Here is a 57,671-nt window from a genome sequence, read left to right as displayed (position 1 = left end):
TGTGGCATGCTTACCGTACCACATTGGCAGTAGCCGCATCGGCCGCTATTATAACTACGTTCGGCTCAATTTTCCTATATCGTTCCTATCAGCAAAGCCATCAGCAAGAACAACAATATAGTCAGTTAAGTAAAGAGATTCAGGCAGTTAAATCATATCAGCGTAAAATGCAGAGTGATTTGAATGGCCGGGGGCGTGGCTTGAGCATTAATCCGGCCCAAGTATCGGGTTCGGGCTTTTTACTAACTGGCGATGGGTATTTTGTAACGAACAATCACATTGTTCGGGATGCCGACTCGGTTTATGTGCAAAGCACCAAAGGTGAGGTGTATAAAGCTCGCGTAGTTTACACCGATAAAACGCACGACCTGGCATTTTTACAACTTTGCGACGATAGTGCATTTCGTACTCTTCCGCCTGTTCCTTATGGTTTCGAGGTTCGCCCTTCTGACCTTGGCGAACGCGTTTATACACTAGGGTATCCGCGCGAAGAAATCGTTTATGGCGAAGGTTATCTGAGTTCTGGCACAGGTTATCGGGGCGATTCGACGGCCTATCAGGTTGCTATTGGGGTGAACCCAGGTAACTCAGGAGGCCCGTTGTTAGACGAACAGGGAAATGTTATTGGCATTATCAGCGGTAAACAAACTACGTCGGAGGGTGTGAGTTTTGCGGTAAAAACCAATTTCCTGCTCGAAGCCCTGAACAATATTCCCCCAGATTCGCTGAGAGGTCAGCCGCTGCGCCTGAACAAGAAAAATACGTTAGCGAAGCTGCCCCGAAAAAAGCAAATTAAGCGGATGCAGGATTACGTATATCAGGTTAAAGTGTTCAAACACAAGGAGTAAGATACGAGGAGGGCCGAACTTCATACTGCGGAAGTTTTTGCCCCCTTAAACATTTGACTCGTTCAGGGTGTTGTTGAGAACGAAACTAGTTACTCAACGACCATGAAAAAGATAATGATGCTGGCTTTTACGCTAGTTCTTTCAACAGCAGTTTTATTCGCTCAGGATACAAAAGAAAAAGCGAAAGAAGCCGCCCATCAGGCAAAAGAAACGACTAAAGCAACGGGTAAGAAAATAGGACGGGAGGCTGATAAAGCAGGCGATAAAGTCTCAAAAGCAGCTAAAAATACCAAAGAAGACGTAAAAGAGGGAACCGACAAAGCCCTCGATAAGGCTGATCGGAAAATGAAGAAGGCCGAAAAGAAGATGAACGATTCGAAATAAACATCGATTCTACATTACAAAGGTGCCACTAGCTAAAAATAGTGGCACCTTTTTTATTGGACCAAGGCGAACTTCAATCAACCGTTGTAGCGTTCTCTATTTAGCTTTATTATTGAGTTGTCATTAATCTATGGATTTACCTGTTTCAGTACTTTTATTCGGCATAACCCGCGATTTAACGGGACAGTCGGCTATTTCGATTTCTCTAAACCAGGATGCTCAGGTTCGTGATCTACTGAGTCAGTTGCATCAACAATTTCCTGCTTTAGCTGGTATTCGCTCGTTGTTAGTGGCTGTCAATGGAGAATATGCTGAGCCTGATCAGTTATTGAATCGGAACGACGAAATTGCGCTGATCCCCCCCGTTAGTGGAGGGTAGATCAATGGATAATCCAGAAGGCATGCTGTTGTCTGTTCCGCACAGGAGCCTTAACTGTCCATTACACATTTTCCATTATTTCCATGATTACGATTACTGCTGATCCTATTGATGTTGCTGCAGCTATGGTCTATTTACAATCAGATCAGGCAGGCGCAATTGATTTATTTCTAGGTGTTGTTCGCGATAATACACAGGAGCGCCCGGTCGATCGGCTTGAGTATGAAGCCTACGATCGCATGGCCATTACTGAAATGGAGAAGATTGCTGATGCCGCTCAACAACGCTGGCCCATTCTACGCTATGCCATTATCCATCGCAAAGGCACGTTGAAAATTGGTGAAATGGCTGTTTTAATCGGTGTATCGACGGCGCATCGGGCTGATGCCTTTGAGGCTTGTCGTTATATTATTGATACCATCAAACAAACCGTACCCATCTGGAAAAAAGAAGTATTTCTTGATGGAGAAGAGTGGGTGAATGCACACCCGTAAATGATGTATGAAGTAGGATGTATGATCTATAAAACACCGCCATATATCATACGTCCTACTTCATACATCATTTCACTAAGTACGTTCCCACAATAGGATAATGATCGGAGTACTTGATGTAGTTGATCGTTTCGAAATTTAAAACGGGTAATTTCGGATCGTGGAATTGATTGTCGATTCGTATAAAACCGGGTAGGCGATTATAACTAAAGCCAAACCCTCGGCCTGCCTCTTCGAAGGCATTGGGTAGTATCCGATGCAGTCGTTCGTAGACCACACTATAAGGGGTATCGTTATAGTCGCCGGTTACAATAACGGGATATGGACTGTTCTTTATATATTCTTCAACCTTACGAACTTCTTCGTTTCGGTCGATAAACCCGGTCCGGAGTGCGCTCAATACGCCCCTGGTTTCATGCTGCACCCCTTTTATTTGTTTTTGACGCAACACCTTACCCACCCGAATCCCCATTGAATGTAAATGCACATTGATGATGCGAATGGTATCATTACCCACTTTTACATCAGCCCAAACCACACCGTTATGCATCTCGAATAATTCGCGCCCAGACTCGATAATAGGGTAAATAGAAAAGATGGCGACCCCAATATCACCATTGGCTACATGAGCCAGTTCTGGATATAAAAAAGCAGAATAAGAATAGCCCGCTTTCTGAAACCGCCCAACAATGTCGTAATCGGGTAGATTGGTTGATGAATAAAATTCCTGAAAACACTTAATGGGCGCATCGTAGCGTACTATATAATTAAGGGTGCGTCGAATACGGGGCGAACTCTGCGGTAGCCCTATGTACTCCATCTCGCCAAAAGACTGCACATTATAGCTGAATACTTTCAGGGTAGTTCCTTGGTTAGCTGATTCAGCAGGCTGGTGCCAGACGAAGGTTCGGGAGCCGAATAATAAAATGCCAATCAGTAACGTAATGCCAGATAGCCAACTTCGCCAGGGACGTGTGGGAAGCCACAGAAAAACAGTGATAAAGTTTAGAAACCAGGCAACGGGTATTGAAATCATGAGCATACCTGCCAGCCAGTGTTCGGTTTGTAGGCTATACAGTAGCCAATAGGCCAGGCAGGTGTACAATGCCAGAAGCAGGTTAAGCGACCATAACAGCGACCGAAAAAAAAAGGCTATGAGTTTCCCGACTTGCATTCTTATTGCCATACTGTCGTCTTTGCGCAAGACAGATACCTTGTAAAAAATCAAAAATAAGCTATAATGACTGGAATGCACAGAGCTGGTCCAAATTGAGAGCTTGCTATGCACGCAGAAACATATTATCTTTGTGGCACAAAAACCATATGGCATTGATCAAAAAAGGGAGTCGCACTCCCTTTTTTGTTAGCCTTACCTTATGGACGACAAAGCAAAAATAACCGAATTACTTCAGCCTTATCTGAATAACGACCAACTTTACATCGTTGATGTACAGGTAGTTGGGCGCCAGGGTGGTCGCATTAAAGTGACGATTTTGTTAGATAGTGATGCTGGTATTACCATCGATGAGTGTGCCAATATCAGCCGCAAGCTGGGTACACAAATGGATGAAATGAATTTTTTTGGTGAAGCCCCGTTTACACTCGAAGTTTCATCACCGGGCGTCGACTATCCACTAACATTTCCGCGGCAGTTTGTTCGTAATGTTGGGCGGCAGTTACTTGTTACGCTTAATGAAGGAACTACCCGAAAAGGTAAGCTGGAATCCGTTGCCGACGATCATATCGTGCTGGATATAGAACCCGAAAAGAAGTCGAAGAGTAAAAAGAAAAAGGATGCTGATTTAACTACCGAGGCACCACCAGTTGGCCCAACGCCAATTGCATTCGGGGAGATAAAAAAAGCGAATGTAGAAGTATCATTTAAATAGTTTGAAGTTTGTTGTTTGAAGTTCGTAGTTGACAAATACACGAAGCATCTGTCAACTACGAACTTCAAACAACAAACTTCAAACGACAAACTACGAATAGAAAATGACCAGTGGACTATTAATCGAATCGTTTGCTGATTTCGCTCGGTCGAAAAATATTGATCGGCCCACCATGATCGCCATACTGGAAGAAGTCTTCCGGACAATGATTCGGAAAAAGTATGGTACTGACGAGAATTTCGATGTGATCATCAATGCTGAAAGTGGCGACCTGGAAATGTGGCGTACACGCGAAATCGTAGATGATGACTCCGAAGATATTTGGGATTATGACAAAATACCTCTCGCCGAAGCGCGTAAAATTCAGGATGACTTTGAAGTAGGCGAACAGGTTGCTGAAGAAGTAAAACTGGAAGATTTCGGCCGTCGGGTAGTTCAAACTGCCCGCCAGACGCTTATACAGAAGATAAAGGACATGGAAAAAGAGCTCCTTTATCAGAAGTATAAAGATCAGGTAGGTGATTTGGTTGGTGCTGAAGTCTATCAATTACTGAAGCACGAAATCATTCTGGTTGATTCCGAAAGTAACGAGTTGAGTTTGCCCCGCACAGAGCAAATTCCAAAAGATCGCTATCGTAAAGGTGAAGCCGTGAAAGCGGTGATTAGCCGGGTAGAGATGATCAACGGAACACCCAAAATTGTGTTGTCGCGGACGTCGCCCGTATTTTTAGAGCGTTTGTTTGAAATTGAGGTGCCCGAAATTTATGACGGTCTGATTTCAATTCGCAAAATTGTTCGGGAGCCAGGCGAACGGGCAAAAGTAGCTGTTGAATCGTATGACGATCGGATTGACCCTGTAGGTGCCTGCGTAGGTATGAAGGGTTCCCGGATTCATGGCATTGTCCGTGAGTTAGGCAACGAAAACATCGACGTGATCAATTACACCGAAAATCTCGAACTGCTGATTAGTCGGGCACTTAGCCCAGCTAAAATTAGCACGATGCAGATTGACCGGGACACCAAGCGTGTATCCGTATTCCTGAAACCGGATCAGGTTTCGTTGGCAATTGGTAAGGGTGGTCAGAACATCAAACTGGCTGGCCGACTGGTTGATATGGAAATCGATGTATTCCGCGACAATGAAGGCCAGGAAGACGATGAGGATGTCGATCTGATGGAATTCTCCGATGAAATCGACGAGTGGATGATCAACGAACTTCGCAAAGTAGGTCTCGACACAGCCAAGAGTGTACTGGCGCTTAGCAAAGAAGAACTTGTTCGCCGAACCGATTTGGAAGAAGATACTGTTGAAGAAATTGTGAATATTTTGAAACAGGAGTTTGAGTAAAAATTAATGTATAATGAATAATGTAAAATGGATAATTGGTCTGTAAGGCATTATCAATTTTGCATTATTCATTATACATTATCAAAGTGCGGGATTTTTATTGTGGTAAGTGGTGTTCATAAGATACCAACAACCATTAAATTTGCGGAATATAGACCGAAGTATGGCAGAAGAAAAGTCAATGCGCCTAAGCCAAGTGGCAAAAATTCTCAACAAGGGGTTATCCTCTGTTGCGGGTAGTCTGTCTGCCAAGGGGTTTAAGGTTGAAATTAATCCTAACACCAAAATCAACATGGAACAGTTGGAGGTGTTAGCGAAGGAGTATAAATCAACGGAACTCCTGAACGGAGCTCGCCGGGCCGAACCGCCGGTTGCGGTCGCCGAGCCACCGCGTTCAAAGGAGGAGGATGTCGTTTTGTACCGTCGTGATGACGCGAGACGTCCAATTGTCGAAAACAAACCAGAATCAGCTCCGGCTGAAGTACCTACAACGGCTCCAGTAGAGTCGAAACCAATCGTACAAACTGCTCAGACCGGTTTGCCAGGATTGAAAGTTGTGGGTAAAATTGATTTGAATGCCAAACCAGCAGGAGTTACTTCCTCTGTGCCGCAAGCAAAAGTGACGCCACCACAGGAGGTGAAACCAGTTGAAACCCCGAAACCAACAGTTGCCCCGGTTACACCGACACCTGTCGCAACGGAAACGCCTAAACCAGCAGTGGTGCAACCACCAGTTGCCCCTGTCGTTAAGCCAGAGGTAGAAGCCGTAAAACCTGTAGTGCCAGCACCGGTTGCGCCTGTTGAGGTGAAGCCAGCACCGGTTGCACCTGTTCAGGTAGCAGCACCAGCTCCGGTCGAAACCCCTGTAGTTCCTAAAGAGGTTCCAGCACCGCCAGTAGCTGTTGTTGAGCCAAAGGTAATTGAGACTCCGGCGCCCAAAGTTGAAGCGCCGAAGCCTGCTGTTACCCCTGAGGTACAAAAGCCTGCTGCTCGGACTGAAGCGCCGAAGCCAGCAGAGGTCAAACCAAAACCAGAAACACCACAGGCAAAACCGGCTGATAACGAAGAGGAAGCCCCAACGGAAACCATTCGAGCGGCTGGTAGCCATCAACTTGGTGGGCTGAAAATTCTTGGCAAGATTGAATTGCCTGTTAACAACCCACGTCAAGGGGGTGGTAACAGCAACGCCGATAAGAAAAAACGTAAACGGATTCGTGGTGGTCGTGAAGGTGCTGTTGGTAGCACAGCACAGCCAGGCCAAGGTGGTGGTCAACAAGGTCAGGGCGGTAACAACCGGAATGACCGTGGTCCGCGTGAAGGCGACCGTGGCCCAGCCAATCGTACCCCTGGTGATCGTCCGCAAGGTGATCGTAATCAGACGGGCGGCAACACCGCACCGCGTGACGGAAATCGTCAGCAAGGTCAAGGCCAGGGCGCTCCACGTGAAGGGGATCGTAACCAGGCTGCTGGCAACCGTAACAACGGGGGCGGTGGTCAGAATCAGAATGCAAACACCGCTAATCGGGGTGGAGGTCAAGCTGGTGCTGGCAACAATACCAACAATAATAATCGCTCAGGCGGTGGCGGTAATAACGCCAATCGGGGTGGAACTGGCCAGGGCCAAAACCGAAGTGGCGGAGGTAACAACGCTAACCGAGGTGGTGGAAATCGCCGTGAAGCACCAACACAAGCCGATGTTCGGAAGGCGATTCAGCAAACCAACGCCCGGATGCAGGGCAATACGCCTAACCGTGGTGCCGACCGCCGACGTGATCGTCGGAGCCAGCGCGAAGAGGATCGTCGTTTGTTGAATGAGCAGGAGGAACTGGAAGCAAAAATCCTGAAAGTAACTGAGTTCGTCTCGGCAAATGATTTGGCATCGCTGATGGATGTGTCGATCAACGAAGTTATCTCGGTTTGTTTGAACCTTGGTATGTTCGTTTCGATCAACCAGCGTCTGGATGCAGAAGCCATTACGGTTATCGCCGATGAGTTTGGTTATGACGTTCAATTTATATCAGCTGAAGACGAAACCGAAGCCGGTATTGATGTTGAAGCTGATGAGCCAGATGACTTACAACCTCGTGCGCCAATTGTAACCATCATGGGTCACGTTGACCACGGTAAAACATCGTTACTTGACTACATCCGTCGCGCTAAAGTAGCGGCTGGTGAAGCGGGAGGGATTACGCAGCACATTGGTGCTTATAGCGTGAAAACCAGCGACGACCGGATGATTACATTCTTAGATACACCGGGTCACGAAGCCTTTACGGCCATGCGTGCTCGGGGAGCTAAAGTAACGGACGTTGTTATTATTGTGATTGCTGCCGATGATAGCATCATGCCACAAACGCGTGAAGCAATCAACCACGCCCAAGTTGCTGGTGTACCTATTGTATTTGCTTTCTCGAAAGTAGATAAACCAGGTGCCGATGCTGAAAAAATTCGAGCTGAGCTGGCTTCTATGAACATGCTCGTTGAAGAATGGGGTGGTAAATATCAGGCACAGGAAATTTCGTCGAAATCTGGTTTGGGTGTCGATGACCTTCTGGAGAAAGTTCTGCTCGAAGCCGAGCTTCTTGAACTGAAAGCTAACCCAAGTCGTCGGGCACTCGGTACAGTTATCGAAGCCTCGCTCGACAAAGGTCGGGGATATGTATCGACTGTATTGGTTGAAAACGGTACGCTACGCCAAGGTGATATTATGCTCGTAGGAGCGCACTATGGCCGCATTCGGGCAATGACCAACGATCGGGGTGAGCGGATTAAAGAAGCTGGCCCATCAACACCGGTTCAGATTCTGGGTCTTCCAGGTGCACCACAGGCGGGCGATAAGTTCAACATAATGGAAACGGACCGCGAGGCCCGCGAAATTGCGAACAAACGGGAGCAACTCCTGCGTGAGCAAACCCTACGGACGCGCAAGCACATTACGCTCGAAGAGATTGGTCGCCGGAAAGCGATTGGTACCTTTAAAGAACTGAACGTGATTGTGAAAGGTGACGTGGATGGTTCGGTCGAAGCGCTGTCAGATTCGCTGCTTCAACTTTCTACGGAAGAGGTTCAAGTGAACATCATCCACAAGGCGGTTGGTCAGATTTCTGAATCAGACGTACTGCTGGCCTCTGCATCCGATGCGGTTATCGTTGGCTTCCAGGTACGTCCATCATCAAGTGCCCGTCGTTTGGCTGAGCAGGAGCAGATCGAAATTCGTCTCTACTCAATTATCTACGACGCCATCAACGAGGTGCGCGATGCCATGGAAGGCTTACTGGCGCCAACTGTTGAAGAAGTGATCGTTGGTAATATTGAAGTTCGTGAGGTATTTAAGATTAGTAAAATCGGTACAGTAGCTGGTTGTTACGTAACAGAAGGAAATATCAAGCGAAACAATAAGATTCGAATTATCCGCGACTTTATCGTTATCCATACGGGCGAAATCAGTGCACTGAAACGCTTTAAGGAAGATGTTAGTGATGTGAAGTTCGGCTACGAATGTGGTTTGAGCATCAAAAACTTCAATGACATCGAAGTGGGTGATGTAATCGAAAGCTTCGAACTGAAAGAAGTAAAACGTACGCTATAATCGGAACCGGGATTTATGTGATTTGACTGACCGACCTTGATTTTAGCCTTCGGCTTTTTATGAAAGCAAAATCATAAAAAATCAAAGTCGGTCAATCAAATCACATAAATCCCGGTTCAGAAACCAGCCCCAACTGAAAACCAGTTGGGGCTTTTTTGTGCCTTTCTCGCCCTGAAAAGATTGACTCTCCTTTCGCTAACTGATAGATAAGTAAGTAGTTCTATCGCATGGCATTTCCTACATGGTCCTAATTTAGCTCAGCAACCGAGGCTGCATTCGAGTGAAAACCTCAACAAAAGCACTACTTCATATCAAAAAACTATAATTGGTTTATTTTTTTTAGTTTGATCAGCATTCTGGCTTATCTTGAAGAAGGATTGTGGGATGGGCTCGCCTGGCGCGAACACGCTTCGGTTTTTGGCTGGTTTCAGATACTTCCGCGTAGGTGCTGGCGATGGTAGTACCCTTACTCGCGCTTCCGCAAATGACCCATTATGTGCTGGATGGTTTTATCTGGTGGAGAAAAGATTGTTCATGAAATTTCTGATCATAAGCGACCTACATGGACGGACAGTCTGGAAGGAAGCTGATTTTACCCGTTACGACCAGATCATTTTTCTGGGCGATTATACAGATAGTTATATTGTTGACGATGAGATAATTTACTCGAATCTGAATGATATTATTCAATTAAAACAGTCGAACCCCGACAAGTTTGTCCTGCTAATTGGCAATCATGATGCGCAGTACCTGCATTTTCCCAGCTATCGCTGCTCAGGGTTTCGGGCGTGGGCGCAACCGGCTTTGACTGATTTATTTGACAAACACTATCACCTCTTTCAAATGGCCTATCAGCACGGAACGTATTTGTTTACGCATGCAGGTATTACGAATCAATGGCTGATGCGGTTTCTGACAAAAATCGGCAATGAAGCGCTTATGATCACACCGGGCTATTATCTGGCCGGATTATTGAATGAAGTTTATGGTGAGCCGTCTCCGCTTCGGAATCTGCTGTTTGAGGTTAGCGCCAGACGTGGCGGCCATGATCCATTTAGTGGACCAATTTGGGCCGATCGATCGGAGACTAAATTCGATTATTTAGCTGGTTTTCATCAGGTTGTCGGACATACGCCGATCGATGATTTTATGACAATAGGGAATGAGCAAGGGTCAATAACGTATACCGATGTACTACAAACCAAAACTGCGTTTTACGAAATCACAATCCCTGACTAACTTAGGCACTAAAGAAACGAAAGGGCCATACAAGGTCGTTAACTATAAAATACTCAGTTACGTGCACTGCGTAGCGATATAATGATCATTATCAGTTATTCGTTGTTTCGAAGATGCTTAATGCTCAAAAGTTACGAAGGACAATGAACTAACTTTTCCTATTCAGCCTGAATGAATTTCCTTTATCCTTCCTTCTTGTTTGGCCTGCTGGCCGTTTCGGTGCCGATTGCCATTCACCTGTTTAATTTCCGTCGGACACGGCGGGTGTTTTTCTCGAATGTTGCCCTGCTCCGGAGCGTTCAGACCGAAACCAAATCGTTTCGTAGGTTAAAGCACTGGCTCATTCTGGCGTGTCGTTGTTTGTTCCTGACGTGCCTGGTTCTGGCTTTTGCCCAGCCATTTATTCCGAGCAAGAATAAGCTGGGTTTGTCGCGGCAAGGGGTTACAAGCCTATATGTCGATAACTCATTCAGTATGCAGAATGAGCGCAATACGAAACGCTACTTAGATATTGCTACCAGTAAGCTAGACGAACTCCTAACGTTATTTCGTAATGCGACCTCGCTTCAATTATTGACCGAACGATTTCTCGGCCGCCGAGCAACAGGCTGGCACGGCTGAGTCGGTTCGGGATCGGGTTACGGCTATTCGCTTTGCCCATACTCCGCGTGCCCTCGAAACCGTTTACAAACGGCAGCGTAATTTGCTGAGTTCGCTTAATCCCGGTGGTCGCAATCAACTATTCTGGTTCTCCGATTTTCAGAAAAGTACCGCTGGCGATTTATCCAGGCTGAAAATTGATACAACCGACCGGCTATTTATTGTACCGCTGGATGCGCAGGCGACCAAGAATGTGTATGTTGATTCGGTCTGGCTTAGTACGCCGTTTATTCGCGAAATGCAGAACAACAGCATTAACGTGAAATTGAATAACGCAGGACGGGAGAATGTGAAGAACCTGCCCATACGACTGTACCTGGATGATACACAAACGTCTACCGCGTCGGCTGTGCTGGCACCGGGCGGTTCGGCAACCGTTTCGCTTAATTTCAATGTAACGTCAAAAGGATACCACCGGGGGCGGATTGTATTTGAAGATTATCCAATCACTTTCGACAACCAGTACTTTTTTGTGATTGAAGCGTCTCCAGCTGTTCGGGTGCTGCATTTATATGAGCAGCAGGCGGCTCCGGCAGGCCGACCAACGGGTTATATCGATGCGGTGTATTCGAACGATAGTTTGTTTGTGCGTCGGAGCTTCAATGCCCAGAATTTTGATGTTGGTCAGTTAAAAGAAACGGATTTGGTGCTACTGGAAGGCGTTGCCGATATAAATGGTACGCTTCGAACCGAGCTGGAACGCTTTGTAAAACAGGGCGGCAGCTTAGCCATTATTCCGCCTGCTATACCGAATGCGACTTCGTATGAACCATTTTTAAGGGCGTTAGGCATCGGAAGTGTTCAGGTGATGGCGGCTGCGGGAGCTACTCCAACTCCTGTACCCATTGCTGATCCTGATCGACGCACGCCGTACTTTCGCGATGTGTTTCAGCAGAGTTTCCAATCTGAACCCCTGAATATGCCGACTGCCGCCCCCGTGTGGCGATGGAGTGCGGGTGAGCGCTTGTTGACCTTACGCGATGGGAACCCATTGTTGACTCAGTCCAGAGTAGGGGGAGCAACGCCGGGGAACGTTTACATGTTCGCTAGTCCACTGATATCATCTTACGGTAACCTGGCCGAACACGCGCTGTTTGTGCCAGTTATGTATAAAATGGCGGCTCTAAGCGTGCGTGCCCAACGAACAGCTTATTCTTTTGATGATAATCTGATTACAATTCCGGTGAGCAATCCATCCGAACGCTCCGTGTATAAACTGAAACGGGACAAACTGGAGATCATTCCGGTACAGCGAGTGGTGGGTAACCAGCTTTTGCTCGAAATGCCGAAAAGTAACGAATTGGCAGCTGGCCAGGACGTGGAAGCAGGCTACTATGAGTTACTGAACAGCGAAGGGAAAACCGAGCGTTTGCTGGCTTTTAATCACGGCAATGAGGAATCGGCTATGGATTTTTATTCGGCCGATGAGTTGCGTAAGGCTTTTGCCAACCAACCCAATGTAGAAGTGTTCGACAGCATTCAGGATGGCGATTTTGTGCAGGTTCTGGAGCAGGAAAATCTAGGCAAAAGCCTGTGGAAGTATTTCCTTTTGGCGGCATTGGCCTTTCTGCTGGTCGAAGCGGGCTTGGTACGATTTATGAAAGGGTAACCCTTATCCGGGAGTTCGATATGGCCCTTTGCGAAGTTCTAAAAACTTTTGAAGCGCTAAACGGTTGCTTGTTCAGGTGCACTTTCCTGAACAGCTCTCTTCGGGCCTTATTCATGGTTGCCACTAAACCGTTTTGTCATGATTCTATCTTTTGTCGCTATTGATAAACAGGAAAAACGTCGAGACTTCTGGTGCCAGTTACCTGAACTAGAGGTTGCTCTGGATGTGTTGAGTTCGATTACATTGAAAGGAGAGACCATTATTAATGCGCAAATTATTGATGAAGAGGGCAGAATTGAATTGCCTCCCGAAGTCTTTGACGGTCAACCGTTCTCCGATGCCATCCGCCAGCTGGAGGGCGAATGGGAAGCCATTCTGGACGAGCCTATTGGTGCTGTTGTGCCAGTCAATAACTGGCAAATCGAATTGACCTGTCAACAATTAAAGATTTACGAAGGTCGAATCGCTCAATTCAATGTAGTTGTCAATCAATTAGGACTGCTTCGAGAACGGGCTGAGCAGGTGATTCGGAATGAATCGTGCCGGATTACGCTCATTAATCATTACAATGCACTAATCAATACCTATTGCGAATACATTAATCAGGCAGAGGCTGGCCAGCAGGTAGCGCAGCAAAAACTGGTTAAGTTACAAGGAGCATAGCTCTTCCCCAAAATTGCTCAAACGCCACTTTGTTGTCTCTTCAGGCAACATGCTTCTTTGATTATTCGAATAGAATGACGCTTTCCCAAAACGTCGAATAGCTTCCTCGGGAGATTCTTCACCGACTTTCGTTGCTTCTGTCACAAGCTAACTTGTGGTATAGGTATAAGCCCTATGATACCGATGCTGGACGGTAGGGAAAGAGGTTCTAAATGCTTGATAGAGAGAGTATAAAAAATCGTTTAGTGGATAGGTTCCACCGGCCAATGCTCCACGAACTACGCGATCTCTTTTGCCATCTTGGTCGTAAACTATACCTTTATAGAAAAACGATTACTCAACGTATCCCAATCCTTTAACTGCCTTACTGCTTCTTAAGTTAAGGGAGCTTACCCTATATGGCAAAAAAGAATAGTACCCTTAACCCTCCTGATTCAACGACTCCATCTCCTCTTGTTCCCATTGTTGCTATCGGTGCATCTGCTGGTGGGCAGGAAGCCATTTTAGAATTACTGGTGCATCTATCGCCTACTACCGGGCTCGCCTACGTTTATATTCAGCACCTGGACTCAACTCAGGAAAACCACCTGGTCGACAGGTTGGGCCAGGCTACGGCAATGCCCGTTCGAGAAGCGCAACACCGGATGCAGGTAGAGCCTAATCATCTTTACGTTATTCCACCCAATCAGGGTATGGAAGTTCTGGATGGGGCTCTGACCTTATTGCCGATTCAGGCCCGTTCGGGTATTCATATGCCAATCGATCAGTTTTTTCTGTCATTGGCTGAGCGGCAGAAAGAGGGGGCCATCGCAATCGTCTTATCCGGAACGGCATCTGACGGAACCCTGGGGCTTCGAGCGATCAAATCGGCCGGGGGAATTACGTTTGCTCAGGACGAGTCGGCGTTGTTTCAGAGCATGCCGCGATCAGCAATTGTTGAAGGCGTGGTAGATCGAGTTCTACCACCTGCCGATATCGCACATGAACTGGAACGACTAAGCCAGCAAACGTCCGTTTTTCGGCAGACAACCTTACCGGAAACGGTAGAACCCGAAACAAGTGAATCGTTGCTAATTGATATGAGCAAAGAGTCCGCCGAAGACCTGAAAGTCATTATTCAATTGCTACGTCGGGCTACGGGTGTTGATTTTAGCCATTATAAAATGACGACCATCCGGCGTCGTATTATCCGGCGGGTCTTACTCTATAAGTTAGACTCTCTACACCAGTACGCCGACTACCTGCGGCACCATCTGGATGAAGCTTCTTTGCTATATGATGACCTTCTCATTAATGTGACCAGCTTCTTTCGCGACCCCGAAACAATGGATTACATCCAGAAGGTGTTACTGCCTCAACTACTCCGCGATAAGCCCGCGCAGGAGCCAATACGTGTATGGGTGCCCGCCTGTTCAACAGGGCAGGAGGCTTACTCACTGGCCATGCTTTTGCTGGAGGTACTTGGCGATCGAGCTTTAAACCGGACTATTCAGCTGTTTGCCACGGATTTAAGCGAGTCGGCGGTGGCCAAAGCTAGGCTCGGGAGTTATACACGGGGCGAAATGATGGACGTATCGCCCTCGCGTTTACAGCGCTTTTTTACGAAAGTAGATGACCACTACCGAATCAATAAATCGGTGCGGGATCTCTGTGTTTTTGCGCCCCACAATCTTCTGAAAGATCCACCATTTTCGCGGCTGGATCTGATTAGCTGCCGAAATCTGCTCATTTATCTGGACAGTACATTACAGCGCAAAGCCATCACGACGTTTCACTATGCATTGAATGCCAATGGCTATCTGGTTCTTGGAAAATCGGAGGCAGTAGGTAATTCAGCACCATTATTTTCACAGCTGGAAAAAAACTATAAAGTTTTCTCGCGCAAAAATGATGTCGATAGCCGGGCGACGTTTAATAAGTTCCCCCGGCAACTGGATGGCGATTCAGGCTTTTATCGTCAGTCGGCATATGCTAAAATGCCAGGCTTGACCGATAACTCAGTTAACGACCGATCCATACCAGCCCATTCCGTTTCTGATCTGGATAAAGTAGTTGATAACTTACTACTTAGCCAGTACGTACCGGCCAGCGTTGTTGTGAATCAGGATCTGGAAATCTTGCAGTTCCGAGGCTCAACGGGTTTATTTCTCGAGCCTGCTCCCGGAAAAGCCAGCCTGAATTTGATTAAGATGGCCCGTCCATCATTGGTATTTGAACTACGGAACGTTGTGCACAAAGCCCAAAAATCGGGCGAGCCTGCGCGCAAGACCGGATTGGAAATTCGGATAAAAACCAAGATTCATTATGTTGCTATTGAGGCTGTTCCGTTGGATACTGCCTCCGAAGAGCGGCTTTTTCTGGTCATCTTTGAAGAGGTTGAGCCTCCCGTTGTACCCATCAACCGATCGGCCGACGCCCGTAATCGGCGGATTAAAGAGTTAGAGAACGAACTGGCTAATCTTCGGGAGGATATGCGCTCTATTATTGAAGAACAGGAGGCCAGTAATGAGGAATTACAATCGGCTAATGAGGAAATCATCAGCAGCAATGAAGAGTTGCAAAGCATCAATGAAGAACTCGAAAGCAGTAAAGAAGAAATCGAGTCGACAAACGAGGAACTGCTGACGATAAACCAGGAGTTGCAGGTGCGGAATGACCAGTTATCGGAAGCTTACCAGTTTGCCGAAGATATATTTGGTACCATCCGTGAGGCTACTTTGGTGCTCGATACCGACTTGCGCGTAAAGAGTGCCAATCCCGCCTTTTATCGATTATTCAAACTAAGCGAGGAAACAACCGCACGGCGACTCATCTACGAACTGGATCATCGGCAATGGGATATTCCCGAATTGCGGCTTATGCTCACCGATGTTGTCACCTCCGACACGCAGTTTCAGGGATTTGAGTTAACCTACTTATCGCCGGAAACAGGCGAGCGAATTCTGTCGCTCAATGCCCGACGCGTCATTCGCCAGCAAGAGTCAATTTTGCTTGCTATTGAAGACATTACCGAACACCGAAAGGCACAAAGTATGCTAGAGGAACGCGAGGAATGGTTTCATCAAATTGCCGATAATGCGCCTACACTAATTTGGGTGACCGATGTTAATGGTCGCTTTATATATCTGAATAAAAGCTGGCTTACCTATACCGGCCGTACGCTAGAGGATGCAATGGGTCAGGGCCTGATTAATAGCCTGCACCCTGACGACCGATCGGGTTATCAGGATAAATATGATGCGTCGGTAAAGGAATTGAAGCCCTTTAATTCAGAATTCCGTTTACGTCGGCACGATGGCGACTACCATTGGATGCTTGAAAATGCGCAACCGATGTTTGATCGGGAGAAAGCATTTATCGGATATATTGGCAGTTCGATTGACATTCAGCTTCAAAAAGAAACGACCCAAGAGATTAATAAACAGATTAAGGAGCGTACGCACGAATTATCGCAGGCCAACGAATTGTTGCGTGTTGCGCTCAGTACAAGCATGGCCGGGCTGGGCAAGTGGGATCAGGAAAGCCAGGCTACTAGTTGGGATGAGCGAGGTAAAGAAATTATTGGGTTTGCCGATGATGCGGAAATGAAGTCGGAGAGTGGCTGGCTTAATCGGATTCACCCTGACGATCGCGAACGAGTGACGGCCTATGGTATGGAATGCATAACCAAAAACCGAGACTTTCGAATGGAGTACCGGGTAGTCCATCAGGATGGAGGCATTCATTATGTACTTGGCTCTGGTCGAATGACGCAGGATACACATAACAACCCGGCTATTTTGATTAGTATCGTAATGGATGTGAGCGACTTGAGGCAGAGTTTAGGGAAATAGGCGGGCTAGATAATTATTATTAGTTATATGTTGGAAGATAAAGTAGCCAATTAAAGAGAAGAATAGAGCACATGAGTCTAGAAAATTGGCCCATTAAATAAAATTACGTATATAGTTTACCATGTTCAGCCATTTCTGACGCAGAACAGCTGAGATTCTCTAGTTTTTTGTATTTTGCTAACAAAATCAGGTCACTGATTGGCCAGATTGTATAAATATTCCCTGACCTTTTCTTTGTGCCAGCCTGAGAGGGCGAGACTAGTAGGACTCGCCAGTACCAATGTCTTAGGCAGCGTCTGTCGATCTGATGGGAATGTGTATGTACCTCTAAATAGAACCCATAAATGATGTTTACATATATTGAACCTACTAATTATGACCACTTTATGCACAGACGAGGAGGTTATTCTTCAGCTTTTTACCAGCGAGCCCAGGCAATGTTTCGACATGCTTTACAAACGGTACTTTAACAAAGTATACCGTCGGTGTTTGTCCATGACCCGCAATCATGAACTAGCCCAGGATTTTACGCACGACATTTTTTTGAAGGTGTTTTCCAAGTTGGATGCCTTTCAGCAACGATCTAGTTTCTCGACCTGGCTCTATGCCATTTCGTATAACTACTGTTCAGACCAGCTCCGGCTGGCCAAGCGACTCCAGGTCGATTCCTTAGATAACCTGTTGAAACAGGAAGTACCAGCATTAGAGGCTAATCAGCTGGAAGATGAACTGGTTCAACTGGTTAGACAGGCGATGCAAACGCTATCGGCGAAGGATCGGGCCTTGTTGCAACTGAAATACGAAGACGGTTTAACTGTCGAGGAAATTGCCCGGTTATACAGCATTAAAGGATGTGCGGTTAAGATGCGTCTACGGCGAAGCCGGGAGCGGATGCACCAAATCTGTACTCGTGAATATGCGTATAGCTAAGTAAAGTTAACTGATTGGAAAGCCCGTCATGACGTGTCATGCGGGCTTTTATCATTTCAGGACTTTCGTATGTATCACTCGAATCGACGACTCTATGCGCGTGGCTGTGCCAGTCAGCATAACCACGTGCATATTGAAATACTGGCAAATACCGGTAGATGCTACCGATAGCGACGCTTTAGGAAATAAGCGACTCGCCCGGTTTAAGCATTGATAGTAACGAAAAAGAAGCCGCCAAATATCCGATTGGTACAAAATTCCGATGGACTGTTCGTAAAAGCGACGGTACAATTTTAAAGCCATAATTAGTTCATAATGAGAATTGTTTTTACTGCCCTTGTTGCTAGTCTGTTCATTGCCAATTGTTTGGCACAGTCTGTTCAATCGCCCAAAACAGCCACTACGTATCGAAACCCGGTCATTGCAGGCGACTTTGCCGACCCGTCCGTTATTCGAGTTGGTAATACCTACTATGCCGTGGGTACTTCGTCGGAGTGGGGGCCTGCGTATCCAATTTACACGTCAACTGATCTGGTCAATTGGACCTATATGGGGCCTGTTTTTCAAACTCCGCCAGCCTGGACAATGGGCAGTTATTGGGCCCCGGAGCTGTTCTACCGGAATGGAACCTACTTCGTTTATTATACCGCCCGTCGAAAATCGGACAAGCGCTCGTATATCGGTGTTGCTTCTACTCGTGACCTGCGCAAAGGCTTCACCGATCACGGCCTACTGATCGAATGGACCAGCGAAGCCATTGACGCGTTTGTGATAGAAGATCAGGGAAAGTTGTACATTACCTGGAAAGCCTACGGTTTAGATAAGGGTAAGTTGATTGAGCTATTGGGGGCCGAACTCTCTGACAATGGACTCAAAGTGACCGGTAAAGCAACTACACTACTGACCGCTGATCCGAACAACTGGGAGGGTGGAGGTTTAGAAGGGCAGGCTATTTTTAAACATGGTCGTTATTTTTACATGACCTATTCGGGCAATGCCTGCTGTGGTGCCCGCTGTAATTACCAGGTTGGCCTGGCTCGGGTCGAAAAGCTACAGGGGCCGTGGGAAAAGTATGCTGGGAACCCGGTTTTAGTTAGTAACTCGGCCTGGAAATGCCCTGGTCATGGAACGGTAGTGACTACGCCAGATAATCGCTATTTTTATCTACACCATGCCTACAATGGAATCGACTTTACCTCGGTTGGGCGGCAGGGTGTTTTGAGCGAATTAGTCTGGAATGATAAAACCCAGTGGCCAAGTTTCCGGTATGGTACCACAACGCCTGTTACGGCAGAGTCGCCATTGGGTGCTAGCCAGAGCAGTGTAACGAGTTTATCGGTTGATTTCAAAAACGCAAATGCCGACGCTCCGTGGGTATGGGATGTTAGCTTGCCGAAGCCAACCTTTACCGTTAAGGAAGGTCAGTTGCAGCTAGCCAATACAGCCTCGAATCCAATTGGAAGCTTTCTCGGTTTGGTTGTTAAAAGAGGAACCTATACGTTCTCGGCCAGCATTAAGCCGAAAGCTGATGTACTGCAAAGTATCTGCCTCTATGGTGATGCTGCGAATGGGCTTGGCCTGGGAGCCCGGAAAGGTGCGTTGGAGCTTTGGCAGGTGAAAGATGGTGTGCGCACTGTGCTCGAAACGACGACAATACCCGAAACGGCACCTTTGGTTAATTTACAGGTACATACCGGCGCTGGTCAGTTTTATACATTCAGTTATGGCGTGGATAGCGTGCCAAATCAACTTTTAAAGGCAAATCCGCTGTACGGATCGTTTGTGCCGCGCTGGGACCGGGCACCACGTATTGGCGTGAGTGTATCAGGTACCCAAAACGAACGTAGCCTTATTCAATCCATTAAAATGAATTATTAGTAGCGATTGAGAAATGCCTAATCAAACTGTCTATTCTGTAAACTATGTTGATCGTCAGATAAGTAAATGGAAAATGTAAAATGAATAATGGCTAATTGGTTGATAATAAAGCTGTCTAAACTTTCATCATCTAACTGAGGTTTGTGTTTTTTTGTCATCCCGACGCCAGGAGGGATCTCAAATTTCCATATTAGTCAAGCTTGAGATCCCTCCTGGCGTCGGGATGACAAAAAATAGGCTAGATTTTTCTATAAAAGGGAAAGTTCAAACAACTTCAACTAGTAAATTTTTCATTGTCCATTCGTTTAAATAAACTTAGCTGGTTTTTCGGTAATTCCAGATTGCCCAGCCATTTAAGAACACAGCAAAGCCTACCTCATAAAGCAGTTGACGGCTGACATCGGCCAGTCCGCTGCCTTTCAGGATGATCATCCGCATGACTTCGATGAAATGGGTAACGGGTATTAATTGAGCAATTGCTCGTGCCCAGGCAGGCATGCTGTCGATGGATGTGAAGAGCCCACTCATCAGAATAAAGATCATCATGAAGAAGAAGGCGACAAACATGGCCTGAACCTGCGTATCACTGTAAGTTGACACCAACAAGCCAAACCCCAGAATGGCGATCAGGTATATCCCCGCAAACAAATACAGGGTGGCCAGACTACCACTAGGCACGATTCCGTAAATAAGCCGGGCAATGATCAGCCCGACGGTGAAGACGACCATACCCAATACCCAGAATGGGATCATCTTCCCCAGAATAAACTGCCACTTTTGAATCGGGGTGACATTGATTTGTTCGATGGTGCCAATTTCTTTTTCCCGTACGATGTTGAGCGCCGATAAAAATCCCCCCACCATCGTCAGCAGGAGCACCAGGATGCCGGGCACCATAAAAAAATGATAGTCAGCGGCAGGATTGAACCAGCTACTGGATGTTACGGCAATTGGCGGACCGGTTGTAAAGCGATCTGGCTGCCCCCATTCTAGTCGAATCGCGCTGTTAAAATCGGTGATGATCTGACTCAAATATGCCCCACCCAAACTGGCTTTAGTTCCGTTGATGGCATCTACCGATAGGAAAAGCAGTTGCGCGCCTTCGCGAACCAGATTCCGCTCAAAACCTGCCGGAATTTCCATGATTACATCAGTCTCGTTGTCTTCTACCAATTTCAGTGCCTGCTTATAGGACTGAGGACTCGCAATGAGTTGGAAATAACCCGATGAGCCAATTTTGGAAATCAGTTGCTGAGAATAGGAACTGTGGTCATGATCCACAATCGCCAGATTTATCCCTTTTACCTCAAAATTAGCCGCCAGCGGCATGATGATCAGTTGTATCGTTGGCAGGGCAAAGATCATTGCCAGAATACTGCGATCCCGGAAAATCTGCCGGAACTCCTTACGCAATATGAATTTGAGGATTCTCATGCCAGTCGGATGTTAAAGTTTTTGAGGCTAATGCCCAGCAATGCCAGCGTCATGCCGGCTAAAATGAGCGTTTCTTTCCAGACGGCTTCAATACCTAATCCTTTTAACATCACCGCTTTGACAATCAGGTAATAATAGCGGGACGGAATAATATGGGAAACCCACTGCAGGAAAATGGGCAGATTTTCCAGGGGAAACATGAAGCCCGTTAACAGTATAGTTGGTAACATCATACCCATCATCGACATCAGCATGGCCGTTTGCTGGGTGGTAGCGACATTGGAAATCAATAGCCCCAACGACAGGCAGCAAACAATAAACAACGCGCTTTCGGCCAGCACCAGGGCGATACTGCCGTGAATCGGTACATCGAGCACATAAACCGCCAGTAGCAGAATCAAAATCAAATCCAGCATCGACAGCACCAGATACGGAACGGCTTTGGACACCAGCACCAGAATCGGTTTAAAAGGTGATACCAGCAGGATTTCCATGGTGCCCTGTTCTTTTTCCCGCACCACCGACACAGAAGTAAGCGTTGTACAAACAATCATCAAAATCAGGGCCATTACGCCTGGGATGAAATTCAGCGACCCGTTCATTTCGGGGTTATACAACATTCGGGTCTGAGTGACAATCTGATACGGCAAAGCGGCTGCCGTGGTAAACTTCTGTTGGTAACCGCCAATAATACCCGTCAGGTAATTGATAATGGTAGTAGCCGTATTGGGGTCCGAACCGTCGGCAATAATCTGCACCTGCGCTTTACCGACGTGTCCGATATCGTCGGCAAAGTGGGCGGGAATGATCAGGGCAGCCCGGATGGTACCGCGCCGAAAGGCCGTATTCATTGTCTTGTAGTCCATCAGCGAAGGCTGAAGGTGAAAATACCGACTGGCTCCAACCTGGCCGATAAGCTGCTGCGATGCCTGATCACGAGCAAAATCGATTACAGCCAGATTGATGTTTTTGACTTCGCTGCTAAGCGCATACCCAAATAGCAGAATCTGGGCCGTAGGCAGGCCAAACAGAATCAGCAACGTACGCCGGTCCCGAAAAACATGGTAAAACTCTTTTCGGATGAACACCAGTAACTGTTTCATGCCGCTTGGTTGGTTTAGTCTCCGCTGCGTTTGGCGCGTCGGGCGAGTTGATAGAATACGTCATCCATGGAATCCGTGGAAAACTGTTTTTTTAGATTGCCCGGCGAATCCAGCGCTTCCATTCGGCCATCGACCATGATCGAAATCCGGTTGCAGTATTCCGCTTCGTCCATGTAGTGGGTCGTTACGAAGATGGTAATGCCCCGCTCGGCAGCCGCGTAAATCAAATCCCAGAACTGACGGCGAGTAATCGGGTCTACACCGCCCGTGGGTTCGTCCAGAAAAACAATTCTGGGATTATGGATGATGGCGACTGAAAAGGCCAGTTTTTGTTTCCAGCCCAACGGCAAACTGCCGACCATCTTTTTCGCTTCACTCTGCAAGCCCAGCGTCTGGATCAATTCGTTCCCCCGGTTTTTTAAGTCCCGATCCGAGAGGCCATAAACACCCCCGAAAAATTCGATGTTCTCCAGAATAGTCAGATTTTCGTAGAGCGAAAACTTCTGGCTCATGTAGCCGATGTTTTTCTTGATGGCTTCCTGCTGCCGATAGACATCAAAACCCGCTACCTGAGCCTGCCCCGAGCTAGGATACGAAAGGCCGCAAAGCATACGCATGGCGGTTGTTTTTCCGGCACCATTGGCTCCCAGGAAACCGAAGATTTCGCCGGGATTTACATCGAAGGTTATCTTATCGACGGCCACAAAATCGCCAAATTGCTTGGTCAGTTGCTGGCAGGATATGGCTTTGTCGATGGCTGGCATAACGATAAAAGCTGAGATGATGTAAACTGTATAATTTAAAATGTACAATGTTGGATGTTCACTGATTGACCATTATTCATTATACATTGTCCATTTACGTAGGATTGGCCATCAGATCAATGAACCGGTCTTCAATGGTCGGCGTAACGGGTTTTATCTCCAGATTGGTGTGGCCTTTCTGGTGCAGATACGCCCGTAACAGATCAACATTTTGAGGAATATCCTGCTTAAAAACCAGGTGCAGATACTCCCCAAATGCATACGCATTGCGCACCGAATCGAATTGCCGAACATCGGCCAACAGACGCGGTATGGAGTCCGCTTTGAGCGCAAATAACTGGCCTGGATAGGCGTCGATGATGGCCTGGGGTGTATCGATGGACAGAAGCTTACCCGTCTGGATCAGGGCAATCCGCTCGCAGAGGGTGGCCTCGTCCATGTAAGGTGTAGATACTAAAATAGTGATGCCCTGTTGTTTTAGCCGTTTGAGCATCTCCCAGAACTCCCGGCGCGAAACCACATCGACGCCCGTAGTTGGCTCATCCAGAAACAAGACGGTCGGCTTATGGATAAGCGCACAGCAAAGCGCCAACTTTTGCTTCATTCCTCCCGACAATTTCCCGGCCCGACGAGTTTTGAACGGCTCAATCTGTTCGTAGATATCTTTGATAAGGTCGTAATTCTGCTTCACCGTCGTGCCAAATAGTGTGGCAAAGAAGGTCAGGTTTTCTTCAACCGTCAGGTCCTGATAGAGGGAAAATCGGCCGGGCATATAACCAACCGTGTTGCGGATAGCCTGATAATCCGTAACCACATCATAACCATCGACCGTAGCCGTTCCTTTGTCGGCCAGCAGCAACGTTGTTAGAATGTGGAACAGAGTCGTTTTACCGGCTCCGTCGGCTCCAATCAGGCCAAACAACTCACCCGGTTCGACACCAAAGGACACGTCGTCGAGGGCCGTAATGCACTCTTTTGCGTCCCCGTAGGTCTTCGTGATATGGGTGATCGTGACGGCTCCTGTACTCATTTCGCTGGCTTGGATTTTGTGCCATCTAACAACACTTCTCCATACATGCCGATCTTGAGATAACCATCATTCCTGACCCGGATCTTGGTGGCATAAACCAGATTGGCCCGTTCATCTTTGGTCTGGATGGTTTTAGGCGTAAATTCAGATTTATCGGAAATCCAGGTAATCTGACCCGCATACTCCTTGTAACCCTGCTGTCCGTTATCAATTCGCACCCTGACGGGCTGGTCAATCTGTATCGTCGGCAATTGTGAACCGGTGAAGTACGCCCTTAGGGTCAACGTATCGGTATTGGCAATTCGGTAAAGGGGTTTGCCAATGGTCGCCATCTCGCCCGCAAAGGCATATTTAGTTAGCACCGTGCCCGTGACCGGGTTAATAATCTGCCCCTTCTGAATCTGAACGTCGTACTGCTCAACCAGTTTTTCAATGGAGCCACGCTCACTCAGGACACCCCGATTCTGGGACGCGTTGTTGGTTTTCTCCACCCGAATCTGCTGACGGGTAACGGCGAGTTGTTTTTCTAGCTGATCAATTTGGGCGTTGATGTCGTCGAGTTGTTTTTGCGTAGCGGCATCAGCTTTGATCAGATTCTCGGTACGGGTCTGCTCCCGGCGCAATTGTGCCAATTGGGCCTGCTGTACGGCCTCTTGTCGGCGCGTCAGTTCCACTTGGGGGACTACGCTAGTAGTCCGTTGATTCATTGCAGAAGCAGAAGCCTGCGCTTGCTGCTTCTGCAATTTGGCCGTAGTTACGTCGATCTGCCCCAGAGTAGCGCCGGCCTTTAATCGGTCGCCTTCGTTGGGTGTGAATGTCAGAATCTGACCATTTTGCTGAGCCGACACAATGATTTCGTCGGCTTCAAAATTGCCTGATGCATCATAATCAGGCTCGTTATTTTGGCAGGCCGTGATTAGGGTAGCTGCCAGAAAAGTCAAGAAGGGTAGCGTTTTCATGGATTGTCCGTAGATGAAAGGCCAGCGGTGGTGTTATGGTTATATTGAGCCTGTAGCCGTTGAATCTGGTGTAAGAGCAAGGTTTGCCGGGCTTCGTTCTCGGCATTGACCTGACTAATGTAATCGCGGGTGGTAATGACGCCATTTTGCAACTGGGCATTGGCCGACTGTTTCACCGAGGTCCGGAGTTCAACAATCTGATTATCCTGTTCGATGAGTTCTTCGTACTTCTGCACTTCACCCTGTTGCTGGGTGAGTGATAGATTGGTATTAAGCAGAAACGTTTCGCGTTGTAAATCAACCTGAGATCGGTTAATGGACAGCAATTGCCGATCAGTATGGAAGGTGGTATAAAGCGAGCTAAGCGCCCAGTTGAACCGAAGCCCTCCGATCCAGAAAAGACCGAACTGATTATTGATGATATTAAAAGTTGGTCGCCCGTAGTTTCCCTGGAAAAAGGCGTTGACTTTGGGGCGCAGGTTAATGCGTAGCTGTTCTTCCTGTACGTTGTAAAGCTGCTTTTGGTAATCATACAGCCTGAGTTCGGGCCGATTAATGGCTGAACTCAGCGGCTGTGCCTGAGGTCGAATAAATTGGGTGCTTTCGTCAAGGGGCTGGTGTATGAGCGCAGCCAGCATAGCCACATAAGCCCGACGAGTAGCTCTGGCTTCTGTTGTAGATTGATCGGCCCGAATCAACTCAGCTTTCAGTTCGTTGAGGCTGCTACGATAAGCGGTTCCATTGGCCAGGGCACCCTCGGTCCGGTTAATTCCACTTTGAATATCGGCTTTCCGAAGGGTCGTTAACTGCTGTTGTTCATTGAGTAGAGCAATGCCAAAAAATAAGTTGTTCACCCGATCGCGTAGCGCGTAGAGGGATACTTCCAGATTTTGCTGCTGAACCAACGCATCTGTCTGACGGAGGGCTTTGGTGGTCTGGATGGCACCCCCATCATACAACAATTGATCGACCTGCGCCGTCACCTTGTATTGATCTTTACTGATCTTGGGCAATACAATCCCACCCGCCAGCGCGCCAAGGGGTGATTCCGAAAAATCAACGGTTTGGTTCTGGTAAGTAGCCTGTCCCGACAGCGTTAGTTGAGGTACGTAGCCTTTGGCGGCATTCGCTACCGAATAGTCTCGGCTTTGTTCAATAAGCACCCGCTGCCGGATCAGTGGGTAGTTGTGCCGGGCTAACGTCTGGCATTCTTCCAGTGTGATGGATCGGACTGGTTGCGCCACGCTACGGATGACTAGCGTAGTCAGACACAAAGTAACATATAGTCGTCTCATATAACTACGGCCTGCAGGCCATTTTTATCGACTCGCCTTTCTCTGAAAATGTATCAACTAAACACCTGCTCTAAACACCTGTTTAGTTGCTGGGTAAAAAAATAATCTTACGTCAGCTCCTGCTGCGAGGGTAGCGATTGACCCTCCCGCAGATAGGCCATAATCATGCCTGGTATAATTTTTTTGCGAGTTTCCATCAACTGCCGAAAACTGATTTCGTCCATATCACCTACGTAACAGACAATAGACTGGGCCATGATGGGGAAAATAATATTCCCCATTATAGTTAGTATTACTTGCAACGGATCAACGGCGCGAATAAGCCCCTTTTTTGCTTCCTCCTGAAGCTGTTTTTTTAAATACGAATCATTGATGAATGATTTGACATTCAGCTCTTTCATGAACCTGGGGCCCTCTTTTCGCTGCTCAGCTAATATGAGCAGTGGAAGCTGCTGGTTCTCCATAATGAAGTCGGTATACCGATCAACGATCTTCCAGATTTTGACTTCCAAAGGCGTTTCCTCATTCAGTAAGATGGCCATTCGGCCCATAAACTCGCGGAAAATATCCTGATAGATGCTCCTGAACAATTGGTCTTTACTCCGAAAGTAGTAATTCACCATAGCGAGATTCACTCCAGCTTCTCTGGCAATCTGGCGGATTTTGGCCCCTTCATACCCTTGTTCTAAAAATACCTTTCGGGCGGCCGCCTTAATCTTCTGCTCCGTATCCTGGCCTTGTTGTTCCATAACGTTGTGTGTGTAACGCAAAGGTAACGTATGAATTAAAACTAAACAACTGTTTAGTGGACTCTTAGAAATGTAAAAAGCATAACCAGCTGTTGCAGTTTGCTATTTATTAGTGATTGGTAGGCTAGCTATTGTAGGGTCTGTTTATAGAAAAGGTACAGATCCGCCATCCTTTTATTGTAATTTCGGACAAACGACCGAGGTGAGGCACTTAAGTCATCGCACCGAAACCAATGCTTCAATCGGCTTGACTTAACGTGAATTATGGATAGACTGATCCCATAGGGATCGCACGTTTATAGAGAAATGATTTGAATATCAATCAATGGCATACCTACGGCATGCTGGCCAAACGCGTTCATTTTGAGTGCTATAAACATGTAATGCCTAACAGCATCTTAAATAGGGCTAATTATCCATAATGCACGTTAACTTAACAGGGAGTCCTTGACATCGCTTTTATTCTCGCACAATAAGTTAATCAACGGAGTATGCCGATGCTGGAAATAGGGAGAAGACTGACAGGAATTGGGAAAGTGCAGAACTCAAAAACTGCTAGACCTTTGCAGTATATGTCTAATCAATAAGCTTCGTTCTTGACGGTACTGGTGCTCTTCCAAAATAGTTTTTTTTTATTCTACTAGATTCTTTTGATACTAGATGCCTGATTATCAGAATCTACAGAAACTATAGAATCTAAATTGGTAAAGTACTAGTACTTTACCAAACTGGATTCTTGGGTTCGCCCACACGGTTGATTCTATCGGATTCTATTGATAATCAACACCTAAACAATCAATGAGAATCGAAAGAATCTCTAGAATCTAAATTGGACAAGTACTAATTATCACTCTCCGCAGAGGTTAATAATCGCATCGTTTCGGCTTCTCGATTCAATCGATTTAAAATGCGGGTGTGAGCAGCTAGTTGTTTACAGTTATCCAGATTATTTGTCTCAGCTTGCTCTAAATCCAGAAGTAAACTTTTCAGCTCCTGCTTCATTTTACTTAACAGTGTCCTTAATTTATTAATAAGGAATGGGTTTCTGTTCTTTATGGAGCGTAAGCCTTTCTGCAAGTAATATTTATTAGCGCAAGGGGCCAGATTGTTATAATGGTTGTAAAAAGCAGCTACTGCTTCGAACCAGTTTGCCAGAATGGTGGCATGGGTGGTAGGATCTACTGATTGAAGATCACTTTTGTAGAGCGCACGTCCCATATTTCCTTTTTGTTTAACTTTTGGATGTGGTTTTGTAACAAAGTTTAAGCAAATAGTTTGTTATTGTCAAACTTGGTCTTTGAATTTTACTATTCGGTAGCTAAAAGTTATATCGCTAATTCGGGTAGGTTACCTATTCCCAAATTAGCGATATAATTGATTGGTAAAGATGTCTATTAGCCCAACAGAGCGGCCCCGAATACCCCCGCGCTGTCGCCGAGTTTTGGTTTTAGAAACAGTGTGTTGAGCCGCCGATCGTTAAATACGTATTTTTTTGCCCGCTCAAAACCTTCCGTGTACAGTAGGTCGATGTTGCCGACACCCCCACCGAGTACAATGGCGTCGGGGTCAAGTATGTTCACAATGGTAGAAATAGCCCGGCCAAAATACTCCAGCAACCGATCGACGGTGGCTGCGGCATGAGGGTCGGTACCCTGATGATATCGCTCAAGAATTTCTTTCAGATTGCGGTTTTCACCACTTTGTTCCAGATAGTATCGTTGGAGTGCTGGGCCGGAAATAACCTGCTCGTTACAACCTCGTTTGCCACAGTAACAGGGGTAACCGTTTTCTTCCAGAATATTATGCCCCCATTCGCCCCCAATACCCTGCCGACCGCCCTGCACAACGGGGATACCATCATGACCACGAAAAACGACACCGCCACCAACACCCGTTCCCAGAATAACGCCAAACACCATCCGATAATCCGGGATAACATCCTGCACAATGCCCATTGTGGCTTCCGATAAGGCAAAGCAGTTAGCATCGTTGGTTGTTGCCACAGGGACACCCAATGTTCGGGCAAGGTCTTCCGGAAACGGCATTCCATTGATACAGGTCATGTTCGAATTTTTCATCGTACCTGTTTCTGGATCAAGGGTACCAGGTGTACAAAAACCGATTTTTTTGGGTTGAATACCCGTTTCGGCTTTGAGTAGGTCAATTAGTTTGCTAATCTGACTCACGATGTGATCGTAGCCTAAATGAGCCTCGGTATCAATGCGTTTGCGGATAATGACCGCATCAGGAGAGGGAGCGGATAAAATAACGCCTTCAATCTTGGTGCCACCTAAGTCGACACCCCAATAGGTTTGCATGGTTTAACGAATAGGGTTCAAAGGGAGTATATTTATTGTTTCAGGTTCAATGTTTCATGTCATCATACGTCAGTCAACTGGAACATGAAACATTGAACCTGGAATAGTAAACTAATTAATTCTTACGACTGGCTTGTGCTTCAGTTGATCTGCATACTGACGAAGGTAAGCAAACCAGGCATCGCTGGAAGTTATTTGTCCAGCTTTGTCCCAGGCACCACCCGTGTAATAGGTAATAGTATTGCCAGATTTAACGCTCAACTTAGTCAACCCATGTTGATAGTTACGCATCATCGTTACCGGCGATGTTGTAAATAAACAACCGACACCAATGGTACCATCGTCACCGTGTTTCGGTTCCCAATACCCCAAAATTCCCTCTTTTTCGGCCAGCAGTAATGGACTTTCTTCGGGTCGTAACGTAATACCGACTACCATAGGTAAGGCCTGAGCAGCCGTATGAATAATAGCGACCAGTACCTTGCTTAACTGAGAACCTGCATCCAGCGATACCGTTCGGGTCTCATTAACAGTAATGCCCTTGAATGTATAAGGGTCAAACTTTACCCGAAAGGTAGAGCGCAGTGGCCCATTGTCCAGTACTTCCCAGGAACGATAGTTGTGAATGAACTGGATTGAGTCGTTGAGGAAAACCCCGATGTCGCCTGCGCCCAGCGTCAGACCAACGTGGTAGTAATCCAGTCCTTCGCCATGATCCTTGTGGTAATCGTCGCCCTTATACCATTTGTTAAGAATCAGCGCATCAGTGCGTTTGGCCCAGATGTCGGAGCCATAGGCATTATCGGAACGCCCGTTGAGAGCCGCCCCATAGATGCGAAAAGCAACCTTATCGTTTTCCCAGGCAAAATCGTCGTAGCGTTCGGGTACATACCGGCAGTATGTTTTGGCCGCTATTGGGGCAGGCTTTCCTCGACGTAAGGTTAGTTGAATCGTTTGTTTAGGACTAGCCGATAGCTGAACAAGTAGGTTTTGAATGGCCTTTGTTCCCCGATGTTCAAGCTGATAAGGTACTTCTTTTCCTGCCAGAACAACCTGCAATTGAGCCGTATCGATTGCGGGGTAAGCTTTCGTCACCGTTGCCCAGGGAATTTCAACGACTGATTGAATCAGTGGCCTATTACCCGGATTCGTAACGTTAAGTGTGGCGTTTTGACTGATTGCCTTCCCCGACAAACCAATCAAAACACCTAATACCAGCGAAAATCTCATTTTATTTTAAATCAGTAATCGCGCAGAAATCCATATCGCCATAGTCGAGGTTTTCACCGGCCATTCCCCAAATGAACGTATAATTCGACGTGCCAGCCCCGGAGTGAATCGACCAGTTAGGCGAAATAACCGCCTGTTCGTTTTGCATCCAGATATGGCGGGTTTCCTGCGGTTGCCCCATGAAATGACAGACACTTTGACCCTGCGGCACTTCGAAGTAAAAATAGACTTCCATGCGCCGGTCATGCGTATGAGCGGGCATAGTATTCCAAACGCTACCCGCTTTCAACTCGGTCATACCCATTTGTAATTGACAGGTTGGTAAAACGCTATTCACCAGCAGTTTATTAATCACCCGGTGGTTAGCGGTTTCCATGCTGCCCAATTCAACAACTTCTGCTTCCGAGCGAGCTATTTTCCGGCTGGGATAGCTGTGAGTTGCGGGCGTAGAGTTTAAGTAGAATTTAGCCGGATTAGCTTCATCGTGCGAGCTAAATTGAACACTTTTCGTGCCCTGACCAATATAAAGAGCCTCTTTGTATTCTAAATCGTAGGTAGTACCATCGGCTACTACCTGTCCTGAACCACCAACGTTAATGATACCTAACTCACGACGTTCGAGGAAATAAGCCGCTTTGAGCTGATCGGGGGCTTCTAACGTTACCTGCCCTGAAGTGGGCATAATACCACCAGTTAGGTAACGATCGAAGAAAGATAATGTCCAACGAAACTGATTCGCAACGAACAGATTTTCGATGAGGAAATTCTGTCGTAACTGGTCGGTATTCATTCCTTTTACCTCGTTGGGCGAGCTGGCATATCGGCTTTCAAAAACGGTTTCACTGGCCGGTGAGGTCAATTCAGTTTGCATAAAACTATCGGTTGTCTGCTTGCGGCAGGTTTATGTATTTTAAGATAAAATAAGCACCAAACAGCTGGTCTCTGTTTGGTGCCCACGTTAGATTCCACAAAGAAATAGTCTGAAATACCCCTGGAATACCCTTCCAGATACAAACTTTCGCAAGAGCGTTCTTACTTCACCTTATAAAACTTCGCTCCAAAAAGGAAAATCACTGCGTAACAGATAATTGGCAGGTAGTACGCATTGGCTACATCTTTTTCCGCGGCCATACCCATCAAAAATGGAAATACTGCACCACCGGCTACGCCCATTGAAATAAAGGAAGCTCCCTGTTGCGTATGCGATCCCAGATTTTTCAAACCCAGACTAAAAATGGTTGGGAACATGATGCTGAAGAAGAAATTCAGCATGAGCAGGGCAATGAAAGAAGGCCAGCCCAAACTTTGCGTAATGATGAGGCACATCAGAATATTAGCCCCGGCAAAGATGGCCAGCAGGGTATGGGGAGCTACAAACCGCATCAGGAACGTACCGACAAAACGTCCGACTAACATCAGTCCCATAAACAGCACCATGTAGTTGCCTGCGACTGCGTCTGAGAAGCCCATTTTCTCATGACCGTAATTGATGAAAAATGCCCAGGTTCCTCCCTGTGCAGCCACATTAAACGTCTGGGCAATTACTGCCCAGACGAAGTGCGTATGTTGAAAAAGAGTTTTTCCTGGCTCTACGTCGACATTCGCTGCGTCGGGATCGGCTACTGCGGCATGAGGATCTGTTAAAGCAGGGACTTTTACGAAAGAGAAAAGAATGGCAATGGTTGCAATAACACTACCGATGGCAATATATAAGGTCTTCACAGACGTTAGGTCGGTGCTTCCTTCGGTATTGTTGCGTAAAAGAAAATAAGACCCGATGGCTGGTCCGATGATGGCTCCTAAGGCGTTGAACGCCTGTGCGAAATTGATTCGCTGGTCGCTGGTACGCTGGTCGCCAAGGGAGGCTACAAATGGGTGAGCAACCGTTTCGAGGGTAGACAGGCCACAACCGAGAATGAAAAGAGCAATCCCAAAATAAGTAAAGGAAACAGCTGCTGCAGCAGGCACAAACAAAAACGCGCCCGTGGCAAACAGCCCAAGCCCTAGTAATACACCGTTTTTGTAGCCAAACCGCTTCATGAACAAGCCAGCCGGAATGCCCATTACGAAATAAGCGCCAAAAATAGCAAACTGGACAAAAGCCGATTGCGTTTTAGTGAGGCTCAAAACGTGCTGAAAATGTTTGTTCAAGACATCGCCCATGGTAATGGCGATACCCCAAAACATGAAAAGAGAGGTAACAAAAACGAGGGTGACGAGGTATTTGTTTTCGGTAAAACTAGCTGGCGTCGATTTGCCAGGTGCGGTTGTTGCCTGCATGAGTTAAGGTTAATTAATAGCGGTTTGGGAATACAAGTGTTCGGGTCCTTCGTTGATAAATACGCACGTCCACGGTTGTAAAGTCGTTGCCTGCGCTAAATTACCCTTATTAGGTTTAATTTGCACTTTTTGGTATGTTCTTAAACCGAATTGTAGACATTGCTTCTAGCCACATTCTTTATACTTGTGGATATACCATATATGCAATATCGAAGACGACTGTCTATTGAGTTAAGATACAATGACTTTTCTTTTTTGCTACTCTGCCAAAATACTATACAGTTCTCTATTGATAAAGTAATGATGGCCACCTACTGTTTTGCGCTCTACAACGCCTACGTCTACTAATTTATTCAGATAATCCCGAGCCGTATTCTCTGAGTAAGTTCGATCTTCAGTTAGATGCCGAACCCGAGTTACGGGCTGTGTAAAGATTTTCTGAGTGAGTTGATCGGGCCGACTAATGCCTTTCTGGCTGGTAATTACTGATAATACGGCATCACGAGCAGCGATGATATGATTGATCTTTTCATAGGTCAAACCAGCTGTTTCTTCTACTGCTCTAAGCATATACAGTAGCCACCCCTGCCAATCGCCCCGTTGTGAAACCCCAGCCAGCGCGTTGTAATAAGCTTCTTTATGTTCGACTATATAGCGACTTAGGTACAGAATGGGGTAATCCAGTAATCCTTTCTGGGTTAGGTAATGGATGTTGAATAGACGCCCGGTTCGACCATTCCCATCCCGAAATGGGTGGATAGCCTCAAACTGAAAGTGGCCAATTGCCATCTTTAGTAAAGGATCAATCCGATACGTTTTATCGTCATTCTGGAAGGTAACTAAGTTGGCTAGTTTTGCCTCCAGCACGCCTTGACCTCGTGGGGGAGTATAAACGGGTTTACCTGCGTTTAAACCACTACCTCCCTGCCGAATATACACGGAAGAGAAAGCGGGTCGAAAGCCTTCGCCCGATTGTTTGATTTCCTGAAAAGTCTGGATAAAGTAATCTAATGTAAAGCCATCCTGACTCTTGAGATAGTGATAACCTTTCCATAACGCTTATCGGTAGCGAAGCACCTCTTTCGTCGGCTCCGTGGCCTGTTCTGTTGTGCTTTCGCTAAAAGCCCGGTATAATTCATCATCTGTCGTGAATATATTTTCAATAGCGCTAGAGGCTTTTGCCTCCTGTAGGCTAATCGAATTAATCAGTAAGCCTTGGTTTGGGATGGCCACGCTGCGTCCCTGCAAACGGCCAAGAGCTTCCTTTGCATACCCCAATTGTTCGTAAATAGCAACAGTGCGATATAAATCTGGATGAATTGGAAGCTCCGGCAATCTATTCCAGGGTACATTCCGATCAGGATTGATTATATAAAGCGGCTTGGGAGGCATTAAAAAAGGCTGTTTTTAAGGTTTAGTTGTAAATGTAACTTAAAAATAAGGTCTTCCAGGCCACTAAACCTTAAAATATTGACATTTTAAGGTTTAGTGGCCTGGAAGACCTTATTAGCAGCTTAAGCTAACCACAGTTTTCAACGAAGGTATTCTGGATGCATACAATGGGGGAAAATTGCATTGAAATGTGGCAACATGCTTAACTAATTGATGATGGGCATTTATCCATAATGTGAAATTCAGGGAAATAAACTTACTCCTTGATTAACCGCATAAAATCAAAAAAGTAAGGGAGTACAGTATATTGCCGATTACGCACAAATTCTACGCTCATGGCTTCATACAGTAAAGAGAGATCAAAATTACCATCATAACGATGCTTATGTATCTTATACAAATGAAAGGCATTTTTTTGCGGTTTTGTACGATTAAAAGCATCAGGACTGCCTACAAAATAAATATCATCTGTCAAATTATGCCACAGGTATTGATGATATACTAAGTCTTTTCCATACCGCTTCTGCTCACCAATAGTGTCAAAATCGTATAGGATTACTTCGTCTAAACGCTCAATCTCCAAGCATAGATTCGGACCAATGATGAAAGCAGCTTTATCAAAATCTCCCTTTTTATCTTTCGTATATTTATTGTTGCAGTACACTTCCAAATCAGCTAATGAAATATTGAGAGGTTCCAGCAATTTATTACCGCCTTGAGAAGAAACTGTTAAATCAATAAACTCAAACTTGCCATTACGACTATGCATCAGCATTCTATGCTTGTCATCTTCATTAAACTGAAAATTGTACACAAATACCAAATCTTTAGCTATCGATCCGAATTCAGGAAAACAAGGTAAATTATAGCGCTTATCATACACTGGCCATTCCTGAGCCAGAAAATATTTCTTAAATAACTCGCTAAATACCACTTGAAGGCGGTGTTTATAGTCAGCATGACTGAATTTCCATTGTTCTTTTGCTTCATTTTCCTTCTCTTTACCCTCAGGCTTAATGAGCTGACAGGTTAAAGGGGCGTATGTCAAATAGCGCTGAACATCAGTAAAGTCATTAACCGAATTTGGATTGACGTTTAGCGTATGCTTTGGTAAGTTTGGGTATTTTTGATAAAAGGCTTTTTTAGCATCCGAGCGATTAAAGCGTGATAATAGACCTGTTGGCAATCCGTCCGTACCAGCTTTAAGTTCATACGCTTCTTTTGCACAATCATATAATACTATTGTTGGAATATCTTTATTAAGCTCAGTTTCGTTGACGAGGTTAAATGAGTATTTGAATGTACGAGGGTCTTTAGACTTTTGCCTTTTATTATAACTATCTTCTAAAAATGAAGCCGCTTGATTCATGAACGAGACATATTTTTCAGCATCAACATCCTTTTTATTTTCACGAATGTCTATCAAATTTATATTGTTCAATAGATCTAACCGTAAATCAGAATGCTTAATCTGGGGTCTATACTGTTGAAATAACCCACTTTTAACACTTGCCGATAATCCCCACGCATTCAGAAATTCGACAAATAAATTCTGGAACTGGTGGAGGATTGGCATTCGACTTTCAAAAGGATGATATGCGTCAAACCAAGCCATATCTGCTCGTGGAGCTGTTTTGCCAGAAGCTTGAAGTTTTCTTCGAATAGGAGTGGTTAGCTCGACATAGCCTTGACTAGTGTAGGCTTTTACACTTCCACGTTTGATCTGTCGGAGATATTTTAAGTCGCCACTATCGGTTACTAACTCGTAATAGTAGCGGTAGGCAATATCCTCATCTTTCTCATTTTGAAATCCCTGGTAATATTCTAAAAAGCAAGTTGCCTCAAACGTAATAGCATACTCCTTATTCGGATCATTGTCTCTATTATGCTTGTAGTCATCCTTTAGTCCGAGTTCTAAAGCAACAATATGCGGTGTTTTTTTCTTGATAAGGACTTTTTTGCCGAAAACAAAAAATTTCCCTTGACACATTAGATGCTGACGGTCGTAGTCAAAATGAAATTTTGCAAGCATCAACTTCATTAATAGGTGTAGTTGGGAGTATCCGCCTGGCGTTAGTTGGTAGGCTATATTGGCGACTGCATCAGTCGAAAGAATTGTTGGCTTAATAGATTCATTCTTTAGGAAAGGAATTGTAAGAGCTGGTGCCTGGTCTTTGCGATCAAACATAACCAGTAAGGTTAAGTTTGGACTATTATAATAATAAGGCCTCTCCAACTGCTCTTTGAAAAGGTTCTGCAACATAGCGTAAGCTTTATCTGTGTACTTTAAGCGGCCTAGCTCATTTCGAAAAACTACCCCATTTTCAAACAAAGCGTTTGGGTCGGGAATCGTATAGCGTACGATTTGATAGTGATTGAGCAATTGGGATAAATCAAAAAGGTCGGTGTGTAATACAATGTGATTTGTGCGGATAGCTGTCATTGATTAATTAGTTAAGGTGTTTTGTAAGTCGGTAATAAACTGTCTAAAACCATTGCAATAGTGTTCGTAACGATTTTGGCCGTCACGATTAAGAACGCCTTGTACAATAACATATCGGGCACGATCGAAACTAGTTTCCTGCCAGTTTTGATCAAAATAATGTAGTAGACGTTCGCTATGGCCAATGAAGTTGATAAAGATTAACTTGCACCGGTTCGTTTTATGATATCGCTGGAGTAAATGCCATTTTCGCTGTGCATTGGCCTGAAAATGAGATTGACTTAACTTAAAGCGTGGATTTACAAGGGGATCATCTGATTCAAGCTCAAACTGCTGAAGTGTTGCCTCGCTGTAGTTTTTGCAATCCACGTAAAACGGCACGTTTCGAAGCTTTAAATCTGCTATTTCAAATAACGAGTCAGTAATTTCCTCAAAAATGTTATCCCCTAATTCATGGGCTAATAGCACACGAATTGCTTCCTCACCTATCACTCCTGACAGAATAGCTTGCCAGAAATAGGGCGTAAAAAAGTACTCTCTATTTAAAAATTCCATTGGAAATCCTTGGCGATTGAAATGCTTCCGTAACAGGTCGTTGCCGATTACTGGATAATACAGCGAATTTATTTCCCATTCGATAAAGTCATTACTCCACAGATGGTATGGAATAACTTGGCTATTCTTGTCATAAAACAAGCGTCCTTTATAGAAATACTTACTTTGAAACGTACCGCTGAATCGTTCTAAAAGCTTGTGGGAAAAATCTTGTTTCAGAGCTACCTGACGTAGGTTCTCCCAAACATCACGAGCATCATTAAATGCCGAATTCCCAACTCGAAACTGTTCTAGATTGAATCGTACAAATTGCTGTAAACTTGTTCGGCACCTACTTTCCTGATTGCCAAGTGTTGTCTCAATGACGTTGGCAATTTCATAATGTATCTGCTCTTTCGATGCTTCTATATATTTGAGTAAAAGTCGAACGTTATTTGAACAATGTTTGCGCAGATTGATAAGCGCTTCAGCAAATCGATCTTCGCCAACAAACTGTGCAAACACCTTATATACGTCACGGTCAAGCCTAATAGTCTGATCTGCCATTTGAGACCAAACTCGCTCGATACGCCCAATGGCTTGCACGAACACGGCTAGTTGATTTAAGATACCATCCTCAGTTGATTTGTACGTCTCATTTAGGAAGTTGCCGCGTCTTATATTGTCTAAATAGCTTTTGATTTCGCGTTCACTAATAGCTCCAGCATGAAATAATTTAGCTAGATTGTATGCGTTACGCTTGATGATTGAATTATTTTCCTGAGGCAGTTGGTCAGGATTTGTATCACTAAAGTAAAAATGTGGACTATCAAGCAGATGAATATTTTTGAAGTCCTTTAACGCACTAGGACCAGCAGTTTTGCTATCTAAATCAGGATAGTATTGCGGGTTAATACCATTACCTGCCGAAGCATACTGTGTTATGACGATGACTGGCTTTTGTTCCCAAAACAATTTTTCGTAATTGTTTTCTTCAATCTTGTTAAGCGTCCGGCCGAGTGCCGAATCGTAAAATACAACTATAAACGACTGGTCGTATAGCGTTAGCTCATAGTAAGAAAATCGCTCCGTCTCTTTATTCGGTAGTTCTTTAATTGAGTAGACTAGGTGCCGTTCTCTTCGCTCATCAGGTATTGATAACTGTCGGGTAGCCTGGTTCTTAAAGAGAAATTGAATATGCTTGTACGTATGATAAAATAAGAGGTGCGAGTCCTTGGCTAACCCACCAGGATCATCTCTTCGTAATGTGTCTTTTATCCATAATAATGTAGAAAAGAAATGTTTTAATCGTTTTAGGCGGTATGCACGTGTATTGCCTTTATCGAAGATGGCTTCGTTAGTTTCAGCTACATTGTCTAAAAACTTGGCTATTGAATGATCATTAGATAGTTCCTCCGCCAATGCCAGGCCGATTCTGTTTTTCCTCCCCTCATTATACGTCGATCCATTTTGTTTGGCATCATTCGCTTTTCGGATGGTATCTTCGTCTTCATTTGTAAACGGGAAGACAACCAATCCATCTTGTTGGCGGAGATAACGTTCAACATCAAAGTTCCGAAGAAGCCGATCAATGTCAGCTGTAGCCGATAAACCAAATACCAGATTATGCTTTATCAGACTACGTAAGATTCGCTCAGGAGTTAAATAGACTGCCAAATGCCGAAATGCCACTTCCTCCCTATCACTTTCAGCACTAACATTTTTCTGTATCTCATATAAGCTCAACCCATTCTGATGAAGTTTATCGTAATCAGTAGGAGCAGAAAGACGAGTTGGTGGCTGCTGATGAATCGTGTTCAGCATATTAATAGCTGATGAATAGAATAAGTCTCCAAAGCATTGTCGCACCAGTTCTGGATAAAGGCTTGGATACTTTAAGCTAACTTCTTTAAGTAAACGAAGAACATCAATAGCCGCTGAACGTACTGTCTGAAATAAATGAAAAGCAGATTTTGATTGCTCTGTTCGCTCACTGTGAAGATTAAATGAGTTGGCCCGTCGTCGCTCATCCAAATAGATTGGTTTAGCCACAATACTTATACTGGTTTGAAAAATCGACTTGCCTCGAATAGCTCTATCAGTACAAATGAAATGATTGATCTGGGGGAAATTGATTTGTTGATTTACAGGAGCAGTCTGGTCTGCCAGTTTGTCCACTTTTTTGATAATCTGGCGTATTCGATAACGAATAGAAATGGATTGTTTGACTCCTAAAATATTCTTATCTTCAGAAGAATGCTCTACTTTTATTGTACGTTTAAACTCTCCTTTCTCCTCTTTTTGCCAAATCACTTGTCGATCTTTGCCTCTATTAACAACAATCTGGCTAATTTCTCCACGGGGTCTTTCCCGGATAAGTTCTATACTCTCATCTTCGCTATGTCGCTTATATAACGTGCGACGACGAAGTATGCGGTCTTGTAAATATTTTGTGACGGGTAATTTATTGCGCCTTAAGCGACTGTAGAATGACTCGACAAAATCAAATGGATTAGCAATTTCATTATCTGCACAGATTAAATTGGCAAGATCCGTTTCCAGGAAATCAAATTCATCCAAAAAGAGCACATATTTTCCCGAATTATTTTCGGCACTAAGGTTTTCCAGATTCACTATTCGTTTTCCGTCAAAAAAACCATGAAATGCTTTCTGAACTGTTATGAGAAGTAACTTATGAGATGAGCCATTCTTGTCTTTCCCATATTTAAAACGAATAAAGGGGAATAACTCTCCAATCATTTCTAATTGAACTAGTTGCGAAAAGTGCTCCTGACATAAACTAATTTGTTCTTTGTTCTTCGGCCGCTGCTGTTTAGCAAGTGTTTCAACCTGACGTATCTGATAGAAGACTAATTTAACTGCACGAAGAATGTATCCAACCCGACGGGCAATAACTTCATCATTCGGGTTATTTCGAACATATTCAGGCTCCTTTATTAGATAATCAGTGTACTGACGTAACAGTGGCAGATTAATTTGACCCGGTTTCTCGTCATTAATTTGCTCAAGATAAATGGTTACAATAGGATGATTGAAGAACTGGAGTAAATAAATCTCCTCTTTAAGAAGAACATCTATTAGATTTTCAGCGTCACGCTTAAGATATATAGCCGATGGGACTGATTTTAACATTTCATCGAGTAACTGGACTCGATTTGTTACATACATAAATTGACGAGGATCGTCGACAGGATGTTGTTGGATAACTTCCTTTATACCAGTAGTCTTGCCAAGACCAGTGCCGCCAAGTACTAATTTTAATCCTACAACTGGTTCACTAGTAGTAGAATATATAACGCGTTGATAGTAATCGTAGAAATAAGACATAAGTGTGGATTAAGCTTATGAAGGTGAACATTCATAATGTCCCAAGTCATTCGATGGGCCCAATTGTATGCAAACCTAGTAGCCTTAAACGTAACCTATTTATGTCCTTCTTTTTATTGAATTGGATCTGGTGTGTATTTTAAGCATTTTTGATGCCGAACGAATAAAAGATTTGTTAGTGCATGAAGATGATTACCGGGATAAGGTCAAGAAAAAACTCACTTTAGCCGATGTGACGACTACCTCGCTATCAGCCCAGTATTGAAAAAATACCTCAAAACTTAAGCGCAATCAACGCCGGAGCAAAGGCCGCTAAAGTCGTAAAGCCTGCTACTTGGCGATAGGGGCGGATTTCGGAATGTTGGGCTACCTGACTTGCCAAAATATTGGTCGCAATGAAGCCGGTTAAGTGAATAATCGATAAATACTTGTGTAGCTTGACCCCACTTCTGACTTTCTGATCAGCTATTAGTTTAGGTGGAGCAGTTAGCGAAAGTAAGGCCGTTGTACCATAAGCAATGTTGGTGATTGTGGTTACGGTTTGCTGAGCGTTGAGTAGCTGATTGTACTCGTTCCCTGAGGCTTTAGTTAATTTAAGTTCCAGAATACCCTGCGCCACAAAACCCGCCAGCGTGGCATAACCCGTAACCTTGTGGGACAAGAGCATGAACTGACGTATTTTAACTTCTTTCCGCCGTCCTTCTAGGGTAAGTGGGGAAACATTAAGAACCCGAAGTAACCCGTTCGGTCCCCAGAATACCCGCTGTGTCAGGAGCATTTTATGAGGTAAAAGTAACGAATCTGCTGAGGTGATTACGCGTTGATTATCAATGGATGTAGCCGTAGGAAAGGGGTGCAGGACATACGACGTGTCCTGAGCGTGAACTTGTAGACCAACACACATCAGAAGAATAACGAAAAGTTTTGCCATGAGCGAAAGACGAAGTTTTAACGGAGAATGAGTTAGTGAAACATGAGCACACAAGTGCTGGTCATTGCCCTCTGTACGAGCGAATTTTCGGCTTGGTTGCGTCCTGGTGTCGATTTAGCCCATAATCGGCCGGATGAGCGTCCTTATTTATACCAAGTCAGATTGGATTTTGCCCAGCAAATGGCGACGTTTGCCCCGTTTCTTTTCAATAATTATCTCTTCCCATGAACGATTCGAAACTTAGTGAACTCTTCCCAACCAGTACAGACCAGATTCCTGCCGAGTACCGTATCGAACCCATTCACCAGCGTGAGTATTTACTCGACGGTGAAATGCGCCCGTGGAACGGTCCTGTCTCGGAGGTATATTCTCCCGTTTGCCTGCCTGACGCTGATGGTACGTTGCAACGCCAGCTTGTCGGTAGTTTTCCCGTAACAGGTCCAACGGAAGCTGTTGAGGCTCTGAACGCTGCGGTAGCGGCTTACGATAATGGCCGTGGTGAGTGGCCCCAGATGTCGGTGGCCGATCGTATTCGTTGCATGGAAACCTTCATTGGGAAAATGCTGGAGCAGCGAACACTGGTCATCAACCTGATCATGTGGGAGATCGGTAAGAACCTTGCCGATGCTACCAAAGAGTTCGACCGTACGGTGAAATATATTTACGATACGATCGATACGCTCAAAAATATGGACCGTAATTCGTCGCGGTTTCGGATTGAAGAGGGGATTATTGGACAAATCCGCCGGTCGCCGTTAGGCGTTGTACTAGCTATGGGACCGTTTAACTATCCGCTCAATGAGACGTATACAACGTTGATTCCGGCCATTCTGATGGGGAATACGATCTTGTTCAAGACGCCTAAACATGGATCGTTACTGCATTATCCGCTGTTGGAGGCATTCCGAACCAGTTTTCCAAAGGGCGTTGTCAATTCGCTTTACGGGCGGGGTGCCAATGTGATTCCACCAGTTATGCAGTCTGGAAAAGTAAACGTCCTGACGCTTATTGGCTCTAGCCGTGTAGCCGATGAATTACAACGGCAGCACCCGAAACTCAACCGGCTTCGGTCAATTATGAGTCTCGATGCGAAAAATGCCGCTATCATTTTACCCGATGCCGACCTAAACATAGCCGTGCAGGAATGCTTACTGGGCACGCTGTCGTTTAATGGGCAGCGTTGTACAGCTATCAAAATCATCTGGGCGCATCGGTCTATTGCCGACAAGTTTTTGGCGCAGTTTAGCCCGGAAGTCAGTAAGCTCAAACCCGGTATGCCCTGGGATGCCAAGGTGCAGATTACCCCGCTTCCTGAGCCGACTAAACCACAGTATCTGGCCGATATTATTGCCGATGCAGCAGCGGGTGGGGCTTCAATTGTGAATGACGGTGGCGGTGAAACAACAGCCTCCCTGTTCAAGCCAGCGGTCGTTTATCCTGTTAAAGAAGGTATGCGACTTTATCGGGAAGAGCAATTTGGCCCCGTTATTCCGGTGGTTGTCTACGACGATGTTGAAGAATTTATCGACTACCTGATTACGGATGATCATGGGATGCAGGCGAGTATTTTTGGCACCGATACGGCTGCAATTTCCCGGCTCATCGACCCATTAGTGAACCTCGTTAGCCGCGTTAATATCAATGCCCAGTGTCAGCGCGGACCCGATACGTTCCCCTTCACGGGCCGTAAAGATTCGGCAGAAGGAACCCTTTCTGTTGAGGATGCACTGCGCTCATTCTCAATCCGTTCGGCGGTAGCTACAAAAGATACGGCTACTAATAAGGAGATTCTAAATGAGATTGTAGGGAATCATCAGTCGACGTTTTTAAGTACGAATTTTATATTTTAGTGTAGCCTGGACGTCTACGTCCGGGTAGTATTTATACCCGGACGTAGACGTCCAGGCTACGTTCACCATGCTCACTGCCACTAAACTAGTAAAAGCGTATAACTCGGTTCAGGCCGTTCGAAATGTATCCATTACGCTCGAACCGGGGCAGATAATGGCCCTGGTTGGGGCCAGTGGATCGGGCAAAAGTACACTATTGAATCTGTTAGCAGGCTTAGCCGATGCCGATACCGGCGAGGTTCGACTTAACGACGAACGGGTGCCAGGACCGTCTGAGGTATTAGTGCCGGGTCATAAAGACATTCGGTTGGTCCACCAGGAATATCAACTAATGCCGAATGTATCGGTGCGGGAAAACATTGCCTATGCATTACGCTTTTTCGAGAAAAGCTATCGGGACTTCCGGGTTAATGAACTCTTAAAGCTGTGTCGCCTGACAGACGTTCAGGATCGGATACCACGTCAGGTATCGGGTGGTGAAAAACAGCGTACGGCTATTGCTCGTGCTATTGCTGACAAACCGGCGATACTATTGCTCGATGAACCGTTTAGCCATCTCGATTTACCCAACCGATTAATCGTGCGTGACTTGCTGTTCGATCTGGTTCGACATGAGCAGACCGGGTCGCGCTCTACATCCTGTCTGTTTGTTACGCATGATGCCTCCGACGCGCTTTCTATTGCCGATACGCTTGGCATTTTGCGCGATGGAAAGCTAATCCAGTTGGGGGCTCCGGTAGATATATATCATCGGCCTGTTACGGCCTACGCTGCCCGAATGACGGGCTTGGTCAATATTGTTAAAGCGAAGTACCTGCCCTTACTGGGTTTGCCAGAATCTGATGTGCCCGAATCCTTGATTTGCATTCGCCCTGAACAGCTTAAACTGGATGATTCGGGAACATCAGTTACGGTTCGGGCAGTGTATTTCAAAGGGAGCCACTATGAGTTGGATGTGGAGGCTTCTCGCTACGTATCCCTTCGCTTGCTAACCACTCGTACTGATATACAAGTTGGTCAGGTTGTACGAATAGGGTTGCGGGATAACGAATTGTGGCGTTTGAAAGGGTGAACGCTGATATTGCTACCGAAGAAGCTCCGGGTAAAAACCCGGAGCAAACTACAGAATGGATCAAATACGCCGGGTTTTTACCTGGTGAGAATGGAAAATAAAGAAAGGCATTTGGTCAATTCCTTATCTTGACTTTAGCTTTTAAGAAGAAGCCCGCTGGGGTTTTTGTACGTAGATTTGGGTCGCCAAACTTAAGTCTATATGCCTCAACTACCCAGCGAGTTTACGCTCATGTTTAGCTCCTGCTAATGGGGACAATGCTAACCCCTGGCAAGCGAACCATTAGCTCAGCGTTACGGATCGTTGGAAAAAGCCTTTCATAAATACCATCGCCTATTAAGTGAGGTTGGGGCAATCACATTAAAGCGTGAGGCATTTATCGCGATGCGGTTTGATGCAGTGACAGCCATTTTATTAAATGTAGCGGCCTATGCTGGACGTGTGTGATGATCTTGACAAAAGTTGGTTGAGCTAACCGAGTTTGGGCGTTCCCTTTTCTGACGACCTTGGCTCCATCCGAACGCTATCATTTGGGTAAGGCTTGGTCCCACAAAACGTTGACCGATTGGACACGCCAGTTGCTGTTGCAACTGAAACGATGGCTACGTCAACTGATTGCGGTTGGGGATAGCAGCTATGCCGTTAGTGACTTACTTAATGCCTTACAAGGTCGAGTAAGTTTGAGTAGCCAACTGTGTTTGGACGCGGCTCTATATGAACCCTCACCTGTTTGGGCAGGTAGGCCGTAAGCGACTCAAAAGGAAACGATTAGCAACGCTGGCTCAGTTAGCTGGGGTCGGGGCTTTAAACTGGCAATGGCTAGAGGTGATCGACTGGCATGACAGCCAACCCCAGCGAGTCGAATACGCTACGGGTACAGCCGTGTGCGGGGCAGCCCGTGCCGTATCATTCCGGTAACCCGCCGGTGTCCATCCGGTGGGTTGTGGTGCGTCTGGAGGGTAAGCTAACCTTGAGAAATCAGATAGTTGGGTCGTCCCAACTACCTGATTTAAGCGTATTCATGAAAAGCAGGAACATAGTAAAAAGATTTTTTCACTTTCCATGAATGCCATTGAGATACTAAGAGATAGATAACTTATTTAGAAGATTGGGGGTGGCTAAAAGCAGAAAGCTTTACTTGATTGGACAGTAGACGCAGTATTAATTCCTATTTGACTGATATCTCATGTTTTTGCGTTTTTACACGAAGCCTGGTAACAATCAGAAAGAAAGAACTTTCCTAAACATGTAGATTTAATCGATTGACTAATCTGCTGACAAAATTGGCGCGAGTACCAACAGATTTCAATACCCCAAATGGGGTATTTTTCGGTCTTACGCTGCCTAGTAGGCAGGCAAATTTTTTGTGGAAAATTGTGGCTGGGCATTGACTCAGTCAATGGACCGATGCTTTATAGATTGTGACTCGTCGCGAACTTGATCAAGTCGGCAAGGTGGCTGATACCCAGTTTATAATAGATGTTTTTTCGGTGAGTTTTAACGGTCTGTTCAGCCAGGTACAGTTTACGAGCTACATCAGCATTTGTCAGGCCCTGGCAGAGCAGCGGAATAATTTCGATCTCCCGTTTGGTCAGGCTAAATTGTTTGAAAAAATCATCTTCTTGATGCTGAACGGCCAGCAGATTTTGCAGACTTGGATCGAAATACACTCCGCCCGCTAAAACAATGGCGAGACCTTCCAGCAGGCTTGTTTTGCGGATGTTTTTCAGCATATAGCCAGCTACACCGATTGCCTGAGCCTCTTCAACAAATTTTACCGAGCCATACATGGTGAGAAACACAATGCGAAGACTTGGATTCTCCTTGACCAACTGCTGAGCTATATCTAACCCATTGCGACCAGGCATGTTGATATCTAGCAAAAGTACCTGGGGCCTTAGTTCATGGACAGCAGCCAGTACCTCATCCCCTGAGTAAACCTGACCAATAATCTGGTAAGGGATCTCTGGTGCGGTTAGCAAATTGGCGAGCGCATCGTTGAACAAATAATGATCATCTGCAATGAGAATAGTTGGTAACACCTGCGTAGTCATCGGAAGGTTAGTTATCGATCAAAAGGTGTTATAAAGGCATGGACAGGGTTGTCGTTGTACTACCAGTTCGGGAGTCGATCTGCAAGCTGGCATTCAGAAATTTCGCTCTCGACTTAATGTTACGTAGACCAATTCCCATCTTTAGCTCGTTTCCTTCAAGAGTATAGCCAATGCCATCGTCTTCCATAATCATCATCAACTGATCGGGGTAATAGAGAAGCTGTAAGGTAGCCTGTTGAGCGTGTGCATGTTTAGCCACATTGTTGAGTAGTTCTAAGGCAATCCGATATAAAGTCAGCTCAACATCTGAAGCCAAAGGGTGCTCTGTTCCAAAAATAATCAGTTCAATAGGCATGGCCGCTCGTTGACTGATTCGTTGAACAGCTTCCTCCAGCGCGGCCCGTAATCCTAACCGATCAAATTCAGGCGGCATCAGATTGTGAGAAATTGTTCGAATGTCGTCAATAACATGATCCAGTAGATGGAGCAATCGCTGCGTATTATCGTGCCGATGCTCTAGTTCATACCGGACTGCAGATAGCGTTGCCCCCAAATCATCGTGTAAATCAGCAGCCAGACGTTGCCGTTCTTCTTCCTGAGCAGTTAACACCGTCCGCATCATTCCCTGCTGACGTTTCAATTTCCACTTGATATACACCCAGGCAAGACCAGCCAGTAAACCGAGGATACAAACAAACAAAAGCATCCGAAACCAAAAACTCTGCCAGATAGCGGGCTGAATAAGGAAGGTGATCGACACTGGCCTGAAGCTTACGGTTCGGTTCTGGTCTACTGCCCTTATGCTTAATGTATACGTGTCGGGATCAAGATCCGTAAATTCTTTGACGCGTTTTTGATTCAATGAATGCCAGGTTGAATCAGGCTGCTGTTTACTGTAAAAATAGTATTCATAGGTTAAAGTCTGGTTCTTGATAAACGTGGGGGCAATAAACTCAAGGCCAATATTATTTTGGCTATGCGAGAGTTCGTAGCGGTTTCGGATTGGCATGGATCGACCATTGATCACTAACAGGCTGATGCGCACAGGTAAAACGGGAGCCGACGATCGGGTAGGTAGGTTTTCATCCGATAAACTAATTTTTGATACCCCTTTGTTGGTACCCACATACAGCGTATCCAGTTGCTCGTAAACGCTGTGTACTTCCTGAGAGGGTAACCCGTTTTTCAGGGATAGCTTGGTAAAGCTGTACCTGAAAGGCTGGTGGTGGGTCGTTTGAACGAGTAATACACCTTGATTGGTCGCTGCGTAGACTCGATCGGTGACGGAGGAATAGTGAATATCTTTGATGGTCAAACCCAGGGTTTGACTAATCGGCGTTTCGTTTCCATCCGACAGTCGGATCAACCCATCCCCATCTGTACTAACCCACAGAGCATCATGACGATCAGTACTCAAATCGTATACAGGGCCACGTAAAGCGAACTTAGTCGGTAAGTTGATGACTGACTCACTCAACTGATCCATTGCCCGTTGAACACGATAGGCCTGAAGCCCAGTCGCCAAGCCTGTCCACAGGATTTTTTTTCGGTTTATGGCCAATGAGAAGGTGCGTCGGGTACTCAGAAGGGGCAGAACCTGGTAATGATTGTTGACCAGCGTTAATTGATACACACGGTACGTGGTAGCGATATATAACCCATTTTCGTTCATCGGGCAAAAATCCTTAAGCGACTTCCACCGGAATAAGTACGCTTTGTCGGGATGAAGCGTAGCCAGGAACGTATCTCTTTTTGCTTTTGTATGATCCAGCTCCTGCAGATCGATTGGCCGATTGTTTACCCGCGAAATGGGAACAATAGCATGATAGATATTATCCCAGCAAATCAAGACATGGTGTGGCCCCAAACTGGTAATACGATTAACTTTTGCCGGATAAATCGGATTTAGCGCCAACCGATGAACGCCCTGTTTATCCTGCCAATAAATTTCACCATTCACCGTACCAAACCACATTCGTCCGGAAGCGTCCGTTGTAATGACGCTCACGGATTTCTCCTGAAGCTCAACAATATTCATGACAGCAAGTGCCTTCTGGGTAATCATTAATAAGCCCTGATCTTTTGTGGCAATCCACAAATTACCCTCTCGATCAATGAGCAAACTATTGATGGCCAGGTGCTCTATAAAATCATATATATGCAGTCGATTTAGGTTTTGATCGATGACGAAATGTCCTTTTTGTGTCACGACTAAAATTAGTCCACTCTCACCAATCCGACTCAGACGAACCAGTTTTTCGTCCTGACTCTTTGCCAATTCACTCATTGGTTTGGTGCGAGAGGTGCGACCATTGTAGAGGGTTATCGACTGTTCTTTCCCGAAAACGGTTTGGTTGGGGTATAACAGAACCGTCCGAACATACCGGCTCTGCTCTTTCCATTTATCAGGTAATAAGGCGGGCGAGGTTCTCGCAAAAAAATCGATGTTTTCGTATAAGGACTGAACCACAAAATCATCCGCATATTTACCTAAAATTGGTACCTGACGAATTAAGTCGGCCTTGTTGATTTGCGAAGCTTTTGTAGGCGTCGACGTTTGATTCTCTGATCTTAGCGCCAGATGAGTGCCTTCACTCAAAATCGCAAATGTTCCTTTTTCTCGTCCATCAATGATCCCCCAGGTAAGTTCGTTGGAATAAAAAGGATTAGGGATGGAATGTACTTTTCGTTTAGTCAAATCATAATAAGCAAAAGCGGATGAGTAGCTCATAAACCAAATTCGCCGTCGGCTATCCTCCATGATCCCCCAGGTATCATTATAAGGGAGTCCTTCACGCGTTGTAAATCGGTCAAATCGCTGGCTATCAAAACGAACAACACCCTGATCGGTACAAACCCAAATTAGGCCTTCACTATCTTGAAAAACACGGTAAACAAATGAACTGGGTAAGCCGTCATCCACCGAATAGCGATGACTATACGTTGGTTGAGCCTTTAGCTTGGGTGACAGTACTACTAGAAAAGTTATCAATACCAATGATAGTACGTTCAAAGCCTTCGTGCGATCTATTCCCAAAGAGACAGATAGTTTACTCATGATTTTGACGCGCTTGAAAATGGTGTATCGTCAGCTAAAAATGAACAAATGTGGTCAGGCCATTCCTATTATGAAATGAGAAGAGTTTTGCCGCTCTGCTTTTGCTAAAAAATATGATTTTTCAGGTAATTCAGTAGCGATAACTGTTTAGTTTGTCGTCATTTAGCTAAAAGATGATCTTAGTCGCTACAACAAACACCGGTCGACAGTATATAGTGACTCTGACAGAAATATAAGGCTTTGTTACACGAATGCAAAAAGAGCGAGCCTGTTATTCAGCCATTTATTTTCTCATACTAGGTAGCTGCTAATTAACCTGAATTAGACAGTTAATCATCATATCGTACACCGCTAAAAATGGAACAATACAGACTGAATTTTAGAGCATTGAACGGTTATCCAAGCTCGTGCGACATTACGATTTACCGCGACAATCAACTCGTAATTGCTTCGGAAATAGGGGAGGGGATGAGATGAGCCGGTCCGTCGGTGCGGTGACTAATGCAGCCGATGTGATTGCTACGGAAGTGGTGAAGCGATACGGGCTGAGTCCTGAACGTATGCTATTTGTTGATCGGACTGCCGACGCGGCATTACTCCGAAGAACAGCGCCCTAAACCGCACGGAGAAAGTTACGATTTGGTCACGTTTAGTTAGGACGGCAATCAGGCCCGAAACCCGGACTGGCGACATTTGCCCATCACTGAATTTAACGTAAGCTTTAGCGTTTTGCGTCGTATAGATCTAACCGGCCTGGAGAAGTTCACACACTTCAGCCGCTTTATGTTTGAGCAGGATTAAGGCCTGCTCCTTCTCTTCATAACTGACTGATTCACTGAACTGTTTATACTCCTCATTGATGGCTGACTGCATGAGGGTAAATGCTTTCGAATACGGCTCACTCTCCCCAGCAACGGAACCTGTTAAATCGATAACCAGGGATTGAATGTGCCTGAACTTATATAGTACTACGTCTTCATTGTCAACTTTTAGCGGCATAAGCGCAGTCGTTTCAGCAATGATTTTCTGTTTAATCAGTTCGGTATCCATAGTCAGACGAGGCTTTTGGTGTAATGAAGAGTAAGCCCTACTGGATTAACCCAAAGTACACCGTAAAGTTTAGCCAGACGTTACGAACACGAATAAGGCAGTAACCAGCTAATGAGGCAGAAGCTAGTTCGTTACATAAACTGTTCTAGCGCTAGTAGTTCCTAAACGGGAAAACTAGTGTGCTTCCTTAAGCAGGTGGTCTGAAGGTACACCATTGGGCATATATATTCGTGACAGGAAAAGCTACTCAGATGGACTTCTCAACGGAAACCCAATGGACAGTCGATGGTTTCGCCATTGTGGAACAAACTCGTGCAGGGGTTCGACGAGCGAAAGTCGACGAACTAGCCTGTCCCGTTGGCCTGACCGATCGGGAGATGACCCGTATTCTGAATATCTCTGAACGGACGCTACACCGACTTCGACCCGATGCGCACCTAGATTGTAATGCCTCCGAACGCTTACTGCTGTTGGAAGTATTGCTCAAACATAGGCTGGATGTTTTTGATGGTAGAGCCGATGTGCTGGGACGATGTTCAAACGATTCTCTGCTTGAACTTCGTCAGCAGGCCCCTGTTAAGCTTCTGGATACTGAGACTGTATTTAGCCTGGTACATACCGTGCTAGGTCGCATTAAACATGGCGTATACGCCTGATTTCTGGCAGGCCTCTTTCTTAATCTTCCTGGTACGTCTATCGCCTGATTAAAGAACGTTTTCTGTCTACACCACTTTCCGCTGAAGGCGCTCGTCGACTGGGTGGACGCTTTTTGGCAACAGGTAAATAGTCGCTGTAGGAACCAGGGCGTTTTCCTGTTCAGGATTGGGCATTTGTCCAAGAACGGGCGGGCTGGCAACCACCACTTTATAAGGCGTTGATTTATAATTTGCGGTAAGAAGCGAGACCTGGTGTTCAGTACCTGGTTGGAAGTAAGGCCCAAAGGCGGTATCAAAATCAATCCAGCAAGCGGGCGCTAATTGGGTAGTGGCCTGTTGAGTAGGACTCGTGTATAGTAACAAGTGAAGAAGTACTTCAGGATTTAATAAGGTAGCGTTGCTTTGTGGCCCGTCCATATAATATAGATTTGTTTTACTATATTGCAAATAAAATATATGGCAACCAAAAAAGTTACCTCTTTTAACGCTTTAGCCTCAAGCTTATGCCTCGCAACCAGCCTGAGCAACAGTCAAGCTAACACAAATGATAGGCCAACAAATTAAGATTTTAAGCCCGTGATACTGTACCATCCAGTAAGTAACTATATTCGCAGAACTATGGGAATTCATATTCCCCAATGGTGTGGATAGAAGCGGAAAGCAGACTGATAATATTAGTCTGCTTTTTTGTTTTCTACTATTGAACTAGCTCTTTATCAGGGTACTTATCGTTTGGCGGGTGTTTGCTGCGAATACAATACACTTCCCAATATCAAGCTGGATAACAAGGGCGCTTTCGCTACGAAAGGTACCTATCCTACCTTTACAGGAGCTGGTTTCGCGGACTCGCCAATTCTCATTCAGGGGCAACTCGCTCTCAGTAGCGCAACATTGACTATCAGCTATACGGTCAATGCTACTTTAGCAACTTACACACTTTAACCTGGGAAAAAGACGATGGCCTGTTTATGTGGTTGTGATTAACGCAGGGGTTCTGACTCTCTTGTGCAACGTAGAATCAAGGAAGTTAAACCAACGAGCATTATGAGCCTTTGTCTTACATTAAATGCAATGGCCACCTTTCTCAGAGGAACGAAACGCATTTGTCGTTGATCAACTTTATAAAATTACGTTGTCAACTTTTGCTTCCAGGATAAGCTGCACATTCTCGGGTACATTGGATAACAAATTATAGCCCGTCTGTTTCTCAATCGTATCTACCGAGACTCGGTAGCCTGACCACCCCCGTTCTCCGGCTGAATTAGTGTTGGGTATCAGAATAGCAATCACCCGCGTTTGTGTGTTGATCCGGCTCACATCGTCTGATCCGACTGGCAATATAACAATCACTTTCCAGAGAGCCGCCGGAACTGCCAGCTTGCCACTGGCAATCGTCGAAGCTTTACCAGTATCGCCTTCGCCACCTTTGCCCAAGGTTCCGGCAATGATGTACAGCTCATTTCCCTGAGTAACCAGATTCCGGCAATAGTTCTCTAACCGTAACCAACTTTGCCGGTTCAACTGAGGAGCCTGCGGTACGATATTGGTCAGTATGAACGTGGTCTTGTTCTCTTCGGCCGTGCTATCCCGATCATCTGATGGACATAGGTGGCCTCTGTCGAAACCGGTATTTGTATAGTCCGCATGGCGTGCCTGGTACCAGCCCGTGGGCAAGGATTGATCGGGAATGAAGTTCCCCGCATAGCGCGATGCCAAGCCTTTCCAGGCTGAACTTAAATGCCAGCTACACCAGTTCGCTATACCAGTTGCCTGGTTATAGGATAACGAATACGTTGATCGGGAAATCAAATAAGCGTTGGGGCTGGATTCTGACGTCCTGGCTCCATCGGGATTCCCCATCGTCATATTGTCATCACGGGTAGGGGTTGTATCAGCCGGAATGGGAACGGATGGCTGTTTACAGTGGTCGAGCGAAATAAGCAGTACCAGACCGACCAAAACACGAACTGTATGTTTAAGAACCACGGTTAAAAGGATTGTTCAGATAGACCGGAGAGTAATAAGATATAAATCTTGTTACTCATACAATCATTATAAGAACAGTTCTTTTCGGGAATGGTTACCAACGTAGACTCCCTGATCGGTTATAGTACCTTTTTTATAAGATTGCTACAGTGAAATTGTTTGCTCAATCTCGGGTTAGTTAAGTAGAAGATCGGCTGGCTGATGAAACTGACAACTACCAGTTAAATGAATATAGCGCACGAAAATGCACCAGCTTGAACGTATCATTTCTGGTGGTCAAACGGATCAGATCACGTAGCAGGACCTCACCTGCATGTTGGGATCCGTTGACATGTCGCTTGTATTAATCCCGGCTTTTATTGATTGGTCCGTCAGATATAAAACAAGTCAACTAAACAGACAATTGTAAAATCACGAAGAGCGCTTCGGGGAGACAGATTGAATTTAGTCAGGTGAATCTATTTAGTAAGCTCGTTTCTATAAACTCACACAACATGGAATCCATTTATGACTGGTTGCTTCACAACATCGGCAATGAAGGCAATTATCTGACCATTTTGAATGTCGAACGCCATCAAACGGAAGGCGACGTAGATAGACTGGATGTGATGGCCAGGACCCAAGATTTTAACGTTCTTAATCTGTTAATTGAAGAAGGTTCCCTAACCAATGAGTCGTCAGCGTTCAAGGAGAGAGTCCTAAAAGAGTCCTTTTCGATTTCAGACACCGATCAGGTAATCACGTATTTGTCGACGGGTAAATTAGGGTATTCACCAATTAATTCGGGATCACCTGCTTTTCATTTATTCGTATTGGAGCCCGCAGGCGAATCCGGCTCAATCAGCTTTCCACCCAACCAGTGACAAATTTTATCAACGAATTTATTGACTATAATACAAGAAAAATATAATCCTCTGACTTAATTAGAGTGTAATAGTAATTTATTTCCCTAAACAGGAGCTTTTTTAAAAACATTTACTTTTTCCTACTGTTTTGTGATATAAATAAAATATATCTCAACAGTATGAAAATCGCAATTGAAAAAGGACAGGATAAAACACTATTGGCCGATGGTCGGCAGCAAGTAACTATTACCGATATTGAGGAGGGCACTAGCGAAAACAAGGGCATTCCATTTTTTGCCGTTCGGTTCGAGAATGAAGAAGGCTATGTATCGCACCGATTTTATCAGTCACAGGCAGGGATGCCTGCCATAATCAGTTTATTCGATCAGGTTGGTATTGAGGCAAAAGAAGGAAAGGAGCTGGATACGAAACAGCTGCTGGGTAAAGAGCTTACCATTGAAGTTGGCGAGCGTTCCTACACTGACCCCGAAACACATAACGAGCGAACCCTGAAACAGGCAATAAATTTTCTGGCCAGTTAAAGGCTATGTGCTGAATTGTTCCTGAAAGTCAAAAGCCTCTATCGCTAGTAGAGGCATTTGACTTTCTAGCTATTAAGTGAGGAAGCTCAACAAAGTTGTTTACCAGTTCAGCCGGTTTACTACCTCAGTATGGCATTGAATTAGTGGCCAAATCGGTGATGTACTTACCAAACGAAGTAGCCATAAGCAGAACTATAGGTAGCTTTTTAGTAGTCCTAACGATAACTCTTCAGACTGTCGGCTATAATCATCGTATCAGGTAGTTAAAGTGTAGGGTACCGCCAGACTAAGATTTTACACCAACGCAAAACTGAAAACGATCAATGGGACCCATCCACACGAAGCGAATCGCAGTGGGAATTTTGTAGTTTTATACATGATTTTAACCAACCCTGATCAGCCAGTACCGATTTACTCATTAACCCAGGACCCCATCCTTAGAGGCAACTTATTTAGTATGGCTCGTATAGATGGGATGATGACTCATCAGTCGGAACTACTGGTACCGCATCGAAAGGATTATTTTCTTCTGGTTTTTGTACGCCGAGGCAATAGCCGCCATTGGGTGGATATGGCACCTTATGTTACCCAGAATAATACGTTTTACGTGTTTGCTCCCAACCAACTAACCGTAAAAGAAGAGCCTAAGCCCATGTGGGCCATAGGGCTGGCGTTTACCCGCGAGTTCCTTGCCTTGCAGGAGAGCGCATCCCTGAACAAACTGCCGCTGATTCAGAATCCTCATAATGCACACGAAATACAACTGTCGAACAACGATGTGCGCTTTATCGAGGAAATACTGGAAAAGATGTACACCGAGTATACTCTTCCTGGCGACTGGCAACGACGCATGTTGACTGCATACCTGACCGTGTTACTGACTTATTTGAGTCGACTCTATACTGAACAGTTTGAAAATGATTCACTTGCGGTCGACAAATTGCTACTGAAGAAATATCAGACGACCATTGATGAACATTTTCATCAGCTACACCAGGTAAGCGACTATGCTGCTTTACTTCACGTATCGGCCGGCTATTTAAGTGAGGTAGTGAAAGCCCAAAGTGGTCGGTCAGCCATTACCCATATCCATGAACGACTGGTGCTGGAAGCCAGACGGATGCTGTTTCACACGAACCATTCATTAAAGGAAATTGCGTTTGACCTTGGCTTTTCAGATGCTTCGTATTTCAGCCGCTTCTTTAAACGTGAAACGAACATGACCCCTGCCGAGTACCGGGCCAACACCCGTGAAATGTACCAGTAATGCCGAAGAATGTGTGTCAGCTGCCTGGATAGAGCATAGTAGTTTTGCCCTTACATAAACAGATGAAACATGAAAACAGTATTAATTACCGGTGCCAACAAAAGCATCGGTTTCGAAACGGCTCGGCAGTTATTACAAAAAGGATACTACGTTTACCTGGGAAGCCGCGATCAACAAAAAGGGCAGCAGGCAGTCGATCAACTAAAGTCGGAAGGGTTTGACAACGTTGAACCCCTCACTATTGATGTTGACAGCCTCGACTCTATAAAAGCCGCGCGGGAAGTATTGGGGCAGAAAACCAGTACGCTCGATGTACTGATCAACAATGCCGGTATTAGTGGCGGCTTTCCGCAAACGGCTCTCGACACCGATATTCGGGTGTTCAAAGACGTGTTTGAAACCAATTTATTTGGGGTAATTGAAACCACCCAGGCCTTTATTGACCTTCTGAAGCAATCTCAGGAACCAAGAATCGTCAATGTTACCTCCGGCTTAGGCTCCCTAACGCTACACAATGATCCTACCTGGAAATATTATCCCGTAAAAGGAGCCTGCTACACAGCTTCCAAAGCTGCCTTGAACGCCTATACCATTGTTTTGGCTTATGAATTGCGTGAAACAGCGTTTAAGGTCAATGTAGTTGATCCGGGTTATACTGCAACGGATTTTAACCATCACAGTGGTCCAGGAACCGTAGTCGATGCTGCCGCTCGACTGGTGAAGGCGGCTACCCTTGGTCCCGATGGGCCAACGAGTCAGTTTTTCAGTGATGATAATGCGCCCGATACTGGAATCAGTCCCTGGTAGAATTTCTGACTTGTAAGTTCTTTTAAGGTGTACTGCTTCAATGTGTCAGCTCGGTGGTGGTACACCTTGGAGGACCTTTTTAGAGAGCGTAAAAACCGCCCTATTAAAAGAAAATCAGGGCAATTGTTTTAGTTTAATGGCAACGGATGGCAGTTGACAGCAATTAAAAATCGTAGCCAATTTTTCAACTGATGGTCCCGGCCAATTACCTAACTATTCTCAACCTTTTTTCGTAACCATGAGTTTACCCAACTCTTTAAACATAGTAAGCTAACGCTAAAACTCAAGGTTATGAAAAAGGTACTAATAATGGGCGTCGTGTTACTGACTTCCCTCGGTAGTGTTTGGGCACAGTCGGCTACGAACACAAAAAATCCAAATCCCAATACAAACGGAACGACGGCTAATAGTGGCGTAGGTAACGCGACCAATGGATCTGCCTCACCAACAGGCGCTAGTACAGCATCGGGCCAAGGGGCAGTAGGAATAGACAATGGTACTTCGTACGGTATGCAACCAACGGGACCTGCTACTTCAACCGCAGTATCTGACTCATCAAAGCGAAGGAATCGAAAAACCAAGCGTAGTAAGACTAATTAAATGAATAGAACAGCTAATGATCCAGAAAAGTCTTCCTTTTTGGACCATTAGCTGTCCTGATTTTTATCATGCTTTACCCCGGCTACGACAGTGCAGCTCTATATTGTACAACAGCTTTCGGTTTGTACCTGATAAATTGTTGAAGGAGTTGGCCAATGACCTGAGAACGATTTATCAAGTACCCGATGGGGAGCAAGGCTTAAAAAGCCTGTTAATCGTGCAGGAAAAATGGTGTAGGGAGTGGTTAGTTGAGGTTCTGTTTAAGCAAACCCTTATTTGTTGGCAGGAGGTCGTTCTAATGCAAATTTTCTGGTTAAGCCACCGCTTTTTC

The 57,671-nt window shown here is 45.5% G+C and carries 49 protein-coding genes and 1 pseudogene (2 of these 50 running past the window's edge); 25 read left to right on the top strand and 25 right to left on the bottom strand.

The annotated features are described in order from the left end of the window. The 4 genes from H3H32_RS18885 to H3H32_RS18870 form a co-directional block, all read left to right on the top strand. A protein-coding gene (locus H3H32_RS18885; RefSeq protein WP_182457137.1) for a S1C family serine protease crosses the window boundary here: on the top strand, positions 1-848 show its 3' portion. 166 nt of this gene lie to the left of the window's left edge; only the last 848 of its 1,014 coding nucleotides appear in the window; the start codon falls outside the window, past its left edge; the stop codon is at positions 846-848. Between the two features lie 102 nt (positions 849-950). After that, on the top strand, positions 951-1,232 hold the full coding sequence (locus H3H32_RS18880; protein WP_182457136.1) for a hypothetical protein: 282 nt from the start codon (positions 951-953) through the stop codon (positions 1,230-1,232). A gap of 130 nt (positions 1,233-1,362) precedes the next feature. Then, positions 1,363-1,611: a molybdopterin converting factor subunit 1 gene (gene moaD / locus H3H32_RS18875; RefSeq protein ID WP_182457135.1), complete on the top strand. Its 249-nt coding sequence runs from the start codon at positions 1,363-1,365 to the stop codon at positions 1,609-1,611. Between the two features lie 83 nt (positions 1,612-1,694). Next, complete coding sequence (locus H3H32_RS18870; protein WP_182457134.1) at positions 1,695-2,105, top strand: molybdenum cofactor biosynthesis protein MoaE; 411 nt, start codon at positions 1,695-1,697, stop codon at positions 2,103-2,105. A 67-nt stretch (positions 2,106-2,172) separates the two neighbouring features. On the opposite strand, the gene H3H32_RS18865 is transcribed toward H3H32_RS18870, so the two are convergent. Beyond that, positions 2,173-3,291, bottom strand: coding sequence for an endonuclease/exonuclease/phosphatase family protein (locus H3H32_RS18865; RefSeq protein WP_182457133.1), 1,119 nt, complete (start codon positions 3,289-3,291; stop codon positions 2,173-2,175). A gap of 190 nt (positions 3,292-3,481) precedes the next feature. Between H3H32_RS18865 and rimP the strand changes: the two genes are divergently transcribed. From rimP to H3H32_RS18825, 8 genes and pseudogenes are all read left to right on the top strand, one after another. After that, on the top strand, positions 3,482-3,994 hold the full coding sequence (gene rimP / locus H3H32_RS18860; protein ID WP_182457132.1) for a ribosome maturation factor RimP: 513 nt from the start codon (positions 3,482-3,484) through the stop codon (positions 3,992-3,994). Between the two features lie 103 nt (positions 3,995-4,097). Further along, positions 4,098-5,342 (top strand): transcription termination factor NusA, encoded by a 1,245-nt coding sequence (gene nusA / locus H3H32_RS18855; protein ID WP_182457131.1) that lies wholly within the window; start codon positions 4,098-4,100, stop codon positions 5,340-5,342. 163 nt (positions 5,343-5,505) lie between these two features. Next, entirely contained in the window at positions 5,506-8,931 is a 3,426-nt protein-coding gene (gene infB, locus H3H32_RS18850) for a translation initiation factor IF-2 (RefSeq protein WP_182457130.1), read from the top strand. A 366-nt stretch (positions 8,932-9,297) separates the two neighbouring features. After that, entirely contained in the window at positions 9,298-10,170 is an 873-nt protein-coding gene (locus H3H32_RS18845) for a metallophosphoesterase (RefSeq protein WP_240543816.1), read from the top strand. A gap of 171 nt (positions 10,171-10,341) precedes the next feature. Next, a pseudogene (locus H3H32_RS18840) lies at positions 10,342-12,439 on the top strand (BatA domain-containing protein). Positions 12,440-12,577: 138 nt separating this feature from the next. Continuing rightward, positions 12,578-13,102, top strand: a complete 525-nt coding sequence (locus H3H32_RS18835) for a hypothetical protein (RefSeq protein WP_182464191.1) — start codon at positions 12,578-12,580, stop codon at positions 13,100-13,102. Positions 13,103-13,500: 398 nt separating this feature from the next. Beyond that, complete coding sequence (locus tag H3H32_RS18830) at positions 13,501-16,935, top strand: CheR family methyltransferase (protein ID WP_182464190.1); 3,435 nt, start codon at positions 13,501-13,503, stop codon at positions 16,933-16,935. Positions 16,936-17,310: 375 nt separating this feature from the next. Next, a complete protein-coding gene (locus H3H32_RS18825) occupies positions 17,311-17,865 on the top strand; it encodes an RNA polymerase sigma factor (RefSeq protein WP_182464189.1) in 555 nt (184 codons plus the stop codon). Between the two features lie 51 nt (positions 17,866-17,916). Here the strand turns inward: H3H32_RS18825 and H3H32_RS18820 are convergent, their stop codons facing one another. Then, positions 17,917-18,168 carry a hypothetical protein gene (locus H3H32_RS18820; protein ID WP_182464188.1) on the bottom strand — a complete coding sequence of 84 codons (252 nt, stop codon included), beginning with the start codon at positions 18,166-18,168 and terminating at the stop codon, positions 17,917-17,919. Between the two features lie 12 nt (positions 18,169-18,180). Between H3H32_RS18820 and H3H32_RS18815 the strand changes: the two genes are divergently transcribed. Next, positions 18,181-19,743 carry a glycoside hydrolase family 43 protein gene (locus tag H3H32_RS18815; RefSeq protein ID WP_182464187.1) on the top strand — a complete coding sequence of 521 codons (1,563 nt, stop codon included), beginning with the start codon at positions 18,181-18,183 and terminating at the stop codon, positions 19,741-19,743. Between the two features lie 315 nt (positions 19,744-20,058). Here H3H32_RS18815 and H3H32_RS18810 read toward each other — a convergent pair whose 3' ends face one another. The 17 genes from H3H32_RS18810 to H3H32_RS18735 form a co-directional block, all read right to left on the bottom strand. Then, positions 20,059-21,177: an ABC transporter permease gene (locus H3H32_RS18810; protein WP_182464186.1), complete on the bottom strand. Its 1,119-nt coding sequence runs from the start codon at positions 21,175-21,177 to the stop codon at positions 20,059-20,061. After that, positions 21,174-22,280 carry an ABC transporter permease gene (locus H3H32_RS18805; RefSeq protein WP_182464185.1) on the bottom strand — a complete coding sequence of 369 codons (1,107 nt, stop codon included), beginning with the start codon at positions 22,278-22,280 and terminating at the stop codon, positions 21,174-21,176. Before H3H32_RS18805 ends, H3H32_RS18810 begins: the two co-directional genes overlap by 4 nt. A gap of 14 nt (positions 22,281-22,294) precedes the next feature. Beyond that, on the bottom strand, positions 22,295-23,044 hold the full coding sequence (locus tag H3H32_RS18800; protein WP_182464184.1) for an ABC transporter ATP-binding protein: 750 nt from the start codon (positions 23,042-23,044) through the stop codon (positions 22,295-22,297). A 94-nt stretch (positions 23,045-23,138) separates the two neighbouring features. Next, the gene (locus H3H32_RS18795; RefSeq protein ID WP_182464183.1) at positions 23,139-24,074 is read right to left on the bottom strand and encodes an ABC transporter ATP-binding protein; all 936 of its coding nucleotides are present in this window, start codon (positions 24,072-24,074) and stop codon (positions 23,139-23,141) included. Then, a complete protein-coding gene (locus H3H32_RS18790; protein ID WP_182464182.1) occupies positions 24,071-25,033 on the bottom strand; it encodes an HlyD family secretion protein in 963 nt (320 codons plus the stop codon). Before H3H32_RS18790 ends, H3H32_RS18795 begins: the two co-directional genes overlap by 4 nt. Next, on the bottom strand, positions 25,030-26,328 hold the full coding sequence (locus H3H32_RS18785; RefSeq protein ID WP_182464181.1) for a TolC family protein: 1,299 nt from the start codon (positions 26,326-26,328) through the stop codon (positions 25,030-25,032). The genes H3H32_RS18790 and H3H32_RS18785 overlap by 4 nt, the downstream gene beginning before the upstream one ends. A 107-nt stretch (positions 26,329-26,435) precedes the next feature. Then, complete coding sequence (locus H3H32_RS18780) at positions 26,436-27,077, bottom strand: TetR/AcrR family transcriptional regulator (protein WP_182464180.1); 642 nt, start codon at positions 27,075-27,077, stop codon at positions 26,436-26,438. An 840-nt stretch (positions 27,078-27,917) separates the two neighbouring features. Then, on the bottom strand, positions 27,918-28,295 hold the full coding sequence (locus tag H3H32_RS18775) for a hypothetical protein (protein WP_182464179.1): 378 nt from the start codon (positions 28,293-28,295) through the stop codon (positions 27,918-27,920). Positions 28,296-28,471: 176 nt separating this feature from the next. Beyond that, positions 28,472-29,395 (bottom strand): ROK family protein, encoded by a 924-nt coding sequence (locus tag H3H32_RS18770; RefSeq protein ID WP_182464178.1) that lies wholly within the window; start codon positions 29,393-29,395, stop codon positions 28,472-28,474. A 111-nt stretch (positions 29,396-29,506) separates the two neighbouring features. Then, positions 29,507-30,625 carry a BT3233 family polysaccharide utilization protein gene (locus H3H32_RS18765; RefSeq protein ID WP_182464177.1) on the bottom strand — a complete coding sequence of 373 codons (1,119 nt, stop codon included), beginning with the start codon at positions 30,623-30,625 and terminating at the stop codon, positions 29,507-29,509. Position 30,626: 1 nt separating this feature from the next. Beyond that, positions 30,627-31,496 carry a 5-dehydro-4-deoxy-D-glucuronate isomerase gene (gene kduI, locus H3H32_RS18760; RefSeq protein WP_182464176.1) on the bottom strand — a complete coding sequence of 290 codons (870 nt, stop codon included), beginning with the start codon at positions 31,494-31,496 and terminating at the stop codon, positions 30,627-30,629. Positions 31,497-31,657: 161 nt separating this feature from the next. Continuing rightward, positions 31,658-32,905, bottom strand: a complete 1,248-nt coding sequence (gene fucP / locus H3H32_RS18755) for an L-fucose:H+ symporter permease (RefSeq protein ID WP_182464175.1) — start codon at positions 32,903-32,905, stop codon at positions 31,658-31,660. A 258-nt stretch (positions 32,906-33,163) separates the two neighbouring features. Further along, positions 33,164-33,844, bottom strand: coding sequence for a Fic family protein (locus H3H32_RS37560; RefSeq protein ID WP_240543815.1), 681 nt, complete (start codon positions 33,842-33,844; stop codon positions 33,164-33,166). A 120-nt stretch (positions 33,845-33,964) separates the two neighbouring features. After that, positions 33,965-34,297 carry a Fic/DOC family N-terminal domain-containing protein gene (locus H3H32_RS37555; RefSeq protein WP_240543814.1) on the bottom strand — a complete coding sequence of 111 codons (333 nt, stop codon included), beginning with the start codon at positions 34,295-34,297 and terminating at the stop codon, positions 33,965-33,967. A 256-nt stretch (positions 34,298-34,553) separates the two neighbouring features. After that, positions 34,554-36,740 (bottom strand): hypothetical protein, encoded by a 2,187-nt coding sequence (locus tag H3H32_RS18745; RefSeq protein ID WP_182464174.1) that lies wholly within the window; start codon positions 36,738-36,740, stop codon positions 34,554-34,556. 3 nt (positions 36,741-36,743) lie between these two features. After that, positions 36,744-40,622 (bottom strand): hypothetical protein, encoded by a 3,879-nt coding sequence (locus H3H32_RS18740; protein ID WP_182464173.1) that lies wholly within the window; start codon positions 40,620-40,622, stop codon positions 36,744-36,746. 274 nt (positions 40,623-40,896) lie between these two features. After that, entirely contained in the window at positions 40,897-41,553 is a 657-nt protein-coding gene (locus tag H3H32_RS18735; protein WP_182464172.1) for a hypothetical protein, read from the bottom strand. A 42-nt stretch (positions 41,554-41,595) separates the two neighbouring features. On the opposite strand from H3H32_RS18735, the gene H3H32_RS18730 reads away from it, so the two are divergent. The 4 genes from H3H32_RS18730 to H3H32_RS18715 all read left to right on the top strand — a co-directional run bounded on the left by H3H32_RS18730 (position 41,596) and on the right by H3H32_RS18715 (position 45,393). Further along, positions 41,596-41,781 carry a hypothetical protein gene (locus H3H32_RS18730; protein WP_182464171.1) on the top strand — a complete coding sequence of 62 codons (186 nt, stop codon included), beginning with the start codon at positions 41,596-41,598 and terminating at the stop codon, positions 41,779-41,781. Next, positions 41,778-43,403, top strand: coding sequence for an NADP-dependent glyceraldehyde-3-phosphate dehydrogenase (locus H3H32_RS18725; protein WP_182464170.1), 1,626 nt, complete (start codon positions 41,778-41,780; stop codon positions 43,401-43,403). The genes H3H32_RS18730 and H3H32_RS18725 overlap by 4 nt, the downstream gene beginning before the upstream one ends. A 67-nt stretch (positions 43,404-43,470) precedes the next feature. Next, on the top strand, positions 43,471-44,475 hold the full coding sequence (locus H3H32_RS18720; RefSeq protein ID WP_182464169.1) for an ABC transporter ATP-binding protein: 1,005 nt from the start codon (positions 43,471-43,473) through the stop codon (positions 44,473-44,475). A 714-nt stretch (positions 44,476-45,189) separates the two neighbouring features. Next, a complete protein-coding gene (locus H3H32_RS18715; protein WP_182464168.1) occupies positions 45,190-45,393 on the top strand; it encodes a hypothetical protein in 204 nt (67 codons plus the stop codon). Between the two features lie 494 nt (positions 45,394-45,887). On the opposite strand, the gene H3H32_RS18710 is transcribed toward H3H32_RS18715, so the two are convergent. Continuing rightward, entirely contained in the window at positions 45,888-46,529 is a 642-nt protein-coding gene (locus H3H32_RS18710) for a response regulator (protein ID WP_182464167.1), read from the bottom strand. A gap of 28 nt (positions 46,530-46,557) precedes the next feature. Beyond that, entirely contained in the window at positions 46,558-49,587 is a 3,030-nt protein-coding gene (locus tag H3H32_RS18705) for a sensor histidine kinase (RefSeq protein WP_182464166.1), read from the bottom strand. Positions 49,588-49,994: 407 nt separating this feature from the next. Between H3H32_RS18705 and H3H32_RS18700 the strand changes: the two genes are divergently transcribed. Continuing rightward, positions 49,995-50,204: a hypothetical protein gene (locus tag H3H32_RS18700; RefSeq protein WP_182464165.1), complete on the top strand. Its 210-nt coding sequence runs from the start codon at positions 49,995-49,997 to the stop codon at positions 50,202-50,204. Positions 50,205-50,331: 127 nt separating this feature from the next. Here the strand turns inward: H3H32_RS18700 and H3H32_RS18695 are convergent, their stop codons facing one another. Next, entirely contained in the window at positions 50,332-50,637 is a 306-nt protein-coding gene (locus H3H32_RS18695; RefSeq protein WP_182464164.1) for a hypothetical protein, read from the bottom strand. Between the two features lie 251 nt (positions 50,638-50,888). Between H3H32_RS18695 and H3H32_RS18690 the strand changes: the two genes are divergently transcribed. Continuing rightward, entirely contained in the window at positions 50,889-51,293 is a 405-nt protein-coding gene (locus H3H32_RS18690; protein WP_182464163.1) for an antitoxin Xre-like helix-turn-helix domain-containing protein, read from the top strand. A 66-nt stretch (positions 51,294-51,359) separates the two neighbouring features. Here the strand turns inward: H3H32_RS18690 and H3H32_RS18685 are convergent, their stop codons facing one another. Beyond that, on the bottom strand, positions 51,360-51,710 hold the full coding sequence (locus H3H32_RS18685; protein ID WP_182464162.1) for a hypothetical protein: 351 nt from the start codon (positions 51,708-51,710) through the stop codon (positions 51,360-51,362). Between the two features lie 270 nt (positions 51,711-51,980). Between H3H32_RS18685 and H3H32_RS18680 the strand changes: the two genes are divergently transcribed. Then, complete coding sequence (locus H3H32_RS18680; protein ID WP_182464161.1) at positions 51,981-52,235, top strand: hypothetical protein; 255 nt, start codon at positions 51,981-51,983, stop codon at positions 52,233-52,235. A 177-nt stretch (positions 52,236-52,412) separates the two neighbouring features. Here the strand turns inward: H3H32_RS18680 and H3H32_RS18675 are convergent, their stop codons facing one another. Further along, positions 52,413-53,279, bottom strand: a complete 867-nt coding sequence (locus H3H32_RS18675) for a DNA/RNA non-specific endonuclease (RefSeq protein WP_182464160.1) — start codon at positions 53,277-53,279, stop codon at positions 52,413-52,415. A 494-nt stretch (positions 53,280-53,773) separates the two neighbouring features. On the opposite strand from H3H32_RS18675, the gene H3H32_RS18670 reads away from it, so the two are divergent. The 5 genes from H3H32_RS18670 (at position 53,774) to H3H32_RS18650 (ending at position 57,340) form a co-directional block, all read left to right on the top strand. After that, entirely contained in the window at positions 53,774-54,142 is a 369-nt protein-coding gene (locus H3H32_RS18670) for a hypothetical protein (protein WP_182464159.1), read from the top strand. 161 nt (positions 54,143-54,303) lie between these two features. Beyond that, positions 54,304-54,666 (top strand): hypothetical protein, encoded by a 363-nt coding sequence (locus H3H32_RS18665; protein WP_182464158.1) that lies wholly within the window; start codon positions 54,304-54,306, stop codon positions 54,664-54,666. 457 nt (positions 54,667-55,123) lie between these two features. Continuing rightward, a complete protein-coding gene (locus H3H32_RS18660; protein ID WP_240543813.1) occupies positions 55,124-55,933 on the top strand; it encodes a helix-turn-helix transcriptional regulator in 810 nt (269 codons plus the stop codon). A 69-nt stretch (positions 55,934-56,002) separates the two neighbouring features. Continuing rightward, the gene (locus H3H32_RS18655; protein WP_182464156.1) at positions 56,003-56,740 is read left to right on the top strand and encodes an SDR family oxidoreductase; all 738 of its coding nucleotides are present in this window, start codon (positions 56,003-56,005) and stop codon (positions 56,738-56,740) included. Positions 56,741-57,031: 291 nt separating this feature from the next. Continuing rightward, complete coding sequence (locus H3H32_RS18650; RefSeq protein WP_182464155.1) at positions 57,032-57,340, top strand: hypothetical protein; 309 nt, start codon at positions 57,032-57,034, stop codon at positions 57,338-57,340. A gap of 313 nt (positions 57,341-57,653) precedes the next feature. Here the strand turns inward: H3H32_RS18650 and H3H32_RS37885 are convergent, their stop codons facing one another. Further along, a protein-coding gene (locus tag H3H32_RS37885) for an acyltransferase family protein (RefSeq protein WP_374191832.1) crosses the window boundary here: on the bottom strand, positions 57,654-57,671 show its final stretch. It continues 522 nt past the right edge of the window; 18 of the gene's 540 nt are visible here — the last part of the coding sequence; its start codon lies off the right edge, out of view — the gene reads right to left on this strand; the stop codon is at positions 57,654-57,656.

The organism is Spirosoma foliorum (assembly GCF_014117325.1).
GTDB classification, from domain to species: domain Bacteria; phylum Bacteroidota; class Bacteroidia; order Cytophagales; family Spirosomataceae; genus Spirosoma; species Spirosoma foliorum.
This window is presented reverse-complemented; position numbering and strand designations above follow the sequence as displayed.

Coding starts and splice junctions, on each gene's coding strand:
- H3H32_RS18880 (WP_182457136.1), top strand. CDS start 951: ATGAAAAAGATAATGATGCTGGCTTTTACGCTAGTTCTTTCAACAGCA.
- moaD (WP_182457135.1), top strand. CDS start 1,363: ATGGATTTACCTGTTTCAGTACTTTTATTCGGCATAACCCGCGATTTA.
- H3H32_RS18870 (WP_182457134.1), top strand. CDS start 1,695: ATGATTACGATTACTGCTGATCCTATTGATGTTGCTGCAGCTATGGTC.
- H3H32_RS18865 (WP_182457133.1), bottom strand. CDS start 3,291: ATGGCAATAAGAATGCAAGTCGGGAAACTCATAGCCTTTTTTTTTCGG.
- rimP (WP_182457132.1), top strand. CDS start 3,482: ATGGACGACAAAGCAAAAATAACCGAATTACTTCAGCCTTATCTGAAT.
- nusA (WP_182457131.1), top strand. CDS start 4,098: ATGACCAGTGGACTATTAATCGAATCGTTTGCTGATTTCGCTCGGTCG.
- infB (WP_182457130.1), top strand. CDS start 5,506: ATGGCAGAAGAAAAGTCAATGCGCCTAAGCCAAGTGGCAAAAATTCTC.
- H3H32_RS18835 (WP_182464191.1), top strand. CDS start 12,578: ATGATTCTATCTTTTGTCGCTATTGATAAACAGGAAAAACGTCGAGAC.
- H3H32_RS18830 (WP_182464190.1), top strand. CDS start 13,501: ATGGCAAAAAAGAATAGTACCCTTAACCCTCCTGATTCAACGACTCCA.
- H3H32_RS18825 (WP_182464189.1), top strand. CDS start 17,311: ATGACCACTTTATGCACAGACGAGGAGGTTATTCTTCAGCTTTTTACC.
- H3H32_RS18820 (WP_182464188.1), bottom strand. CDS start 18,168: ATGGCTTTAAAATTGTACCGTCGCTTTTACGAACAGTCCATCGGAATT.
- H3H32_RS18815 (WP_182464187.1), top strand. CDS start 18,181: ATGAGAATTGTTTTTACTGCCCTTGTTGCTAGTCTGTTCATTGCCAAT.
- H3H32_RS18810 (WP_182464186.1), bottom strand. CDS start 21,177: ATGAGAATCCTCAAATTCATATTGCGTAAGGAGTTCCGGCAGATTTTC.
- H3H32_RS18805 (WP_182464185.1), bottom strand. CDS start 22,280: ATGAAACAGTTACTGGTGTTCATCCGAAAAGAGTTTTACCATGTTTTT.
- H3H32_RS18800 (WP_182464184.1), bottom strand. CDS start 23,044: ATGCCAGCCATCGACAAAGCCATATCCTGCCAGCAACTGACCAAGCAA.
- H3H32_RS18795 (WP_182464183.1), bottom strand. CDS start 24,074: ATGAGTACAGGAGCCGTCACGATCACCCATATCACGAAGACCTACGGG.
- H3H32_RS18790 (WP_182464182.1), bottom strand. CDS start 25,033: ATGAAAACGCTACCCTTCTTGACTTTTCTGGCAGCTACCCTAATCACG.
- H3H32_RS18785 (WP_182464181.1), bottom strand. CDS start 26,328: ATGAGACGACTATATGTTACTTTGTGTCTGACTACGCTAGTCATCCGT.
- H3H32_RS18780 (WP_182464180.1), bottom strand. CDS start 27,077: ATGGAACAACAAGGCCAGGATACGGAGCAGAAGATTAAGGCGGCCGCC.
- H3H32_RS18775 (WP_182464179.1), bottom strand. CDS start 28,295: ATGGGACGTGCGCTCTACAAAAGTGATCTTCAATCAGTAGATCCTACC.
- H3H32_RS18770 (WP_182464178.1), bottom strand. CDS start 29,395: ATGCAAACCTATTGGGGTGTCGACTTAGGTGGCACCAAGATTGAAGGC.
- H3H32_RS18765 (WP_182464177.1), bottom strand. CDS start 30,625: ATGAGATTTTCGCTGGTATTAGGTGTTTTGATTGGTTTGTCGGGGAAG.
- kduI (WP_182464176.1), bottom strand. CDS start 31,496: ATGCAAACTGAATTGACCTCACCGGCCAGTGAAACCGTTTTTGAAAGC.
- fucP (WP_182464175.1), bottom strand. CDS start 32,905: ATGCAGGCAACAACCGCACCTGGCAAATCGACGCCAGCTAGTTTTACC.
- H3H32_RS37555 (WP_240543814.1), bottom strand. CDS start 34,297: ATGCCTCCCAAGCCGCTTTATATAATCAATCCTGATCGGAATGTACCC.
- H3H32_RS18745 (WP_182464174.1), bottom strand. CDS start 36,740: ATGACAGCTATCCGCACAAATCACATTGTATTACACACCGACCTTTTT.
- H3H32_RS18740 (WP_182464173.1), bottom strand. CDS start 40,622: ATGTCTTATTTCTACGATTACTATCAACGCGTTATATATTCTACTACT.
- H3H32_RS18735 (WP_182464172.1), bottom strand. CDS start 41,553: ATGGCAAAACTTTTCGTTATTCTTCTGATGTGTGTTGGTCTACAAGTT.
- H3H32_RS18730 (WP_182464171.1), top strand. CDS start 41,596: ATGAGCACACAAGTGCTGGTCATTGCCCTCTGTACGAGCGAATTTTCG.
- H3H32_RS18725 (WP_182464170.1), top strand. CDS start 41,778: ATGAACGATTCGAAACTTAGTGAACTCTTCCCAACCAGTACAGACCAG.
- H3H32_RS18720 (WP_182464169.1), top strand. CDS start 43,471: ATGCTCACTGCCACTAAACTAGTAAAAGCGTATAACTCGGTTCAGGCC.
- H3H32_RS18715 (WP_182464168.1), top strand. CDS start 45,190: ATGAACCCTCACCTGTTTGGGCAGGTAGGCCGTAAGCGACTCAAAAGG.
- H3H32_RS18710 (WP_182464167.1), bottom strand. CDS start 46,529: ATGACTACGCAGGTGTTACCAACTATTCTCATTGCAGATGATCATTAT.
- H3H32_RS18705 (WP_182464166.1), bottom strand. CDS start 49,587: ATGAGTAAACTATCTGTCTCTTTGGGAATAGATCGCACGAAGGCTTTG.
- H3H32_RS18695 (WP_182464164.1), bottom strand. CDS start 50,637: ATGGATACCGAACTGATTAAACAGAAAATCATTGCTGAAACGACTGCG.
- H3H32_RS18690 (WP_182464163.1), top strand. CDS start 50,889: ATGGACTTCTCAACGGAAACCCAATGGACAGTCGATGGTTTCGCCATT.
- H3H32_RS18685 (WP_182464162.1), bottom strand. CDS start 51,710: ATGGACGGGCCACAAAGCAACGCTACCTTATTAAATCCTGAAGTACTT.
- H3H32_RS18670 (WP_182464159.1), top strand. CDS start 53,774: ATGGAATCCATTTATGACTGGTTGCTTCACAACATCGGCAATGAAGGC.
- H3H32_RS18665 (WP_182464158.1), top strand. CDS start 54,304: ATGAAAATCGCAATTGAAAAAGGACAGGATAAAACACTATTGGCCGAT.
- H3H32_RS18660 (WP_240543813.1), top strand. CDS start 55,124: ATGGCTCGTATAGATGGGATGATGACTCATCAGTCGGAACTACTGGTA.
- H3H32_RS18655 (WP_182464156.1), top strand. CDS start 56,003: ATGAAAACAGTATTAATTACCGGTGCCAACAAAAGCATCGGTTTCGAA.
- H3H32_RS18650 (WP_182464155.1), top strand. CDS start 57,032: ATGAAAAAGGTACTAATAATGGGCGTCGTGTTACTGACTTCCCTCGGT.